This window comes from Sneathiella sedimenti, from assembly GCF_017313765.1.
Lineage (GTDB): Bacteria > Pseudomonadota > Alphaproteobacteria > Sneathiellales > Sneathiellaceae > Sneathiella > Sneathiella sedimenti.
In genome coordinates this window covers 57,672-113,050 of the sequence record NZ_JAFLNC010000001.1, presented here as the reverse complement: position 1 = coordinate 113,050, position 55,379 = coordinate 57,672, and the positions used below count along the sequence as shown (strand labels likewise).

Below are 55,379 nucleotides of genomic sequence, written 5' to 3'. Positions count from 1 at the left end.
CGATACCCGCAAGGAAATCGGGAATGACGTCGGCTGGCATGATGAAATAGGCAAGCGCGCCAAAAAGAACAGCCTTTACGAAGGCAGGACTCTTGCCGTCAACGGCGCAATAGAAGCTTGCCGTCACATCATCAGCAAAGGGAATCTTGCCGAAATTCCGGCGCAGTTTTTGAGCAAACTCACGCATGACAAGGCGCTTGTCGCTTTCAAGCTTGGACTCATCAAATGCTGAGATATCTTCGTCATTCTGTTCTGTCATACTGGTAATATGTAGAGACCTCAGTCGCATTGCAAGACGGCGTATCTTCACAATTTTGAGTCAACAGTATAAGGAGAGGTATCTAATTCAGGATCATCCCTAAAATATACCGGAGAAAACAAATGGATATTTCCGATAAATCCGCAATAGTGACGGGCGGAGCCTCAGGCCTAGGTGAGGCAACCGCCCGGATGCTGGCAGCGGCGGGTGCCAAAGTTGCAATTTTTGATATGAATACGGAACTGGCGGAAAAGGTCGCGTCGGAAATCGGTGGCGTTGCCTGCATTACGAACGTTGCCGACGATAGTTCGGTGGAGGCGGCGTTCGACAAGGCGCGTGAAGCCCACGGTGCGGCACGAATTCTCGTCAACTGTGCAGGGATCGGCCCGGCGGCAAAAACCTATTCCAGCAAGGGCATGCACCCACTGGACAAATTTGAGCAGGTGATCGCCGTTAATCTGGTTGGCACATTCAATTGTCTTCGTCGTGCGTCGGCGGATATGGCCGTCCTTGAACCCATGGAAAGCGGAGAGAGGGGAATCTGTATCAACACGGCCTCTGTTGCGGCGTATGACGGTCAGATCGGGCAGGCAGCCTACGCCGCGTCGAAAGGCGGTATTGTTGGCATGACCTTGCCGGTTGCGCGGGATCTCGCGTCGATTGGAGTTCGCGTCGTCACCATTGCGCCCGGATTATTTGAAACACCGCTCCTTAAAAGCCTGCCCGATGACGTACAGGCGGCCCTTGGCGCTTCCGTCCCTTTCCCGAGCCGTCTTGGTTACCCGTCCGAATATGCGGCGCTCGCGCGGCAGATCATGGAGAATCAGATGCTGAACGGCGAAGTTATCCGTCTCGATGGGGCTATACGGATGGCGCCGAAATAATTCTAGCTGGCGATTTTATTCATAAAAGTTGCTAACGCGACATCCTTGCTGCTCAGGCCCTCAACGTCATGGGTGGCAAGGGTGACATCTACCCGGCTATAGACATTGAACCATTCCGGGTGATGATCCATCTTTTCCGCCTTGAGAGCGACGCGGGTCATGAAGGCGAATGCTTGGTTGAAGTTCGCGAATTTGAAAGACTTCTCGATTGCCTCTCGTCCGTCAACCGTCTTCCAGCCGTCCAGTCCACGTAGCGCCTCTTCAATTTCTTCCGTGCTTAGTCTAACAGTCATGGATATTCTCCCGTTAACAGGTTATGACGCCGGATAACTATGTTGACGCCGTCAATGGATGTCTAGAGCGAGAAAACAAACCGATGACAAAAATTAGTGAGGTAAGCCGGAACTGGTGGCATGAGGAGACGGAAGGAATTGCCTTTACCCATGCCCTTGATATGAAACTGTTGCATTCCGAGCAAAGCCCGTTTCAGAAAATTGAGATTTATGAGCATTCGGTTTTTGGTCGTGTTCTGACGCTGGATGATCTTGTTCAGGCTTCCCATGCGGATGAGTTCATGTATCACGAGATGGCGGTGCATGTGCCGCTTTTGGGTCGCAAACGAGAGCAGGCAAGTGTGCTTATCGTTGGCGGTGGGGATGGCGGCATCCTGCGTGAGGTATTGCGTCATAAGTTCGTCACCCGCGTCGTCATGGTGGAGATCGATCAAAGAGTTGTGGAGCTATCGAAGGAATATCTTGCCATCAATGGTGATTATAACGATCCGCGGGCTGAGCTGGTTATTGGCGATGCCGCAGACTATATGCGTAATGCACGGTTGGCGGGCGATAAGTTCGATCTGATCATTCTGGATTTGAGTGAGCCGGTCGGACCATCCTCCAGCGTATTCACTCGTGGTTTTTGTGAAGATTTTTCCGCCTGCATCACGGACGATGGTGTTGTTCTCGACAGTGACAGTATTTTTGTCGGAAAGGACCGGGCGTACTTTCTGCAGGAACTTTGTGGCGACAAGGATCAGAACCTCGTCTCGATCATGCAGCGCGAAAAGCTGCTCCCGCATGTGGCAGGCTACCGCTCCATCGTGCAGCTTTATCCGGCAGCCGAATTTGGTTTCTTTCTGTATAGCAAAGACGGCCATGACTATTCCAATCCCGTGGAAGCCTTGACGGGCCGTCACTATAATGAAGATCTTCACCGGGCGGCTTTTGCGCTGCCGACCTGGTGGCGGGAGAATCTGGGATTTTAATGATATTGTGCATATGACGGAAACGCCGCTAACAGTGGATTTTGTCTCTGGCGCTGTTGATTACCGACGGCGCAAGGGAGGCGGCCGCGGACAGGCCCTTCCCAGGGCATTGGGATTTCGCCCGGGGATTACTCCAGATATCGTTGATGCGACGGCGGGTCTCGGGCGAGATGCCTTTCTGCTTGCCACGCTTGGCGCCAAAGTCACCATGTTGGAGCGAAATGATCTTGTTCATGACCTTCTGCAAGAGGCGATGGTGCGGGCCAGTGACACGAGCAATACCCATGCCGCCATTATCGCGCGGATGACTCTGATAAAAGGGGATGCGAAGGATATTTTGCCGGAGTTAAAACCCGAAACGGTGCTGATTGATCCAATGCATCCGCCACGGGGTAAATCAGCGCTGGTAAAAAATGAAATGCGACAATTGCGCGATCTCGTGGGATCGGATACTGACTGTGCAGAACTAATGCGAGTCGCACTTGCAACGACATTAAAACGGGTTGTCCTGAAATGGCCACGACGGGCCAAGGAAATTGAAGGGCTCATTAAGCCTTCGCATCAGATTATCGGAAAATCAACACGATACGATGTCTTTATGATGATACAGGCGACAGCAGATCAAAGCTGACTTCTTCCTGGTAAATTGCGCTGGAAGAAGAAAGGTGGCTGGAGAAAAGCGTAAAGCTGGTGACCGGCAACGTCTCCGTTCTAAACAATGCGTGGTCGGTCAGGAAATTGCGAACCCTCTCATAGGGTGAGTTGTGAACGCGCGCGAGCGTGATATGTGCGCGAAAACGACGGTCGTCGACCGTTGCCCCAACGGATTCGATTGCGGTCACTATTTTCTGGTGCAAGAGGTTGATGGCAGCCGTGGGGCGCACACCAGCCCATAGAATGCGCGGCCGCTTGTTGCTGCCAAAAACGCCGACGCCCTCAATATCGATGTCGAAAGACGGGTATTTTATCCGTCCGAGCGCCAGTGAAATATCCATCATCATCGGGCTTTGCACTTCGCCAATAAAGGCAAGGGTTACATGGGCATTTTCCGAAGCGATCCAGCGTGCTTCGGGTATGCCGCCCCGTAAAGCACCGATGCGTTCCTTGATTTCCTCCGGCAATGCGATGGCAACGAAAAGACGCATCGGAATTGTCCTTATAGCAGAGAGTCGAATGTAGCCCTATCGCTCTATAAACTCGGTCACATAGGGCAACATGTTGCCAACTATAACTTTTACGCCTTCAGCGTTAGGATGTATATAATCATCCTGGTTCAATGCCGGATCGGCGGCCACGCCCTCTAGAAAAAAGGGGTAATACCCGGTTTTGTAGCGACTGGCAAGATCGGGGAAAATCTGATCGAACGCGTTTGCATATTCAGATCCCATGTTGGGGGGCGCGCGCATTCCGGCCAGCAGAATGGGAATATCCTTTTGCTGTATTAGTTCAATAATCTGGCTTAAGTTGCGCCGTGTCTCGTCTGGCTCTATTCCCCGCAGCGCGTCGTTGGCGCCAAGTTCAAGAATAACAAAATCGGCACCCTTTCCGATGGCCCAGTCGATTCTTTGCAGCCCGCCGGCGGTCGTATCGCCAGAAACGCCGGCATTCTCTATTTCGACATTATACCCGTCGGCCTGTAAGGCAGTTTCCAGCTGGGTGACAAAATCCTCCCCCGTTGGAAGGCCATAACCCGCTGTCAGACTATCCCCGATTGCGACAATTCGCAGCGTTTCTTCGGCCCGGACATATGATGTGATGCAAAAAGCTGCGATTAACAGCGCTAAAATGTTGAATTTCATTGTATAACCGCCATATCCCATAAATCAGCGTCTGTCGTCTTCTGCACTGGAACTACTTTGCTTCAAGAACCTATCATCAAATTATCAGATATCCATTTAACACTTAAGTCCGATGCCGGCCCCGTCAATATTCTACGTGGTATAGATTTGACAGTACAACAAGGGGAAACTGTCGGAATCGTCGGTCCGTCGGGATCAGGAAAGTCTACCCTGATGTCGATAATGGCGGGCCTAGAGCTTCCAACTTCCGGCTCCGTTGAGATTGTGGGCCAAAAATTCGAGAATCTGGATGAAGACGCGCTTGCCCGTTTTCGCCGAGCCAATATCGGCATCGTCTTTCAGTCGTTTCATTTGATCCCGACAATGACGGCCCTGGAAAATGTCGCCATTCCGTTAGAGTTGGCGGGTGAGAAGGATGCATTCTCCGCTGCCGCAGATAGGCTGGAGGCTGTTGGTCTCGCCGATCGGGCCACACACTATCCCGCCCAGCTTTCCGGCGGGGAACAACAGCGAGTTGCGCTGGCGCGTGCGATGTCGACAACGCCCCGTATACTGCTTGCCGATGAGCCCACCGGTAACTTGGATGGTAAAACCGGTGAAATCATTATTGATCTTATGTTCCGCCTTCATGAGAAAGAGGGAACAACGATGGTCTTGATTACGCATGATGACGCCCTGGCTCGAAAATGCACCCATCAGGTGAGACTTGAAGATGGGCGCGTTGTTTCCCGGGAAACAAGTCAAGAAGAGGTTCTGGCGGGTGAGTAGGGGGCGAAATCCAGAATCCTTGACGCTCGCCCTAAGGTTTGCTCGGCGAGATCTGCGCGGAAATTTAAAGGGCTTTCGCATTTTCCTTGCTTGCCTCATCTTGGGGGTGGCCGCCATTGCCGGTGTGGGGACGCTTTCCAGTTCCATCACGGCAGGTTTGCGGGCAAATGGCCAGGTTATTCTAGGGGGCGATATTGATATCCGCCTCACTCACCGGGGCGCTGTAGAAGATGAGCGGCGTTGGGTCGAGGAGCAGGGGCGTGTTTCCGAGATACAGACCTTGCGGGCCATGGTTCGCGACTTATCCAGTGACCGTCGGACCCTTTCGGAGCTAAAGGCAATCGACAACGCCTATCCCTTGTTTGGAATGTTGACGTTGGCATCGGAGACCGGAACGGAAAATCCCGATGCGCTCCTTCAACAAAAGAATGGGCTCTATGGTGTCCTGATTGAGAAAAGCCTGAGTGACCGTCTTGAACTGCCAATCAATGGGCAAGTCCGGATTGGGGAACTCAATTTTGAAGTGCGAGGGATTATATTGTCGGAGCCCGACAAGGCTTCGCAGGGGATGGCCCTTGGCCCACGTACGATTATTTCCTCTGCCGCATTGAATGAAACCGGCTTGGTTCAGCCAGGGAGCCTGATCCGGTATCATTACCGTATCGCGCTGGCACCTGGGAAAACTGTTGCTGGATTTTACGAAGACGCAAAAGCTGCTTTTCCGGATACTGGGTGGCGGATAAGGGATGCGTCTAACGGTGCGCCGGGCATTAAGCGCTTTGTCGATCGGGTGGCGCTCTTCCTCACTTTAGTGGGCCTTACGGCGCTGGTCGTCGGGGGTGTCGGTGTCGGCAACGCCGTGCGGGCGTATCTGGAAGGGAAAATCACAACGATTGCGACGTTGAAATGTCTCGGCGCCAGCAGCAGTTTCATTTTCCGGGTTCATTATCTTCAGGTCCTTATCCTCGCAGTCGCGGGGTCTTTGATTGGCCTTCTTCTCGGGGTTGGCGGCTCTGTCGTGGCCGCACAGTTTCTGGCAAGTACGCTTCCGGTACCTCCCGAAATTACGATCAAGGCCGGGCCGCTGCTTCTGGCGACCGCCTATGGATTGCTGACGGCGACCCTGTTTACGATTTGGCCTCTCGCGCGGGCTCGGGAAACTCCGGCCGCGGCCCTGTTCCGCGATGTCGTGTCCAGCCATCGGCGTCCCCGGTCGAAATACCTTGTGACGCTAGCTGCCTGTTTTGCAACACTCGTCGCCCTCGCCATTCTGACCAGCCAGGAAACCTGGTTTGCCGCCGTTTTCACCATTTCCATTATCGGAATTTTTTCGGTCCTCATCCTGGTTGGTTACGGCGTTCAGTTCATTGCGCGGCGTCTTCCTCGCTCCCGTATTCCGTCGTTGCGTCTTGCTATTGCCAACCTCTATCGTCCCGGGGCGGCAACGAACAGTATCATCCTTTCGATGGGTCTTGGACTGACCCTTTTTGTTACTGTCGCCTTGATTGAAGGAAACCTCACCCGGCAGGTGCAGGAGCAACTCCCGGAGAAAGCACCTGCCTTTTTCTTTATCGATATACAGTCAAATCAGTTGAATGATTTCGTTTCAACGGCCGAATCCGTAATCGATGTCAGCGAGATCAACCATGTTCCCAATATGCGGGGCCGTATCACCAAGGTCGCGGGCGTCCCGGCAGACCAGGTGACCGTCGCGCCCGAAGCGAGATGGGCATTGCGCGGGGATCGCGGCATCACTTATGCCGCGACACCCCCCGAAGGGGCCGTGGTCGTTGCGGGAAGCTGGTGGCCGGAAGATTATGCGGGGCCACCCCTGGTCAGCATGGACCGCGAGATAGCCCTGGGAATGGGGCTTGAAATCGGGGATAGCTTGACCGTGAATGTCATGGGCCGGGAAATCGAGGCGAAAATTGCCAACCTGCGGGAAATAGACTGGACCACGATGGCGATTAATTTCGTCCTTGTTTTTGATAGTCACAGCCTGCAGGGGGCGCCGCATTCTCATCTTGCGACAGCGCGCGCGGATGGTGACGCCGAGAACAAACTTTTCAGTGCGATCACGAACAAGTTTGCGAATGTTTCCGTAATCCGGATGAAGGAAGCCTTGCAGACAGTCAGCCGCATTCTGGAGCAGCTTTCCTCTGCAGTGTCGGCCATTTCCTCAATTACATTGGTGACCGGCGTACTGGTCCTTGCCGGCGCCTTTGCGGCGGGACATCGCAAGCGGGTCTATGATGCCGTAATTCTGAAGGTTCTCGGGGCAACGCGAAAAGATATTTTCGCTACTTTCCTCCTGGAATATGCCTTGCTGGGGCTGGTCACCTCTGTCATCGCTGCGGCGACAGGCTGGTTCGCAGCCTACATGGTCATCACGGATATTCTGGAAGCAAAGTGGATCAGTCTGCCGTTCACGATAGTCGCGACGATCCTGATCAGTGTTCTGGTGACATTGTTGTTTGGTCTGTTGGGTTCATGGCGCGCGCTTGGAACGAAAGTCGCGCCCGCCTTAAGGTCTGACTGAAGGGAGCAAAAAAAGGAGGCCGCCAAAGGAATGGAACTCCCCTGACGGCCTCACTTTGATGGACTAAACCCGGAATGGGTCTAGAAGGTTAGCTTTTCGTAGCCGCGATATATTCTTCCATCGACAACTCACCGCTTTTGTCGAGATCGACCGCAGCGAACTGCTCCTTGCTGGTGTCAGGCATGACAACAATAAGTTCCTCGAAGGAAACCGAACCATTCCCATCCGCATCAACTGTTTTGAAATCTGGTGCTGCTGCCAACGCCGGCGCAGCTGCAAGAAGCGTAATCGTGGCAGTGGATATAAGCAGTTTTCTCATAATAATCTCCATTCAATTTAATGTAGGACGGTTCAGCACCGAATTATCGATGCAGGTCCGCCGAACTACCGAAGGACCGAAAATCAGTAAAATCGGTCAATCGATGTTCTATGGAGAAGATTGATCATTCTTTGTGGCGGTAAAACGCCGTCATTTGGGCTAGTTAAAGGAATAATCTGGGCAATTTGTGACAGCGTTACCTAAAATTGCGCGCAAAAGGCTATATTATGAGCTGTATATGCCGGTTCTTTATTAATTCCGGTTAATGCCATATAATAACGCCGATTTTCCTTGAAAATCTTATAGAAAAATACAATATCAATGCAGAGTTAGGTACCTTCAGGGGAATTATAGATGGCAACAGATTTTTCGAAATTACATACGGCAAGAACAGGTACGCAAGATCAAGCAGTTCTTGATGAGGGCCTGCGCAGCTATATGCTGAAGGTCTATAATTATATGGCATCCGGCCTTGCCTTGAGTGGCATTACGGCCGCGCTGACGGCTTCAACGCCGGCAATTTACAATGCTGTTTTCGGCACGCCGTTGCAGTGGGTTGTGATGCTGGCTCCGCTTGGCCTGTTGTTCGCCATGTCACGGACGAGCGCGAGTACAACGAAAATCCTCTACTGGATCATGGTGGCGACATTCGGTGTGTCGATTTCCTATATTTTCCAGATCTATACAGCTGAAAGCATCGTACGGGTCTTCTTTATAACCTCGGCTACCTTTGGGTCAGCCAGCCTTTATGGTTATGTAACGAAGCGCGACCTGACGGGGATGGGCAGCTTCCTTTTCATGGGGCTGATCGGCATCATCATCGCATCGGTGGTGAATATCTTCTTGGCGTCTACGATGATGCATTTCGTCGTCTCCGTCCTGGGTGTGCTGATCTTCACCGGCCTGACGGCTTTCGATACACAGCGCATAAAGTCTGAGTATTATCACGGTCATAGTCAGGAAGTGCTGGAGAAGGGCGCGGTTATGGGCGCAGTCTCCATGTATCTGAATTTCCTGAACCTGTTCATGATGCTGTTGAGCCTGCTCGGCAATCGAGAGTAACGCAGAATTGCTGTTAAAACGAAAACCCGGCCTTGTGCCGGGTTTTTTGTTGTGCGCGCAGTTGAAATTGGTAAACTTGTTTGTCTGCAAACAACCCTTGAAATCAATGAGAAAGGGATGATCCAATGCGTATTCTTATCGCGATGATGAAACATGAAACGAATACCTTTTCACCCATTGTCGCGGACTGGAAAAGATTTCAGGACTGGGGTGCTTATCTCGGGGAAGATGCGCTAAAGGCCTATGAAGGCACAGGTATGCCCTTTGGCGCCTATGTGGAGCTCGCCCGTGAGGCTGGCGCCGAAATCATAACCCCGGTCGCAGCGGAGGCCATGCCCTCGGGCCCTGTGACAAGGGATGCCTATACCCAAATGGCGGAACCTATATTGGAGGCGGTAAGGGAAGGTGTTGACGTGGCTTTGCTGGACCTCCATGGGGCGATGGTCGCCGAACATACGGATGACGGTGAGGGAACACTGCTCAAGAAAATGCGCGAGATCGATCCGGATCTCCCGATTGCCGTCACTCTCGACCTTCATTGTAACCTGACCGCCAATATGGTGGAAAACTGTACCGCTTTAATTGGCTATAAGACCTATCCGCATGTTGATATGTATGAGGTGGGCAAACAGATTGGACAGGTGTTGTTCGACTCATTGGCAGGCAAGGTCAAGCCGGTCATGTCCTGGGGCAATGCGCCGTTATTGAGCCAGACCCTGCGCCAGGGTACCGATGATGAACCCATGGCGACCCTGATCCAGATGTGCCGGGAAGCGGAAAAAGAACCCGGAGTTCTGGCCGCAACGGCCTTTGGCGGGTTTGCGCTCGCGGATATGCGCGACGCCGGAAATTCTGTGATCATCGTGACGGATGGGGATCAGGCAAAGGCAGATGAGGTTAGGGATCGTATTCTTGAAAAAGCATGGGAGCTGAAAGAGGACTTCATCTACGAGCATGCTCCGCTTGAAGAGCAGGTTGCCAAGGCGAAAACAATGACGGAAGGGCCCGTCCTTCTTCTCGATCACGCAGATAACTGTGGATCCGGCGCAACGCAGGATGTAATGACGGTGATTGAGGAAGTGCTGCGGCAGGGCCTTGAAGATGTGGCCGTTGCTGCCGTCTGGGATCCCGTAGCCGTGCAGGAAATGCAGAAAGCCGGCATCGGCAATGAAATTACCATCAAACTCGGCGGCAAGACGGATATGCCCTCCATTGGTGAACCCGGAGAGCCGCTTACTGTCACGGGAACGGTCAAGACGTTGACAAACGGGGAATGGATCGTCCGCGGACCCATGTACACGGGCGTGAAAGTCTTTATGGGGCCAACGGCGGTGCTGGACACAGGTAATATGGAAATTGTCATCGTTTCCAACCATCACGAGCCGTGGGACACGGGTGTCTTTACATCGGTTGGGATACAGCCGGAATACAAGCGCTATCTGATCCTGAAAAGCCGCATTCACTATCGCGCCGGTTTTGCGCCTATCGGCAAGGCAACGCTTACTCTGGATGGTAAAGGGGTTACAACTTCCGACAACAATCTCCTGCGGTATGAGAAAGTCCGTCGACCGGTTTATCCCCTTGATTTGCTAAACGAGGCTTAAGCGATGCGCGAGGATATGTTCGGGAACCAGCTAAGCACCCAATCTGAGCAAACAGTAGGTGCGATTAACAGTTTTATCGAGAGCTATATTGGTTTCGGAACGGACTTCCTGCCGATTTTTGATGCCTCAGATAGCGAGCCGGATTGTGCCATTGCGGCCGCTTATGCCGCCTTGCTTGGCATATTCATGGAAACGCCTGAGGGGCGGGAAATTGCCCGGAAATACTCTGTCCGTGCGCAAGAGGGGATGAGCAAGGCGAAGGAAAGAGAGCAGCTTTTTATTTCCGCTATTCTTGACCTTTATGACAATAAAATTGGAAACCTGCTCCAGAAACTGCGTCAGCTTGTCATTGAGTTTCCGGGAGATCTCTTCTCGGCAAAGCTCGCTCAGAATTCCTACTTCAATATCGGCGATGATAAAACCCTGCTCTGGATAGCTGACTCGGTGATTGATCGTCATAAAGGATGCGCCTATGCCTACGGGATGCGCGCCTTCGGCCGTGAGCAATCCAGTATGTTTGATCTCGCCGAGGAGGACGGCCGCAGGGCGACTGAAATGCAGCGGAAGGAACCCTGGGCCCATCATGCAGTGGCGCATGTCATGCTGACGCAGGGGCGCCATGGCGAGGGTATCAAATGGATGCAGGATCTCTCCAATGAATGGGATGATCGCAACAGCTTCATGTTTACCCATAACTGGTGGCATCAGGCACTTTTCTATCTGGAACAGGAGGACTTTGATACGCCTCTTAAGCTGTATGACGAGAAGGTCTGGGGCGTTGACAAGACCTACAGTCTCGATCAGGTCAATGCCATTTCACTTCTTTGGCGCCTGGAACAGCTGGGTGTGGATGTCGGGGACCGCTGGCAGGATGTCAGCGATCATGTCGCCGACCGCCGTCTGGTGAACGATCAACCGTTTTTTGACATGCATTACGGCTATGCCTTGGCGCGGGGTGGTCAAACAGAAGCACTTGACCGATTGATGGTGGGGATGGAAAAAATGGCGCACGAAGCCCCTGACGTAACGCGCAAATCATGGGCGGAGGTGGCATTGCCTGCGACCCGTGGTTTCATCGCGATCGCCGAGGGGAAATTCGATGACGCGGTTCGCTGGCTTTCAAAGGCGCGGCCGCGGTTTCAGGAAATCGGCGGCAGTCATGCCCAGCGCGATTTGTTTGAGCTTGCCTGGGTGACCAGCCTGCTGGAGGCCAGGAAATTCGAAGAGGTACGGCCGGTCCTTGAAGCGCGCGTGAATTTCCGGCAAAATGTCCCCATGGACGCCCGGCTACTTGCGCGGGCGAACGGTCGCACTTAACGACAGCAGCGGCAATGGGGAGGGTGACATGGATAAACCGGATGTTGCGCCAAAAAGCGGGAACCGCCGTATATTTTCCCTGCTAAACGAGTATGGCGAGAGCCACCAGAACGGCACGAACAAGTTTATTCACTGGATAGCGGTACCGGTCATCGCCTGGACTGTCGTTGCGCTCCTTTGGGCGATCCCCGTACCGGACGCGTTTGCGCGCGTGCCATACCTTAACTGGGCGACCCTCGCACTATTGCTGACGATCATATATTACGCGGTTCTATCCTGGACGCTGGCAATCGGGATGGTGTTGTTTGCCCTCCTGTGCATCTGGGCGGTGCTGGCTTACTCGAGTGCGCCACTCCTCGGTCTCCCGCTCTGGCAGTTTGCGGTTGGCGCTTTCGTGGTGGCCTGGGTTTTTCAGTTCATCGGCCACAAGATCGAGGGCAAGAAACCCTCGTTCTTTAAGGACGTCCAGTTCCTGCTGATCGGGCCTGCCTGGTTGATGAGCTTTATTTACCGCAAGCTGAGTATTCCGGTTTAGCCTAGGCTTTGACGACGAGCTTATAGTCTGGCGTGGTATTCAGCGGGCAGGAATAGAGATATTCTCCTTCCTTCAGCTCCACCTCATAGTCCAGCGTCGTACCGATATCGAGGCCGCCGCCAGAAACGCTGGTCTTGTTGAGCTTATGCAGAGGGTTCGCCCAATTATAATCTTGTTCACGGACCCAGAAGCCGAGCGAATAGGGCACATTCTTGTTGGTTACGCGGAAGATATACTTTCCGGGCTTCAGCGTGAGGACCTCTGAGTTCGCAAGCCGTTCCTCACCAGTTTCTGCATTGATTTTCTCGCAATCCGCCATTTCAGCAGACGTATAGCCATGGTCAACGCCATTTTCCGATTCAACGAACTGGCAGGCAGTCTGGGTGAGGGTAATAACCGTGACATCTTCGCCAGCGGCATGTGAGGGGGCAGCAAGAAGAGGTAAAAACATCAGGGCTGTCAAGCCGGAGAAAAGAAGAGAGGAATTCCATTTCATAATTTTGATCCGTTTCCTGAAGAGGGTTTAGGGTACGAACCAGAATTTCGTCGAAATTTCAAAATTTACAAATCACGTGGTTTCACCGTTCCGTGAGAAGGTCATTCGGTGTCAACTGCCTGGAACCGCTTGCTATCAAATACCCTCAATACCTGCGAGAGTGTCTTGCCTCGCTTCAGGATGCGGCCGCTCTGCCCGATGACCGAATAGGCGCCCTGCTTCGCCGCCAGTCGGGGCTCCTTGTAAATCTTGAAAAGGGGGCGGTCCGCCGTTCTGTGGAAAATGGCGAAGATGCAGGCGGTTTTAGTCTCGCCAATGGCATAATCGCGCCATTCCGCCTTTGCGACCATACGGCCATAGACCTGCAATATCTGGCTGAGTTCGTTTCGGTTGAAAAATACGTTCGGTTGCTGCATTCCCGATCTTGCGTTTTTGGCAGATCGGGTCAAATAGTGGTCGTCGAAGCTTACAACCTCGCTCATTTTCACTCCTGCTTAACTTACGGGATTATTCTCTGCCATGTATTTTAATTCGTCAAGTATTGAGAATTTTGCCCTGCGGTCATATCTGTCATATGTGATAAGTGTGGATACAGGTCAATGGGCGCAAGAGAAAGAGGACTTTCGAAATGACTGAAAAACTGACAAAAAGCGAGGCAGAATGGCGGGCCCAACTGACGCCTGAGCAATTTAACGTCGCCCGGAAGAAGGGAACAGAGCGCGCCTTTACCGGCGAATATCATGACAACAAGGAAAAAGGTACCTACCATTGCATTTGCTGCAATGAACCACTTTTCACATCAGCGACGAAGTTTGATTCCGGAACCGGCTGGCCGAGCTTTTGGGAGCCGATCGATCCCGCCAAAGTCGGCGAAATTGAGGACAGGAGTTTCTTTATGCGCCGCACGGAAGTTGTCTGCAACAAGTGCGATGGGCATCTGGGTCATGTCTTCCCCGATGGACCCGAGCCGACGGGCCTTCGATATTGCCTGAACTCTGCAGCCCTTGATTTCAAGAAAGAAGAATAACGGACAACGATAATTAAGGAGTATGTGCCATGGATAAGGAAATGCCAGCCGGCAGCCTCGCATTGAGAGCGCTTGACGTAGCGCCGCGGAAAAAGCCCTCGAACTATCCGGAACCATTTTACAGCCGTGTGAGCGGGCGGGAGAAGCGCCAGCTAGGGGATGCCTTTGGCATTAACAATTTCGGGGTAAACCTGACCCGCCTTTTCCCCGGCGGAGAGTCCGCTTTGCTTCATCGCCACAGCAAGCAGGACGAGTTTATTTATATACTTGAAGGCACACCGACCCTGGTTACCGATCAGGAGGAAGTCGTTTTGTCCCCGGGGGACTGCGCCGGATTTCCGGCACAGGGTGTTGCGCATCAGCTTGTTAACCGGACAGAAGCGGATGTCCTGTATCTTGAAATCGGAGATCGTACCAAAGGAGATGAGGGAAGTTATCCCAAGGACGACCTCATGGCTAAGCTTGGCCCTGATGGTCAATGGCAGTTCACCCACAAGGATGGCACGCCTTATTAGGCAATCACTGCTTAGCCAGTCTTCATGACAGTGTCCGAAAAATGGCAGGCCGCAAGATGATCTGCTGCGACGGGGCTGAGCGGTGGCTTGACTTCCCGGCAAATATCCTGGGCCATCGGGCAACGGTCCTGGAACGAACAACCCACACGCCGTTCTGTCTGGCCGGTTACGTTACCTTTAAGCTTGATGCGTTCGCGCTTCTGTCCGGACCCGGGCTTTGGCACGGCATCAAGCAGGATGCGGGTATAGGGATGGGCCGGGGTATTGAATAAATCCTCCGTCCGGCCCTTTTCGACAATTTCCCCAAGATACATGACTGCAACCTCGTCGCACAGATACTCAACGACGGCGAGGTCATGGCTGATGAACATATAGGTCACGCCAAATTCGTCTTGCAGGTCTTTTAGAAGGTTAAGGACCTGCGCCTGAACAGACACGTCAAGCGCCGAGACTGGCTCGTCCGCAATAATGAGTTCAGGGTGGGTGATCAGTGCGCGGGCTATCGCTATCCTCTGGCGCTGCCCGCCCGAGAATTCATGTGGGTATTTGGACACATCGTGTGGTTTCAAGCCGACGGACTGGAGCACATTGCGCACCCGGCTTTCACGTTCAGCCTTGGAAATAGGGCCGAGAGCCGCGAGGGGTTCTGCGACAATGCGTCCGACATTGTGATGCGGGTCCAGGGAGCCGTACGGATCCTGAAAGACCATCTGAAAATGACGACGAAGCGGGCGGAGCTGATCGAAACTGAGGCCGACAACTTCCTTTCCGAGTATCTTGACGGATCCAGAGTCTGTTGGTTCGAGCGCCATGACGTTGCGTGCGAGAGTGGACTTGCCACAGCCGCTTTCTCCGACGATACCGAAACTTTTTCCCTTGTATATCTCGAAAGTGACGCCGTTCAGGGCGAAGACGTGACCTGGCTCGGCTAACAGGCTTTCCCGCGGCAGCCGATAGTGGCGTACGAGGTCATGAACTTCCAGAACCGGGACTGGATGGCTCTCTGTTGTCATGAGAAGAGTTCCTCCGTCTTACGGTGGCGAGCTTCGTCGAGATGATGGCAGGCGACAAAGTGCTTTGCCTTAACCTCGACGTTGGGGGGCACTGTATTTCGGCAGATATCTGTCGCAAGGGGGCATCTATCCGTAAAAGTACAACCGGCTGGAAGGCTGATCAGGTCCGGAACTGTGCCTGGAATAGTAACAAGGCGCCTCGCCCGGGCCCGTCCAAGCTTTGGCATTGCCGCAAATAAACCTTGGGTGTATGGGTGGATCAACTCATCGAAAATCTGGGCTGTGCTGCCCATTTCAACGGCCGCGCCACCATACATCACCAAAATGTTGTCCGTGTTCTCGGAAATAACGCCGAGATCATGGGAAATAAGGATCAGCGACATCCCTTCTTCCCGGACAAGCGTTTGAATCAGCTCCAGTATTTGATCCTGGATTGTCACATCCAGCGCCGTGGTGGGTTCGTCCGCGATCAAAATATCCGGTTGGCATGACAGCGCAATGGCAATCATCACCCGTTGACGTTGACCACCAGAGAGTTGATGCGGGTAATTATCGATCCGCGCCTTGGGGTTTGGAATGCCGACCCGATCGAGGAGGCGGAGGGTTTCTGCCCTAGCGTCGCTGTCCGACATATTCCGGTGCAACTGCAACGGTTCCATGATCTGGTTACCCACTGTATGAACAGGATTGAGGGAGGTCATCGGTTCCTGGAATATCATGGCGAGCCGGTTACCCCGGATCCGACACATCTCGGCATCGGATTTCTCCAACAGATTCTCGCCGTCGAGCGTAATTTCACCCTCTGTTTCGCTTCGCTCCGGCAACAGCCCCATTAACGCTAGGGCCGCCATGGATTTACCGCAACCGCTCTCCCCAACAATGCCCAGCGTTTCCCCCCGGTTCAGGCGGAAATTAAGATTGCGAACGGCGCGCGCCGGCCCGTCATTGGTCGCCAAAATTACAGACAGGTTCTTGACGCTAAGTAAGCTCATTCAGCGTTTCCTTGACAATCTGGGGTCCAGTACATCCCGTAAGCCATCGCCAAGCAGGTTCAGGCCGAACACAGCAATCGCGATGGCAAGGCCCGGGTAAATAGCCTGCATCGGGTCGAGGAACATCAGCGTTTGAGCCTCATTCAGCATACGCCCCCAGGACGGTTCCGGCGGCTGAGTGCCGAGACCGAGATATGAAAGCGCGGCCTCCGCCAGAATGGCGATGGCAAAGAGAATGGTCGCCTGCACGATAATGAGAGAGAGGACATTAGGCAGGATATGCTCAAAGGTGATACGAAACCGTCCCTTGCCCGACGCACGGGCAGCCATCACGAATTCCCGTGCCCATATTGAGTTGGCCGATCCGCGGGTTAGTCGCGCAAAAACCGGGATATTGTAAAGCCCAATGGCGAGAATTGAATTCACCCCACCGGGCCCCAGGATGGCTGTGAGCATAATCGCGGAAAGTATCGCGGGAAAGGCGAAGGAAAAATCCGAAAATCGCATGATGATCTCTTCCGTCCATCCGCGCTTTGCCGCCGCGAGCAGCCCGAGACTGACCCCGATAAACAGCCCGATTGAGACCGCCACAACGGCGACGACGATCGAGTTTTGCGTCCCTGTCATCAGCATGGAGGCGATATCCCGTCCAAACTGATCCGTACCGAGCCAATGATCTGCGGAGGGGGGCAGGAAGCGGTTAGTGATCGTGATGTCGTAGGCTGATCCGGGAGTCCAGAAGAGGGATATCGCCGCGCAAATCAGCAAGAACGCGGTCATGGTTCCTCCAACCATAAAGCTGCGGCTACGGCGGCATCTGCTAAGAAATGACAGGGATTGATTGTCACTCATATATCATGCGCCTTGAGTCGCGGATCGATGACCGCATAAAGAATATCGACAACAAAGTTTACCACAATGATCATGGTGGCCAGCAACAGCACGACATTCTCGACAACAATAGTATCGCGGTTATTGATTGCCTTAAGAACAAGAGAGCCAAGGCCCGGAATATGGAACACATTTTCCACGACAACCGTACCCGTCAGTAGCGCAGAGAACTGTATGCCCGTGACTGTCAGGACGGGGATCAATGCATTGCGCAGGACATGTCGCCAAAGCGTCGCCTGCTGGCTCAGCCCCTTGGCGCGGGCGGTACGGACATAATCCTCTCTAAACACTTCCAGCACGGATGAGCGTGTGATGCGGGCTAATATGGCGCCAACGACAGTGGCAAGGGCCAGGGACGGCAGCAACAGTGCTTTCAGGCAAACCCAAAAGCCCTCTTTCCATCCCGGAAAACCGCCAGCCGGCAACCAGCGCAACTCAATTGCAAACAGGATGATCAGCAGGATGGCAAGCCAGAAGTTCGGGACAGAAATACCGAGCTGACTTATCCCCATCAGGGTGATATCTCCCGCCTTGTTATGATTGGCGGCGGCATACAGGCCGATGGAGAGTGCCAGGACAATGCTGAGTGTAATGGACATCAGGGCGAGGGGTATGGTGATGAGGAGTGCACCTTCTACCAGCTCCCAGACAGGGACCTTATAGGCATAGCTATTGCCCAACTCCCCAGTTAAAATCCCGGTCATCCAGTCCCAGTAGCGCTCAAGTGGGGGACGATCAAGGCCGAGTTCTATCGTCAGTGCGCGAACGGCTTCATCAGACGCATCAACGCCCAATATAACGAGGGCGGGGTCGCCCGGCAGTATTTCCATAACGAGAAAGATTACGATTGAGGCTCCGATCAGGGTAGCCAACAACGTCAGAACTCGCTTCGCAATAAAAACGCTCATATAGTTACTTGGTGCCAAACATTACGCGCGGAGCAGACAATTGATTTTTTTGCGCATAAACAGGGTATCGTCAGAAAGTTGAAGGGTCAATCTCTGATCCCGGCGTCCCTAATGCTTTGTGCGATAGAATGACGCAGCAGATAATTTAGCCTTGTCGCCGCGGTGCGGCCGATTTATGCAAGACATTTGATAATTTGTGTTTATTGGTAACTTCAAGATATTTTTAATATGAACAAGATATTTGCATTCTGTATCGCCTTCTTCCTGCTGGCCAGTGCTGTGGTCATCGGGTTCTGGTTTACGGGTAATTTGCCTGGTATTGGACAGGAAAAATCAGAAGGCTCTTCGGTGCTTGTCGGGGTGCCGCAGATTGGCGGCCCTTTTTCGCTTGTTAACCACAAGGGAGAGACGGTTACTGATGAGGATCTCGAGGGAAAACTTTTCCTTGTCTTTTTTGGTTTTACGAACTGCCCCGATGTTTGCCCGACAGAAATGCAGACAATCTCTGTTGCCATGCAGGAGCTTGGTGATGATGCCAAGGAAGTGGTGCCGTTGTTTGTCACCGTTGATCCAGCAAGAGACACACCCGAAATTTTGGCCAGCTTTGTCTCGGCCTTCCATCCTGCCATTGTAGGGCTTACGGGCAGTGAAGAATCGATCAATGATATGAAGAAGAAGTACCGCGTCTATTCGCAGAAACAGGATAACGACGATCCGGACTATTATCTGGTGGATCATACCTCTTTCACTTATTTGATGGGGCGGGATGGTGACCTGATAACCGTTTTCTCCTTTGGTGTGCCCGCAGAGGAAATGGCGTCAAAAGTACGCGAGCAACTGTAATCTGTTAAGGAAGAATGATGAAATATCTCAAATACTTACCCTTCGTTTTATTGGTTGGGGTTTTAATAGCTAACGCGGAATCCGATCTATTCGTCTCCCATGCCGCAGAGAAAAATGGCATGGCCGTAACGGAAGCCTGGTCCCGGGCGCGTCCAGCCAATGCCGCGGTAGGCGGTGCATTTATGACCATCCATAATATGGAAAGTGAGGCGGATAGCCTTGTTGCCGCATCAAGCCCGATTGCGGATCGCGTCGAAGTCCATAACAGCGTCATGAAGGATGGGGTTATGAGCATGATGCATATGGAGAAGCTGCTTATTCCATCAGGCGAAATGATCGCCCTGAAACCGGGCGGATTTCATATCATGCTTATGGGGTTGAAGAAGCCGCTCGCCAAGGGAACTGAATTTCCGGTAACACTTAAATTTGCCCGGGCGGGTGAGATTACGGTTACTGTGCAGGTGAAGGATGCCGGTGCTATGGATATGGATATGCATAATCAAAAGCATAAACATAATTAGTCTGGCATTTTAGGTTGTTAAAAGGGGCCGCTCGCACGGCCCCTTTTTTTCTTAAAATTCCGCCGTTGCCTTGACCGCAAGTTCGCCTGCCGGTCCCCGGACCCACACACTGCATTCGTCCGAATTTTCTGGCTTCCCACTCAAGGTAAAGGGCGCGGTATCAAAAATCGGGTTGAAATTGCGAAAACTGAACTTGCGAAGCGGCCGTCCATCCATTTTGTTGACGGCGAGACGCATTAGCAGGGTCCCAAGCAGCGGGCCATGCACGACAAGGCCGGGATAACCTTCCTCTTTCAAGCAATAGTCAAGGTCGTAATGGATCCGGTGTCCGTTAAAAGTGAGTGCTGAATAACGGAATAGTAATACCGGGTCCGGGACGACTGTTTCTTCCCATATGCCGTCCGTGGGTGCCAATTGCGGATCTTTCTTGCCACCGCTGGTCTGGCCTGCCGCTTCACGATAAACAATATCATGCTCTTCAGTAAGGCATAAACCGGCCGCACTTTTCACCTGATGCTCGACTGTGACAAAAACCAGGGTACCGGTCCGGCCTTGTTTTTGCACCACACTCTTGATGGTGGAAGTCTTTTCGGCGGTGTCTCCGGCGCGAAGGGGAGCGTGAAATTCAAGTCGCCCACCAGCCCACATCCGCCGCGGTAGCTCTACAGGTGGCAGGAAGTCCCCTCTGATCCCATGGCCGTCCGGGCCGATTCGTGATTGCTTGTCGGTCGGCAGAAAATACATCCAATGGCCCCCAGGGGGAACGATGTCGGAGGCCGGGCCCTCTTCATCCATGATGGCAGCGAAACCGTTAAGTGCGTGTTGATGTATGATTTCTTGTTGGGAAATCTGATTGCCAATCCAGTTTTCAAGTTTTTTCATTTGTTTTTATCTCTTGATTGCTTTTCACGTGATCATTTGAATAGCATATGTGCATTATTGTCGGGGACAAAAATTTTAACTAGTGAGCCATCATGTCAGCAAAGTCGAAAGTTCTTAAGTTATCGCATATCGACCTTGTGGGAAGTATGGACGTAGAGACAGCGGCAAAGGTTATTTTTCGTGGTTGCGCCCTTCATCTGAGAGAGAACTTCCGCCAGTTCAAGGAAGAGGGGGACTCAATGGCATTGATGCAAATTCGTATCGGAGTAAGGCGCATGCGCGTTGCACTCTATATATTCCGATCGATTATTCCAAAGGAAGTCCGCTCGAATTTTAACCGTGAATTCCGTTATTTCGGCAACCTGCTCGGGGATGCCCGCAATATGGACGTATTCCTTAACAGTACACTCATGCCTGAAATCAAAACAAAGGATTTCAAAAAGGTATCGAAAGAGCTGCTGCGGCTTGGGGAGATCTTTCGCGCAGAGGAATATGACATCATCATTCATGAAATCTCCGGCGGCCACTTTGAAAGGCTTTCGAAATCCTTTGATAAATGGTTGCAGGGAAACTGGTCGACAAAACTGGGCAGATCTGCGCGTAAAATCATGAGCAGTCCTATTGCGCCCTTTGCGTTGAACGCAATCGAGGAAGGTGGGATTGAGCTTTTGAACAGGGGGGCGGATGTGGAAAATCTCTCGGCTGACGAACTGCATGATTTGCGTAAATATATAAAGCGGACCCGCTATCATTTGCGCTTCTTCTCTTCATTGTTTCGCCAGGAAAAAATAGATGAAGGATATGACCTTCTGGTCAGAATGCAGGACTATCTTGGCCATATTAATGACGTTAAGGAAGGCATGATCATTCTGAGCCAGTTAAGCGCTGCTATCCGCGCCGATTATTTCGCAGAGACACTCCGCTTTAACGCGCGGGTTTATGGTGATGCCAGCAAGGAAGTGGAACATAATCTGGCAGAATTTCGCGCCCTTTGGCGGAAGTTCGAGGATTTCACTATCGATAAAAAGGATTTGAGGAAAGCCGTCTGACGCGGTTTACCGTTTCGCAAAAGGGAGCCGCAGCATCCAGAAGATGCTTTGTTTACGGTGCGACTGGTATTCATTGAGGCCGATGGTCATTTTGTCATGGCCAGCGGAGGGCTGGGGCCGGTAGGTGCTGAACATATAATCCCACCAGGGCAGGTTAAAGCCGTAATTACTGTTATGTTCGTCCCGGATCACGGAGTGATGGACGCGGTGCATATCCGGGGTAACAATAAATTTCCGGGCGAAATTATCGATTTTTTCTGGCAGGCCGGCATTCGCATGATTAAACATGGCGATCGAGCTTAAAAGGATCTCGAAGATGATCACCGCGACGACGGGTGGTCCTATTAACAGGACGACCACAAGTTTGAGGACCATCGAAAGTAGGATCTCTACAGGATGGAAACGGGCACCGGTTGACACATCATAGTCAACATCCGCGTGATGCATTTTATGAAATTTCCACAGAAAACCTACGCGATGAAAGATAACATGCTGCCAATAAATCACCAGGTCCTGCAGGATGACAGCAATTACGATGGAAAAAGCAATTGGCAATTCCACGACATTGAGGAGGCCCCAGCCATTTTCAGTTGCGGTGACGGCCAGTCCGACCGCCAGGATAGGGAACAACAATCTGAGAAGAAGGGTATTCAGGAACGTCACGCCAAAGTTGTTCAGCCATCGCCACAGGATTGAAACGCTTGGCGGGCGTTTGGGCGCAAATGCCTGCCATATGCCGACGGCGCCAAGCGTGCCCAGAAAAAAGCTCAGGCGAACTGTAGGCTCATGGTTCGCAATGAAATCCAGCATTATTTTGTCAAAGTCTCCTTCATACCTCTGACAAAATAGGGCGTGCCTGTTAAAATAACCATTGAAATCACGGACATGGCGAAAAAGTGAACTGCCACGAAATTCCGTAATTTCCCATTATGCAAAAATGTAGAAGAACTAGGTGGTGGGTACTGCCGCCTGACCCGAACCGATCTCTCCCATATGCTTGATGTCTCTGCCAATTGCCTCAAGAAGTGGCCGGGCGCGATCAAAATCCTCTTTGCGGCCGCCGACACGAATACTGAGGCGGCCCTCCATCGCGTCCTGTTCGCTGCCAATTGCGGGAGCGTCCATCCAGTGCGCGCCACTGGCCTCAACAATTTTCGCATATTTTTGAGTGGCGTCGAGTGAAGTCTGGCCAAGGTCTACGATCAGCGCACTACTCGCCAGGTTGGAAAGTAATCCGTCCGGTCCATTGAGAAAAGCATCGATCAGCCCCTGCTTGGACAACATCAGAAAAATGATGCCGTCTTTTACCTGATCGTTCACTTCACTCGGTGCCTTGTATAAATTGACCGCATCTCGGGCCATCTTATACCGCAATGCGGGCGAGCGACTTGTTGCATGCACATTCGCACCGCACGCTTTCAACCGGCGCAGTACCGGTCGACCGACATCGCCGAGCCCCAAAAAGCCGACAGAAATCCCTGTTAGACTAGCCATCAATATCCCTCCCTCTTTTATTATTAAAAAGGATTATTATCGGAAGGCAGTCTTTTGGCAAATATTAGTTGGATCAGATGCGCGCATATCGGACCGCGGAACCGCGCTCGATGGCGGCGGCGGTCAGCCGGTCTACATCCAGGCCATGGCGCAGCATTTCAAGCATGCGTAGCTCTTCCTGGCTCAGCTGGCCATCTGATACTGCGACGTCGCAGGCGAGGGCATAGGCCGTGTCATAAATCTTTTTCGGCAGGACAGCGCGGATCTTCCCGATAATTTCCTCCAGCTTCTGGTCCCCGTTCAGCATATCGACGCAAGTCGCCGCGTCGTCCGGAAGATGCTCTTCCTCATAATCGGCAAATACAGGAAGGGTGCGGACAATTTCGCCAATTGTAAACAACTCCCGGTCCGTCATTTCACGATCTGCTGCGGATACAATTACCATAGTAGAAATTAGGGCGGTGTGCAGGTTAAGCGTCGTCATGCGACAGTATCTCCGGTCTGGAATGAAACAATTACTCACAGGATATGAGGTTCAATCTCGATTATCCAATGATATTTTCTTTAATCCCTGTTCTTTTTCGGAAATAAAGTTCCGGGTAAGGGCAATCGCATCTTTCAGTCCCAGCCGGTGGATTTCGACTTCTGGTGGAAAGGCGGAGGCAAGTCGGGACGGCATCATGCTATCGAGCATCACGAAGACTCCGAAGTCATTTTCCCGCCTGAGCAATCTTCCGAAGGCCTGCTTTAGTTTAAGCCGGGTCAGCTTGTCATCAAATTTACTACCGCCAAAAGCCTTCTTGCGGGCTTTATGCTTGATGTCGGGGCGCGGCCACGGAAGCCTGTCAAAGACTAGAAGGCGCAGCGACCGGCCCGGCACGTCGACGCCATCGCGAACGGCATCCGTACCGAGTAGGATCGAGTTTTCCTCCTCCCGGAAAATATCGACGAGGGTGGAGGTATCGAGCGCATCCTGATGTTGGGCATAAAGGTCATATCCGGCGGCGGCGAGAGGACCTTTGATATTCTCATGCACGGCACGCAACCGCCAGATTGCGGTAAAGAGTCCGAGAGCACCCCCACCGCTGGCTAGGAATAATTCTCGGTAGGCTGCGGATACTTCCTTCATGTGATCCCGCCGGACGTCCGTCACGACAATGACGCGGGTTTGCTCGGCAAAATCAAAGGGGGACGCGAAATGATATCTCTTTGGTGGAAGGATCATATGATGCGCGCCAGTTCGCATATCCGCAGACTGCCAGCTTTCCTCGCCATCATGATTGTCGCGTAGCGTTGCGGAGGTGATCACAGCGCCATGAGCCTTTTTCAGAATTGTCTCCGCAAAGGGAAGGGTCGGATCGATATAGCTTCTGTAATATCCCAGATCGAGTTCCCGTCCGCCGATGCGTTCTATGGCGAACCAATCTACAAACCCGTCAGGGGTATGATTGCCAATTTCCTTCAGCATGGCTCGCCACGGCGCAATATTCATTGAGACGCGGCGCGTAATGCCCTGAACTGCGGCTTCGATCCGGTGACGCGTGGCGCTATCGAGATCCTCCGCTTCCGTATCCAGACGGTTCAGCAGAATTTTCCCAAGCGCGGTCATTGGACCAGCCAAACCGGCAAGTGCTTTATCAAGCTTTTCTGCGGCTTCGCTCAATTCGGGCAGGATGTCATTAATCGTGCATTCTATCGAGTACGGGCTGTCGGGCTGACGACATCTCGCAAGAACCTGGCTGCGAATAAAGATCAGCAACTCTTCCATTGGGCCGTTTGGCGCCCCGTCGCGTACGCGGGTCAGCCAGCCGTCAGTGGGTAGCCTGCGCGCGGCGCGCATGGCCTTCTGAAGGGCCTCAATTCCCTTTTCATCATCGCCGATCAAATCACCGATACGGTTTTCAAGGCCGCGCATCCTGCTTTTTCGGCCGGTATCGCTCCCGGCGATCCAGCGTCGTAGCTCTGCGGTTTCCTGTCCGGTTAAGTGGGCGGCGAAGGCACTGTCGGCTGCGTCGAACAGGTGGTGGCCTTCATCGAATACATAGCGCTTTGGAAGATAGGGGTCATCGGGACGTGTCGCCCCATTGATCATCACAAGGGCATGATTGGCAATGACAATATCCGCCTTGCGCGCTTTGCGGCTCGATTTCTCGATAAAGCATTTGCGATAGTGGGGGCAGGCGGAATAGATGCATTCGCCCCGGCGGTCGGCAAGACGTGTAATCCTTGACCGGCCTTCAAGCTCCAGCAGCCAGCTGGGAAAATCGCCTCCCACCATATCACCATCGCGGGTCGCCGAAATCCATCTTGCGACAAGGCCCTGGACAATCTGTTCTGATTTGGCGGCCGCACCACCTTGCAGGGCTTCCTCGAAATTAAGAAGGCAAAGGTAGTTTTCCCGGCCTTTCCGGATAACCGCCTTCTCCGCCTTGTCCGTGGGATCATGATAAAGCCGGTTCAGTTCATCATCGATCTGGCGCTGCAGGTTTTTTGTATAGGTGGAAATCCAGACCGCGGCGCCATTCTTTTCCGCCCAAAGACTCGCCGGGGCGATATATCCGAGTGTTTTTCCTGTGCCGGTCCCGGCCTCGGCGAGGACAAGCGTCGGGGCATCGGCCTGATCGCGTGGGACAAAGGCGTGGGAGGAGAGGGCACTGAAATCCGCCTGCTGTGGTCTAGCCTCTGAATTGTTGCCGAGCATTTCCTTGAGACGCTCCCGTGCCTCTATTTCGCTGACGGCGATATCATCAGGGGGTGGTTCCGGAGCATAATCCGCCCATTCTGCCAGAGTACGCCAGGCATCCAGGCCGCCAAAGCGTTCCCGGTTTTCGGGAAGTCCAACCGCCGCCAGAACAGCGGGAGCCCAGTTCCATCCGGCCTGTCCCATTGTCATGGCAATGGCTGAAGCTTCTTTCCTTTTATTTTCATTTAAACCGGTTAAATAACTTAATATAGAATTTGCGGCCTCGAACAGGACAAGGGTTTGTTGCTCCGGGTCCGCAGTCAGTTCCAGGCCGAGGGAGCGGGCAATACCGCGCACTGTCGGTAAGCAGTGTTGCGCAGGAAAAGCGAAGGCGTAAAGTTCCAGCAGGTCGAACGCGGGAAATGGATTGATGCCGAGTCGTCGCGCGACATTCAGCCGATGAACGAGCAAAGGAGGGCGATCAACAACCCGTGCGGCGGCCTCGTCAATGCTGGTTTTTGCCATTTCCCCATCGGGAGTCAGCCAGTATCCGCCGTCTCCGCCGAGCACTAAAACCGGTGCATCGGGTAGCTTGATTTCACCTTGGGTGGGGTTGTTGTCACTTTTCTCGGTCATTTTTTCCAATTGCACGCGCAAAATTGCCTTGCGATCGTTGACGGCACTCGTTTGTGCGCCTACATTCCGCGCTTTCTAGTGATCCATTCTTCCAATGAGGGTTATAATGTCATCGAACGCGGAAATTGCACTATCCAGCAACTCCTGGGCTTTTGTCGAGGCAAAAAAACTCGTGGATCGCTATGCAAAAGAATCTCCGGAAAAAGGTTATGTCCTGTTCGAGACCGGATACGGCCCGTCCGGCCTTCCTCATATCGGTACATTCGGGGAGGTGGCGCGGACGTCCATGGTCCGCCATGCCTTCACTATCCTGTCAGATATCCCGACACGACTGATTGCCTTCTCCGATGACATGGATGGTCTTCGAAAGGTACCGGATAATGTTCCCAATCAGGAATTACTCGCCGCCAATCTTAACAAGCCCCTGACGCAGGTGCCGGACCCGTTCGGAACGCATAACAGTTTCGGTGAGCACAATAATGCCCGCCTGAAAGCCTTTCTAGACCAGTTCGGATTTGACTATGAATTCCGCTCATCAACCGAGTGTTATAAGGCAGGGCTGTTCGATGAGAGTTTATTGCTGGTCCTGAAGCATTATGATGCGATCATCAATGTGATCCTGCCGACCCTGGGACCAGAGCGGCGCGCGACCTATTCGCCTTTCCTGCCCATCTGCCCTCGCACTGGCGTAGTGCTGCAGGTGCCGATCATTGCCAGAGATGAGAAGGCCGATACTGTCACTTACAAGGATCCGGAAACAGATGAAGATGTATCCGTTCCTGTGACGGGTGGTCATTGCAAGCTGCAATGGAAGGTCGACTGGGCGATGCGCTGGCATGCCCTCGATGTTGACTATGAAATGGCGGGCAAGGACCTGATCGATAGTGTGACGCTTTCCAGCAAGATCGTCCGGATCTTGGGCAAACGGCCGCCGGAAGGATTTAACTATGAACTCTTCCTCGATCAGGAAGGGAAGAAAATCTCGAAGTCGAAGGGTAATGGCATCACCATTGAGGAATGGCTGAAATATGCTTCACCGGAGAGCCTTTCGCTCTACATGTACCAGAATCCGAAGAAGGCAAAACGGTTGCATTTCGATGTGATCCCGAAGGCTGTCGATGAGTATTTCTCATTCCTGGAGAAATTCCCCACGCTGGAAGCGAAGCAACAATATGCCAACCCGGTCTGGCACATCCATTCCGGCAACCCGCCGAGTGAGGGCCTGCCAATTACCTTTGGTATCCTGCTCAACCTGGCAGCCGTCGTGAATGCTCATGAACCCTCCGTATTGTGGGGCTTCATCTCCCGCTATGTGGACGGTGCGACGCCGGAAACCAACCCCGAACTGGATAAGCTCGTCGGCTACGCGATCGCTTATTATCATGACTTTGTGAAACCGACGAAGCAGTACCGCTTGCCGTCGGAAAAAGAACGCAAGGCGCTGGAGCAGCTGGTGGCATCGCTGAAAGACCTACCAGACGGAGCAGAGGCGGCGGATATCCAGAATGAGGTTTTCAAGGTTGGTAACGAGAACGAATTTGAAAATCTGCGTGACTGGTTCAAGGCACTGTATGAAACCCTGTTAGGGCAGTCTCAGGGCCCACGCATGGGATCCTTCATTGCGTTGTATGGCATTCAGGAAACCATCCAGCTTATCGAGCGGGTTTTGGCAGGCGAGGATCTGGGGGCGGAGTAATCCGCCCACTCCTCTAGAAAAGCTGGCTGTCGCGGGCGAATTCCATATACATTTTACGTAGCTTCGCGGCGACGGGACCGGGTTGCAGTTCACGGTTTTCGATGCGGGTGACGGGCATGATCTTGCCGAAATTACCGCTATTGAAGATTTCATCCGCATTCATGACATCCTCGCGTGACATGAATGTTTCCTGTACCTCAATACCTGCGGCTTCTGCGAGAATCTTGACCCGCTCCCGCGTGATGCCGGCCAGGAAACAGCCGGTTGCGGCAGGAGTGAAGAGCACACCATCCTTGGCTATCCAGATATTCGCGGTGGCGAATTCCGCCACATTGTCATTCGCATCCATCAGGATCGCATTGTCGAAACCAGCTTTGCGGGCTGCCGCGACGGCGCGTCCGGAATTCGGGTACAGGCAGGAGGCTTTCGCATCCGTTGGCGCCATGTCCCGTGCAGGACGACGTTCTTTCGCAAAATGGGCGGAGAAGCCACTGGCATCGGGCATTGGGCTGTCATAAACAGCGAGAATAAACTCCGCACTATCCGGCTCCGGGTCGATAAATCCACCACGGGCAAAATACATGGGACGAATATAGAGCTCTGATTCCTTGGGGAGTTTTCGAACGGCTTGCGTGCAAAGGTCCAGCACCTCCCCGGTTTCCATGGTCGGCTCAAAACCGAGTGCTCTGGCAGAGCGGGCCAGGCGGGCACAATGTTTATCCAGATCGGGGGCCATGCCCTGAAAAGATCGCGCACCGTCAAAAACCGTTGACGACATCCAGAATGCATGGTCCATCGGGCCGGTCACCCGCGGGCTTTCATCATACCAATCGCCGTTGTAGAAAAAGACACCTGCCATTGTCAGAGCACCTATTTAAGTCATGTCATTTTAAACCTGTACCAGATAATCGTCAGCACAGGCAAGCGTCGCGCGGGCGACATCCGTCACATTTGATTGTTTTTCCTTCTCAAATGTCAGGGCATCCTGTAGGTATTTTGCAAGCGAGACGGAAAGAGTATTTAATGACGATAATCTATCATATGGCAGACAAGACGGACTGGCAGGCGGCTCTGGAAACCGGGGCTTATGAAGGTACTGCCGTGGATAAGTCCGATGGTTTTATTCATTTTTCCACGCGCGAAACTGTCGCGGAAAGCGCGGCAAAGCATCGGGCGGGCGTGGAAAATCTGGTTCTGATATCCGTCGATTCCAATATTCTTGGCGAGGATTTGAAATGGGAGCCGGCGCGTGGAGGAATACTGTTTCCACATCTTTACGGGCCGCTCGACCCCTCCCTGGTGAAAGATGCGGTGTCATTGCCGCTTGGTCCCGATAACCTTCATATTTTCCCGGAGCTGGAATAGCAAGTGGTCAACTTCTATAAAATTGCTCGGCCTTTCCTCTTCTCGTTTGAGGCGGAAAAGGCGCATAACCTGTCTATCCGCGCGTTGAGGAATGGGTTGCTCCCCCGGGTTGACAACGCAATTGATCCTGTCCTCGAAACCAGGGTCCTTGGTCTACAATTTCCCAATCCCATTGGATTGGCCGCCGGATATGACAAGAATGCAGAGGTGCTGTCCGGCTTGTCCGGACTGGGGTTTGGGTTTCTTGAGGCAGGTAGCGTTACCCCGAAACCGCAGCCCGGTAACCCCAGGCCCAGAATATTCCGCCTGACACAGGACGAAGCTGTTATCAACCGGCTCGGATTCAATAATAAGGGGCTGGAGGTTGCAGCCCGGAATTTCGACAAAAGACCCTCGTCTCTGATCGTCGGGGCAAACCTCGGGGCGAACAAGGACAGCACGGACAGGATTGCGGATTATGTGACGGGGATGGAAAAACTCGCTCCGCGCGCAAGCTACGTGACTGTCAATATTTCCTCCCCCAATACGCCGGGTCTCAGGGCGCTTCAGGGCCGGGGGGAGCTCGAAGAACTGCTCGGCCGGATCGGCGAAAAGCGGAGCAGCATGATTGACAACGGCGCGTCCTTCTTTCCCATTCTGCTAAAGATCGCACCGGACCTGACGGATACGGATAAGGCGGATATCGCGGCGGCCGTTTTAGACCATAACATTGATGGTTTGATTATCAGCAATACAACAATCACTCGCCCCGGCAGTCTCCAGGATTCACAAAGAGGGGAAACGGGAGGGTTGAGCGGTCAGCCGCTGAAAAATATCTCTCTCGGCGTATTGAAAGAAATGTATAGGGCGGTGCATGGAAAACTTCCCATCATCGGTGTAGGCGGCATTCAAAATGCGGAAGATGCCTATATGCGTATCCGGGCAGGGGCGTCCCTTTTACAGCTCTATACCGCGATGGTCTACAAGGGCCCCTATGTCGCGGCTGAAATCGCGAAAGGTCTTGCTCAATTGTTGCGAGACGACAAATTCGAGACGATTGAGGCGGCTGTCGGCGTTGACACACCGCTCTAAACTCAAAAACTTGGTGGTGTACACGCGCTAACAACGACGACTTCCTCTTCGCCCACGGCCCGAAAGCGATGTGGGCGATGGCTTTCGAAGTAGTACGCATCACCCGCCTTCAGAACTTTCTTGTCCGCGCCGACTGTCACTTCCAGCTTTCCCTGGACGATGACGCCAGCTTCCTCCCCCTGATGGGAGAGCATATTGCGTCCCGTATCTGCCCCCGGGGAGTAGACTTCATGCAAGACCTGCAATGCTTTCCCGGTCAGGTCTCGTCCTACCTGCTTGTAGGATATTTTGCCTTCGGAGATATCCGTCAGTTCGTCACGCTCATAAAAAATCTTGCGACGGGATGAAAAATCGTTGGCGAAGAAATCGGAAAGACCAATTGGAAAGCCGTCCAGGACTTTCTTGAGCGAACCAACGGCTGGGCTTGTACGGTTTTGTTCAATCATAGAAATCGTGCCATTGGTAACGCCAGCCCGCTTCGCGAGTTCACGTTGTGACAGACCATGTTGTTCTCGCAGGCTTCTCAGTCGCGCCCCAAGATCAAATTCCATAACACAGCCCCTTTCATGATTCGCCGTAGTGTTTAGATTTTTAAACATAAACATCGCCGTGACAATCAGGAATACGTGAATTTCCGCCAGAGAAAATTCATCTTGTGTAAATAAATGCCCTGCTTAGGGTAGGGGAAACAAAACTCCGGGAGTGTTTCAATATGTCCAATACCGCAGCTTCAAGTCCGAATAATCTCGATGCCTTCTGGATGCCCTTTACGGCGAACAGGCAATTCAAATCTAATCCGCGCATGCTCGTCAGTGCGAAAGGGATGTTTTACAAGAATGCCGAAGGGCAGTCGATTCTCGACGGGACGGCTGGCCTATGGTGTTGCAACGCCGGCCACGGCGATCCACGCGTCGTCAATGCCGTCAGCCAGCAGATTGCGGAAATGGACTATGCGCCCGCATTCCAGATGGGCCATCCGAAAATATTCGAACTGGCTGCCCGCGTCACTGGAATGTTTCCCAGCGGCCTTGATCACATGTTCTTCACCAATTCGGGTTCCGAGTCAGTTGATACTGCGCTTAAAATTGCGCTGGCATACCATCGGGCGCGTGGAGATGGCGCCCGGACCCGCCTGATCGGCCGGGAGCGCGGCTATCACGGTACCGGGTTTGGCGGTATTTCCGTTGGCGGCATTGTCGCGAACAGGCGAACGTTTGGAACCATGCTGACGGGTGTGGATCATCTTCCGCATACGCATTTGCCGGAAAAGAATGCATTTTCACGCGGTCAACCAGAACATGGTGCTGAGCTTGCGGACGAGCTGGAAAGGCTTGTAACCTTGCATGACGCCTCCACCATCGCTGCGGTCATCGTTGAGCCGGTTGCGGGTTCCACCGGCGTCATTTTGCCACCCAAAGGCTATTTGGAGCGGCTTCGGGCAATTTGTGACAAGCACGGTATCCTGCTGATTTTTGATGAGGTGATCACGGGATTTGGCCGGCTTGGCGCACCGTTCGCAACTGACTATTTCGGGGTGAAGCCGGACCTGGTGACGCTGGCGAAAGGCCTTACCAGCGGCACGATCCCGATGGGTGGTGTCGTTTGCTCGAAGGGGATCTACGATGCCTTCATGACCGGCCCGGAAAATATGATCGAGCTTTTCCACGGTTATACCTATTCCGGTCATCCGGTCGCAGCCGCCGCCGCGCTCGCGACGCTCGATTGCTATAAGGACGATGGGCTTTTTGAGCGCGCGAACGAGATTGCACCTTACTGGGAGGACGCCGTTCATTCGCTCAAAGATGTCCCCCATGTCATCGATTTGCGCAACCTCGGCCTGATCGGGGCCATCGAGCTGGAACCCATTCCGGGCAAGCCCACGGCACGGGCATTTGAGGCGTTTCTCAAATGCTATGAGAAAGGTTTGATGATCCGGACGACGGGCGACATCATCGCTTTGTCGCCGCCGTTGATTGTTGAGAAAAGCCATATCGACCAGATATTTGATACGCTGCGCACGGTATTGAAGGAGGTGGCTTGACGGTTTCCCCGACAATCTTCCCAATATCAGCCAGTTTTCTGCATAACTGATCTCCGGACGGAGGCGATTTCGCCTCCGTTTTTTTTGCAATATTTTTCCATGACAATGAAAGTCAGAATGACTTGCAATCGCAGCCATTCCGGTTTATGACTCCGCCATTAATTGAGAATAGTTTTCATTATCGATGAGGATACAATATGCGCTTGAAAATTTCTGCGCCCTTTGCTTTGGCGGCAGTTGCCTTGACATCCATAGCGACGCCCGCGCTCTCGGCGGAAGAGGTTAATCTATATTCCACACGTCAGGAGAGCCTGATCCGTCCAATTCTAGACGAATTCGAAAAGGACTCGGGTATTAAGGTAAATGTCGTTTTTGCAAAAAGCGGCATGTTGGAGCGCCTGAAATCCGAAGGGATGAACAGCCCCGCAGACGTCGTTCTAACGGTTGATATAAGTCGTATCGCGGCCCACAAGGAAGCAGGTGTACTGCAACCGATCGACTCTGAAAAGCTGAACGCGAACATCCCGGCGCATTTTCGCGACCCAGCCGGTGAATGGTACGGGCTATCTGCAAGAAGCCGTGTCGTGTTTTACTCTAAAGATCGTGTAAAGCCGTCCGAGCTTTCTACATATGAGGATCTGGCGGATCCAAAATGGAAGGGCCGTATTTGCGTCCGTTCTTCCAGCAACGCCTATAACCAGTCATTGTTGGCGTCCCTGGTCGTTCACAATGGACCGGAAGCCGCAGAAAAATGGGCACAGGGAATAAAGGACAATCTTGCGCGCAAGCCGCAGGGTGGCGATCGGGATCAGATCAAGGCGGTTGCTGCGGGTGAATGTGATATCGCCATTGCCAATACCTACTATTATGGCGCGATGCAGAATTCTGATGATGCGAAACAGGTGGAAGCGACAGAACAGGTTGCCCTGTTCTGGCCGAACCAGGATGGTCGCGGTGCCCATTTCAATATTTCCGGTGCGGGTGTTACTAAATCGGCGAAGAACAAGGACGCGGCTGTGAAGCTGATTGAGTATCTTTCCGATACCAAAGCCCAGGAATTCTATGCCTCCACAAACTATGAATTCCCGGTGAAGCCCGGCGTACAGCTGGATGAAACAGTTAAAAGCTGGGGAGAGTTCAAGGCAGATAATGTCGGACTTGACAAGGTGGCGGATGCCCAGGCCGAAGCTGTCCGGATTTTCGACCGAGTCGGCTGGCGGTAAAGCGCAAAAGATAAGAATGAAAAAGGGGCCGGATGGCCCCTTTTTTAGATTTTGTTATTTAGAGAAGGCTTCCCGGAGGGCGACGACCCCTTCATTGACACAGTCCGTCGCCTTGTCGATTACTCCGCCAAGATTCAGAAAGCCATGTATCATACCTTCGTAATGGGTGTGTTTCGCTTCGCTTCCTTCCTTGTTCATGCGTTCCGCATAGGCAATCGCTTCATCCTGTAGCGGGTCGAAACCGGCGGTCTGTACCAGGGCGGGCGGCAAACCAGCCAGGCTTTCCGCCAGGAGGGGAGAGGCTCGCCAATCTTTTCTATCAGATTCATTCTTCAGGTAATGGCTCTGGAAAAATTCCATCAGAGGGCGGGTCAGGAAGTATCCTTCCGAAAATTTTTCATGGGAAGGGGTCGTCATTTCCATCTGGGTTGCGGGATAAATCAGCCATTGGAATTTTGGCAAGTAGGATTTCTCATCCCGCGCAATCAAGGAGACAACGGCAGAAAGGTTTCCGCCCGCGCTGTCGCCTCCGACAGCTATTTTATCCGGTATCCCGTTATGGTCGGCGATATTTTCGACGATCCAGTCGAGGGCGGCGATGGAATCCTGAACGGCGGCCGGGAAAGGATGTTCCGGGCCCATACGGTAATCCACGGAGACAACTACAAATGGGCCGGAATTGGCAATCAGGCGGCACAGGCTGTCATGGGTGTTCCGACTGCCGACAACCCATCCACCTCCGTGATAATAGACAAGAACAGGCAAGGGAGAGGTCATTCCGACGGGGTGGTAGATGCGGATCGGGATATCGCCGAGCGGCCCCGGAATATCGATATCGACTGATTTGCCGATATCCACATCCTTGAAAGTCAAGGTCAATGCTCTCTCTTCATAGGCAGCTTTGGACTCGGCTGGCGTCAACTCATCGAGCGACGGCAAACCCTTTTCTTCAGAGATATCAAGCACCCATTTGGCCTGTGGATCTAAAGCCATTCCCCGTCTCCTTAATTCAGATTATTTTTTGAGGGCCTTCTCTACAAACTGAAGCCGATCCTGACCCCAGAAAAGTTCGTCTCCGATGATATAGGTCGGCGCGCCAAACACTCCCCGTGCGATTGCATCATCGGTGTTCTTTTCATACAACGCCTTGATTTCGGGTGCCTGACTTTCAGTCAACAACTCTTTACCGTTCAGGCCTGCCTTATTGGCAACCTCGATTGCCGTGGCTTCATCCGCGATATTGCCATCTTCAATCCAGACAAGTCGCTGAAACATTCCGGTAAGGCCAATGGCGTCGCCACCGCGCTGAGCAACCACGGTGACCATCAAGGCAGCAATAAGGTCCGACGCGGGAAAGAACTTCGGATGAATGTTAATCGGGACATTCAGTTCCTCACGCCATCTGGCGAGTTCCATCAGTCGGTAGCTTCTCCGTTGTTCACTTCGTTTGCCAAGCGGCAGTCCCCCTGTTGCACTGAATATCTTCCCATAATTAACAGGAATGACATTGATCTTGGCACCACTCTCCTCGGCAATCTTTACGAAGCGGTCATGGCCAAGAAAAGCCCAGGGGGAAACGAGAGTCAGATAGTAATCGATGGATTTTGTCACTGGGCCATTCCGTTTTGTTATTTTGAATTGCCTAGAGTGTAAAGGTCAATGGAGGCGTTTGGGAAGTAGTTTTTCCATCAATTCTTCAAGAGACATATCATCTTCCCATCCGTATGTTTCTGCGATCCGGTCAATTAGGCGTTGGCGGAAATTATCTAGATCGGCACGTGGATGATAATGGGTGGCCTTGCGTTGCTCCTCCATGGCCGTTCGCAAGGCGCTGTATAGATATGAAGGTAGCTGGGCCCGCTCATACAGGCGCTGGAAGCCGAGAAACCCCCGACCGGACGTGAGCGATATGACACGCTTCTTAGAAATGCCGGATGCATGGCCAAGAGCGGCAGCAAAGAAGGAATGATTGCCTGCAATCAACAGGCGAAGCATCAGCGTCGCTGTCAGGCGACCTTCGCGATCCAGGGCGATTGCTTTCTTTTTCTGCTCGTGATCGGTCATTCTCCGGTCAAGGTTCTTGGCGAGCGCCTTTTCACGAGCATTGAGAATTTTATGGACAGACGTCGTTTCAGATACAGGGTTTCTCTCAATGAGGATCTGTTTATATTCCTCAGAAATGAAATCAAACAGCCGCGAAACGATCTCTTCGGGAAGGAAAGGGCGGTGGACCATGAGTTCCTGAATAGGATCGATGTCGCCAAAACGTCCAAGAATGTGGTCATAGGCAGCCTTGCCGATAATGGCGGTTTCATTTCTCAGGCAGGCCTTGATCGCAGAATAGCAACCGCTTTCGGCGATGCAGGCGGAGGATTTAACGCCAAGATGTGGTCGCTCAGCAATGGCAGTTTGAATGCGGTTGCTGGCGCTTTGCAGAATCGTCCATAAATCCTCATCGGAAAGGATTGGTGAACAGGTGACGATGGGCAAGGATATTTCATCCACGTCCAGCGCTAGCTTCATGGCAATTTCATGAGACAGGAACTCGCATTCCTTGACAGTTTCCGCGATGGTTTGGCGCACAGCCGTATCGATATCATTGACAAAATAGCTGATGATGGCTTCGGTCAGTTCCAGATCGTCATTTGCCAATTGCTGCGCGACAAACCCCTCTGCTGCCTTGCGTGCAGTATTCACGCGCAACGGTGCCGGCATTTTGGCAAACATCGCGGCGATCCGGTCGCCATATAAGGTGGAATCAACCAACATGGACGTTATTAACCTGATATCTAAAAGAATAATTCTATTAGAATCACGTTAATAGGGGGTTACCATATGCGGAAACCCGATGAAAATTGAGTTAAACAATGCCCCTGATATCGCGAAATTGGCGTACCGCGAAAGAATCAGTCATGCCAGAAACAAAATCGGTAATTCCGAGAAGCCAATCATAACGTTTGCGGGGATGCTCGTTGCCATCAGGAAAAAGGGTCATCAGAACGGAAGACCGGGGGTTCATTTCTGTGCCATCGCGAATGAACTTTTCCCAGTCAAGGTTTGCGTCATAAAAAGCATCCAGCAACGTCGTTAAGATTTCCGATCCACTCAATTCCGCCTGGATCCGTTCCGGGTGACGGTAGATTTCACGCTGGCAAAGCGCATATATTTCGTCGAAGAGTTTTGCATGACGCGAGTGATGCAGTAGGTCGCCCTTAAAGGTACCGGCGAGTATTTCTCCTTCACATTCCTTGAAGATATCCGAGACCTCGCCGATGAGCTGTCCAATGCATTTTGCGCGAAGGTAGGAAATCCGTTCTGAGGGGTCATCGACTTCCGCATAGCGTTTCGGCAAGCCGCCAAGAATGCGGATCATCAAATCCTCGGTCTCCCCGTAGGCAAGGCGACCGAGTTTAAACCCGTCCTCAATATCGACAACGCTGTAGCAGATATCATCCGCAGCCTCAACGAGATAGGCGAGAGGGTGACGACACCAGTAGGCCTCATTCCCACGCTGCAAAAGGCCGATCTCCTCGGCGATTTCCCGGAAGGCTTCCAATTCAGACTGCATAACACCGAATTTTTTACCGCCACTATCACCCGGCATCGGTGCCGTAACGATGGATGTCCTTGGATATTTCATGAACGTGCCGAGCGTGGCGTAGGTCAGCCGCAATCCTCCGGAGTTTCGCCAGTTCTGCAGCTTCGTCAAAATGCGAAATCCCTGCGCATTCCCTTCAAACATTTCAAGGTCCCGTGCCTCGGCATCGGTTAGGCCTTCCACCCGTTCCGCTGCGCCGTGTCCTTTTTTGAACCAATGGCGGATAATCTCTTCGCCAAAATGCCCAAATGGCGGGTTGCCGATGTCATGGGCAAGACAGGCGGCGGATACGATATGGCCGAAATCCGCGGGGCTGTACTCACTGCCTTTCAAATGGCGGTCGATAATGACCTGTCCGGCATTTGCGCCAAGTGAGCGGCCAACGGACGCCACTTCCATGGAATGGGTGAGGCGAGTCCGCACATAATCGCTTTCCGCCAGTGTATGAACCTGGGTCTTGTCCTGCAGGCGCCGAAAGGCCGAGGAAAAAACGATGCGATCCTGGTCCTTGTGGAACGGGCTACGCGCGGCGATAACGGGATCATGGCGATCCTGTCCGTAGCGCCGGGTCGAGAGAAGCTTATTCCAGTCCATCATCGGGGTAAACTACCTCATAACTACTTACTATAGAATGAATATTTGTCGGGCTGGGCATAAATTCAATTATCAATGCCGTTCGCTTCTCTCAAAATGTTCAGCCCCAGCCAGGATAGGAAAGGATCAGGTCCGCCATAAGTTCCCGGTTATTCCGATCCATTGACTGTATAATCCGAGACAGGCTGCCAAGACCTTCTTCAAACAGGTCATCGGCCGTGTACCCGTCAAACAGGGCAACAAGTGTCATCAACATCCGTCGTTGCGCATGGGATAGCTTGAGACCGCCGCTATCCGACAGGTCGCGCTTTATCGCGTCGATATCCGGTGCGAGATCGTAGTGGCTAGCGATCTCTTCAATCGAGCCACTGCTGACCTTGAAGTAACGTTCCAGCTGGTTATAGCGAATAGCATCTTTCAATAATGCCGTGAATGCTTGTTCGGTCAACAGGTCCTCGAGGCTCAGCAGGGTGAATATCGAGCGCCAACGTAATACATATCCAGCGTCTTGCAAATCGGGAAAACATCCCTAATATAGGGGGTGATATTCCCTCCCCATATTGAGGGAATGTTCTCAGGGCAGGGTGCAAGTCCCTACCGGCGGTAAAGAACAGAATTTTGTTCAAGCCCGCGAGCGCCCGCTTCGGCGGGGTCAGCAGATTCGGTGTAAATCCGAAGCCGACGGTGATAGTCCGGATGGAAGAGAACAGGATAAAGGGTAAGGAAGGCTGAATTAGGCCTGAGCTAGCCTTTGACCTATTTGCCTTGGGTTTTTGTCAACTTGAATAAACAAGGCCCAAAAATGAAAATCAAAAACACGACATCTGACAATAAAACCCCCAGCATTCACAAAAGTCATAACCGTATCGCTATCATCCAGGCGAACTGGCATGCAGATATTGTCCATGAAGCCAGCAAGTCCTTCATGGAGGAACTGGTCAGGTACGGATATGACGCGGATTGCTTTGATATCCACGATGTGCCGGGCAGCCTCGAAATTCCTTTGATGGCACAGAAGCTCGCTGAAACCGGGCGCTATGACCTGATCATGGCAACGGGTCTGATCGTTGATGGGGGCATCTATCGCCATGACTTCGTTGCCCGGACCGTTCTCGATGCAATGATGCGCGTACAGCTTGATCGCGGTGTCCCGATTTTATCAGTTGTTCTGACACCGCATCATTTTCAGGAAACCCAGGCTCATATGGGATTCTTCAAGGAGCATTTCGTAGTGAAAGGGCAGGAAGCTGCGAAAGCCTGTCATCAGACGCTCAAAAATATGCGCGGGCTCAAGGAACTTAAGCTCGCGTCATAGGGTTAAACGATCCGGGATTTTTTATCGCCCCAGTATTTGTCTTTGAGAAGTCTTTTGTAGAGTTTTCCCGTCGGATGGCGGGGAAGCTCTGCCTCAAAGTCAACGGACCGGGGGCATTTAATGTGACTGATATTCGCACGGCAGAACTCTATCAGCTCTGCTTCCAGATCCTCGCCGACGAGGTTCATATCAACGGGCTGAATAACGGCTTTAACTTCTTCCCCGAAGTCTTCATTTGGTACGCCGATAACGGCGGCGTCATAAACCTTCGGGTGGGTCAGGAGCATGTCCTCGATTTCCTGCGGATAGATATTCACGCCGCCGGAAATGATCATGTAAGTCTGGCGGTCGGTTAGATAGAGAAAGCCATCGTCATCCAGATACCCGACATCACCCAGAGTGCTCCATCCCTTGTCGTTGAAGCTCTCCGCCGTCCGTTCCGGATCATTGTGGTAGGTGAACTCCCGTCCGTCAGAAAAGTAAATTGCTCCGGTTTTCCCGGCGGGAAGCTCTTCCCCATCCTCGTCGACGATATGGACGATGCCGGTCAATGCCCGGCCAACTGTTCCTGGATGCGTCAACCACTCTTCAGGCGTAACGGCGCAATACCCGTTTCCTTCCGTGCCAGCGTAATATTCATACAAAATGGGTCCCCACCATTCCATCATCTGATGTTTTACTTTCTCGGGGCAAGGGGCCGCAGCATGAATAGCGACCTGCAGACTGCTGACGTCGTATTTTTTCCGCACCTCTTCGGGTAATTTCAACATCCGAACGAACATGGTCGGGACGAGCTGCGAATGCGTTATTTTGTACTTTTCAACAAGGCGCAGATATTCCTCCGCATCAAAATGCTCCATGATAACGCAGGTGGCGCCAAAGCGTTGAGTGCGCATGTTGTATCGTAATGGGGCGGCGTGATAGAGGGGTGCCGGGGAGAGGTACATTGTATCCTCAGTAACCTTATACTGTGTTTTTAAAAGGTTAAACAGGTTGTCCTCTGTTCCGATCGGATTACCGATCTCCAATGGCTTAATGCCTTTTGGACGTCCGGTAGTGCCTGAGGAATAAAGCATGTCCGACCCTTCGCATTCATCCGCGAGCGGGTCCGAGGAATAGGTGCCGACAATGTCTTCAAAAGACTTATAGCCGGGCAGCGTGCCGTCGATCATCAGCCGTTCCTCAACATTTGGCGTTCGTTCCACCAACTGTCCGGCAAGTTCTGATTTGTAATTTGAGGTGATGAAAATCCGAGCGCCACAATCGTTTATGATATAGGCTGCCTCTTCCGCTGTAAGGCGGCTGCTGATGGCGGTATAATAAAGACCCGCGCGCTGCGCGGCCCAGCATATTTCATAGAATCTGGGATTATTTTCAAGAAGAAAGGCGATATGGTCGCCGACTTTCAGTCCCATATCCCGAAAATATCGGGCGCCTTGATTTGAACGATCGTTAAGCTGTTTATACGTAATTGTTTTACCGCTGCCAGCCATAATGATAGCCGGCTTTTCCGGTGTTTTTTTCGCAAATTCTCGTATATGCATAGCCTGTTTCTTTTTCTGCTTATTATGGGCCGAACATCATGTCTTGGAACAAAGAATACCCGAGGAAGTGAGACTGTCAATTTCCGCGTCAGAGATGCCGATTTCCTGCAGGATTTCCCGGTTATGTTCTCCATGTCGTGGAGCGTGACGACGTACGTCCCCGGGAGACGCAGAAAACTCTGTATGGATTCCCGGATATACGAGTTTACCTTCGGACGGATGATCCATCGTTTTCCAGAAATTCACTGATTTGAGATGTTCGTCCTCGAGAAGGTCCTCGGGGCTGTTGATCGGCACTGCGGGAATACTGGCTGCATCCAGATCGGCAAGCCATTCAGCGGATGTTCGCGTTTTGATGATGTCACCAAGGACTTCATAAAGTGCGTCGATATTATCGAGCCGCGCTTCAATATTGCAAAAACGCGGGTCTTGCATCAACTCAGGTTGGCCAGCCATGTCAAAGAATGCTCGCCAATGCTTGTCGACATAGGGAAGTACGCCAATCATACCGTCTTTTGTCTTGTAAGGATGGCGGTTAGGGGAAATAGCCCGTGGATAGCCAACGGACCCTATTGGGGGGTCGAAATTCCCGCCATATAGATGTTCCAGCATGTGAAACTGCACCATCGTCTCGAACATCGGAATCTTGACTTCCTGTCCTTCGCCTGTCCGTTCGCGATGATACAATGCCATGGTCATCGAATATACCGCCGTCAGTGCTGTTGCTTTGTCGGCAATCACGGTCGGCATATATCCTGGTCGGCCCATCAAGGTTGATTGCGTTGCGGCAAGACCGCTTACCCCTTGAATCATATCATCATAAGCCGGTTTATTCGCATATGGGCCGTCCTGTCCGAACCCGTACGCGCCGCAATAGATGATGTTTGGATTAACGGCTTTTACATCTTCATAGGTAAGGCGTAACCGCTTAATCGCGGTTGGCCGCATATTGTGGAGGAAGACATCAACAGTTTCCAGGAGCTTGAGGAAGGCTGCGCGGCCTTCCTCTGACTTCAAATCGATACCAAGCGCCCGTTTGTTGCGGTTGGCATTCAGATAAACCGCCGCCATCCCGGGAGAACGGCGTGGACCGAGATCACGGGTTGTATCGCCTTCTGGTCCTTCGATTTTAATGACGTCTGCGCCCATATCGCCCAGGATTTGGGCGGCATATGGGCCGAGCAGGACAGACGTAAGATCAGCGACTCTTACGCCCGTAAGAGGCCCGTGATTCGGTTTACTCATTTGTCACCTGTATCCGGTAGTATTTTTATTATTAGTAGGACTTCGGCAACCCAAGCGCCTTTTCGGCAACATAACACAGCACCAACTGCGGGCTGACAGGCGCGATTCGACAGATCATGACCTCTCGCATCAATCGTTCAACAGTGAATTCCTTGGCATAGCCCATGCCACCATGGGTCATAACCGCTTGTGTACATGCCTTGAATCCTGCTTCACCACCGAGATATTTGGCGGCGTTGGCATAAACCCCGGCTTCAAGCCCGGCGTCGTAGTTTGAAGCTGCTTTCATAGCCATCAGATAGGCGGCCTCCAGCTCCATCCAGTTTTCAGCGAGTGGATGCTGAATAGACTGGTTCTTGCCGATTGGCCGACCAAAGACTTCTCTTTCCCGGGCATATTTCGCGGCGCGGCCGAGGGCATTCATGCCGATACCGATTGCTTCCATGCCGACGAGGACGCGTTCGGGGTTCAGGCTGTGCAGGAGGTAGTAAAAGCCCTTGCCTTCTTCGCCGATCAGGTCTTCTTCGGGAACCGGCAGGTTGTCGATAAACACTTCGTTTGAATCAACAGCCTTGCGGCCCATTTTATCAATAACGCGAACATCCATGTAGTCACGGTTCATGTCCGTGTAGAAGAGGGACAGACCATCGGTCGCCTTCTTGCAGTTTTCCTTTGGCGTGGTGCGAACCAGGAGCATGATTTTGTCTGCTTCCTGCCCCGTTGTGGTCCATATCTTCCGGCCATTTACAACATAGCCGTCGGATGTTTTTTCGGCTCGCGTTTCAAGGGCCGTTGTGTTCAGGCCGGCGTTTGGCTCGGTCACCCCGAAACAGGTTTTAACTTCGCCCTTGATAAGTTGGGGAAGCCACCGGTTCTTTTGCTCGTCATTCCCGAATACAACGATCGGGTGGGGGCCAAAAATATTGATGTGAATGGCTGACGCCGCAGACATGCCGCCGGAGGACTTAGCCACTGTATGCATCATCAGCGCTGCTTCTACAACGCCTAGTCCCGCGCCGCCGAATTCCTCTGGCATGGTAATGCCGAGCCACCCGGCCTCCGCCATCGCTGCGTGAAAATCAAACGGGAAGTCTCCAGTCCGATCTTTTTCTCTCCAATAGTTATCGTCGAAGCGCGCGCACAGCGCTTCGACATTCTCTACAATGGCATGCTGCTCTTCAGTGAGCGTAAAATCCATTTGCCTACTCCTTTTTATTTTTGATTTTGGCAGGAAGCCGGAAAATATGGTGTTGGTTAGTTTAACATGGTTTGCGGCAGCCAAGTAATAAGCCATGGAAAGGCAATGAACAGGGCTACAGTTAACACATCGGCAACAAAGAAAGGACCAATTCCCCGGAAAACGTCCGAGAGTGGTATATCCGGCCGGACACCATTAACGACATAGCAATTGAGTCCGATCGGCGGGGTGATCAGGCAGATTTCTACCATTTTCACAACAATAATACCGAACCAGATCGGGTCATAGCCAAGCGCGATAACCGCCGGAAATACAACTGGAAGCGTAAGAAGCAACATTCCGATGGCGTCCATGAACATACCGAGAATAGCATATCCGCACAGAATTAGAATGATGATCGCCGTTGGTGGCAGGGGCAAGCCGAGGATCCACTCCGCGAATGCTTCGGGAAGGCCCGAAAATCCGAGAAACCGGACAAATACCAGCACACCCCAGATGATCGAAAAAATCATCACAGTGAGCTTGGCGGTTTCGAACAGCGCGTCCTTCAGTTCTTTCGTACGCATGCCATGAATGAAGGCGAGGATAAGAACGACGAAAGCTCCAAGTGCGCCGGCTTCTGTTGGTGTTGCCCAGCCACCGTAAATAGCGCTGAAAATAATCCCGATGACCGCGATAATGGGAAACGTACCCGGCAGAGATTTCATTCTGTCGCCCATCGTAAAGCCACGAACGGGAGGGCCCAGTTTAGGGTTGACGGTTGCCCGCCCCATAATGATCAGCGCATATATAAGCGCGGAAACAATGCCGGGGATAAAACCTGCGAGCAGCAGTGCGCCCACAGATTCTTCAACGATAATCGCATAAATTACGAGGATGGCGCTGGGCGGGATCAGGGATGCGAGTGTGCCGCCCGCGGCGACAACACCTGCGGCAAGCCGCTTGTCATACCCATTGGCCAGCATTTCGGGGATGGCCACACGGCTAAACACTGCCGCTGTGGCGGTACTTGCGCCTGAAACCGCGGCGAATCCGGCCGCCGAAAATACCGTCGCTACTGCAAGGCCACCCGGGACCCATCCTATCCATTTCTTCGCCGCATCAAAGGCGGATGTCGTGATTCCCGCATGAAACGCGAGAAAGCCAATCAAAATGAACATTGGCAATACGCTCAAGGAATAGAGCGTTGATTTTGAATGGGGAATGGTTCCGACGATACCGGTACCGGCGTCCCATCCGATAATTGAGACAATGCCAAGCATGCCGACAAGGGTTGCCGCGATATAGACTCGTACACCCAGAAACACCATGACAATAAGGGCGCCCATACCGATAAGACCGGCCAAAAGAGGATCGACTCCCATTATTTTTTCCCCTTTTTAATATATGTTTCGTCAAACTTTGCTTGTTTGGCCGCCTCTTCACCGAGGGCATCTTCAATTTCGTGACGTGCGATCGCCGTGACATCTTCAATGACAGGGACGGCGATAATTTCTGCGTTCGGATATAAAAACAGACGTAAAAATCCGACGAGCTGTAAGGCGAAGCGGATCCAGAGGACCCCGAACGCCAGCGGAATGACGAGCTTGGCTGGCCAAATTGGCAGCCCGATATCAATCGTCGAATCGCCGAGTTGATAGGCGCGAAGAAAATGGAGCCAGCTTGTGTCAATTAGAATAGTTACGACAACCAGACCCACCAGTGTTGCCAGCGCTTCAAAGAAATAGAGCGGGCGGGCACTGAACTTGGCCATGAACAAATCCATTCGGACATGGCCACCTTGACGCTGGCAATACGCTATTCCGAAAAACGCGAATATCACCATGCTCTGTTCGATAAAATCGATATAGCCGAGAATCGGAAAGTTGAGCAATTTTCGGCTCAAAACCTGGCTAACGCCAAGAAGCATCACGAAAAAGATCGCGAGCGCGGAAATTCCGTTCAGAAAATTTTCGAGTTTGGAATATCCGCGGTCAAAGGCTGCAAATGCTGACCCGGATGCCGAACCCTTTGGGGGATTGGTTGATGTCATGATTTTTTCTTAATACTGAAAGAGGGCCTGGCGCGTACGCCAGGCCCCCTATTCAAAGGTTTAATTGCTGGCGGCTTCTTTTGAAGTCGTCATGATCAATTCAAAAAGATGGTCGCCAGGATACCCATCGGCATTCATTTTCGCGATCCATTCATCCCAAACCGGCTTGGCGCCAACTTCACGGAACCTTGCAATCTCTTCATCAGAGTACGTGATCGGCTGCATTCCCTTTTCTTTCATAAGCGGGAAGTTTTTCTTATCAGCCGCGTCATATGCTGCGTAAAGAGCTTCATAGGCAGAAGGCTTCGCCTCTTCCAGGAGCTTCTGATATTCAGGCGGGAGCTTTTCATACGCCGGGATGTTGACAACAACCGGGCAGTTGTTCGCGCCTGGAGACATGTTCGCCGTATACCATTCGCCTATGTCAGTCAGACGGTAGGCCACATGCGCATAGGTGAAGGGGAAGGACGCAGCTTCAATTGTTCCGCGTTCCAATGACGTGTAGACTTCAGGTGCAGGCACCGTTGTTGGAACCGCGCCAATTTTCTTCATGGCTTCACCAATTCCGCCAAGAGCACGAACGCGCATGCCGTTCCAGTCTTCCATCGTAAGCGGCGGTTCACCGACACCTGTAAATTCATACTGAGGCAACAATGAGCTCATGAGAGTCATTGCATCCCACCGAGCAAGATCCTTCTTAACCGCTGGATCGGCGTAATACGCTTCATGCACTGCGGTTTGAACTTTCAAATTCGGGAAAGGAAGAAACGGCAGGTCCAGCCCTGAAAGAGTCGGATGTTTTGCCGGATGGTAGGCGGAGCAAAGTGCGGCCATCTGGAAAGCACCAAGCTTAATGCCGTCGAGATTCTCTTTGGCCTTGGACAGCGCTTCACCGTAATGAATCTTGATTTTGAATTTTCCGCCAGTGCGTTCATCAACATAATCTCTGATAGCTTCGACACTAGATGTAAACGCTCTTTCTTTGCCCCATATGGATAAATTCCAGTTGACGTTCGGCCCGTCCACAACATCAGCTGCGGAAACGCTGAACGCCATCATCGACGCCGCGGAAATCGCAGCAATCGACATAACTGTACGTTTGATCATTTTTATCTTCCTCCCGATTGGAACCATTTAAATAAGTCGTGGCCTTAGCTTTATTTTTTTGCCACTTTCAAGAAATAACATTATCACATACTTCAATACTCAGGGATTACAAAAATGTAAATACCTAGGTTGGCTTAGCAGGTAAAGTGCAAGAAAAGTGATATTTTATCTCGTTTTGGCCGAAAAAAAGTAAATACAGCGCCATCACCAAATTTTGACAATACTACTCATAATTTTTAACAAGTTTTTTCTATGCTACCTACGCGCCCCTCAGTAATGATAATTGCCCATGGCTCCAGTGTTTCCGATGGAGCGCAGGAGGCCGCCATGCAGCATGCATTGACATTACAGCAAAGTAATCGTTATGGCCATGTCGACGTTTGCTTTCTTGTACGGGATCATGTGACGCCTAATCTACCAAAAGGAGAGGTATTTCTGCTGCCTTTTTTCATGAGCAACGGATATTTCGTCACCCGGCGAGTTCCAGACCTGTTTGGATTGAACGAAGGACTTCGGATTTGTGCTGATCGCCAGCTATACCAGTGTGATGCGCTTGGAATCGATCCGGAGCTGGCCGGAATAATCTCTTCCATGGCGCGGGATGTTTGCGCTGAGCAAGGTTATGCACCTGCTGACATCCATCTTGTGCTCGTCGCCCATGGGTCGGAGAAATCAAGGGCATCGGCAGAAGCAACGTACCTTCAGCAGAAGACAGTCGAAAGCAGGAAAGAATTTGGCAAGGTCTCTGTCGCATTCTTGAATGAAGCGCCGTTCCTCGATAAATGGCTGTATGATCAACCTGAGGATGGAAGCCCGCTTGTGCTCGTGGGCTTGTTTGCCGCCGAGGGACCACATGCAACAGAGGATGTTCCGGGCGCGATTGCAAAATGGCGCAAAATGACCGGAAGCAAGCTGCCGGCCCATTATGCAGGAGCTGTTGGAACGCGCCCAGAGATCGTCAAGTTGATTCAGCACAGCATTTCCCGATGTGCTGCAAAATTCCGCAGAATCTGAATATCTGAAAGGCATATGGCGGGGTCGCGCAAATATCATTGCAGACAGCCGCTCTATGATCTGATACAAAATCACGGAAATATTTGAGCTTTGCCCCTAAATTGGGTATTGCACTGTCTGTTATAAATAATGAGGTCCTTTAAGGATGAATGATCGTAAGCCGTCCAAACCCGTCCGTAAGAATATATCGGCGACTGTGAAATTTTTCGACGAAGCCAAAGGATTTGGTTTCGTCTCGCCCGCCGATGGGTCACCGGATGCCTTTGTCCATATTTCTGTCCTCCAGAATACGTCCTATACCGAACTGCGGGAAGGGATGCAGATCAATTGTGACCTCGCCGATGGCGATCGTGGCCAGCAGGTGGTGGCGATTCATGAGCCGGAAGAGGAAGAAGAGGTTGCTGTTGGCGCAGACATCGAGGTGACCGGTGTCGTGACCACATACGTACCCGAACATAAGTATGGATTCGTAACGCCGGACGGCGGTGGCGAGGATGTTTTTATCCATGTCAACATGCTGGAGCGTTCCGACATTAACCCCGAGGATATCGCGTTGGATACAAAGGTGAAATGCGTTGTCCGTATGGGCGTCAAAGGGCCGATCGCCGACTCACTGGAAATTCTATAAGGAGCGCGGGGCGAAAATGACAAGAACGGAAACATTGCGGGTGCAGCGTTACCTGCGGGAAAAATTTGGCAATGAAGATTTCGTTGTCAAAGAGCGACGGCCATCTGATGGAACCGCGGAAGTCATGCTGGGCGATGAATTCATCGGGGTAGTCTATCGGGACGAGGATGAAGGCGAAGTATCATTTGCCTTTCACATGACCATTCTTGATATGGATCTGCCGCCGACCTCCTGAAAAGCGTGATGATCTGACGCGTTTGAACCCGGTTGTATTTGATGCAATCGGGTTTTTTATTTGTTAACCATGTTCTCATATGCTGAGTAAATGCGAACGGGACATATAATTTGGGTCTTGGGATTGTTGGCACTGGCGCAATTTTCGGGTCTGCCGGCCTCAGCCGTAAAACAGAATTTAATCGAGTTGGAAATCACCGGAGATCCCGGTGCGGCCTTTGCCGGTGACTGTCGCATACTGACCGCCGGAAAGCTGGAAAAGCGGTATCGCGTTCAGGGCAAAACCCCAGCGAAATACTGGCTTCCGGCCGAAGCAATTCGGTGCAGTTTTGAAAAATCGAGCCTGAATCTCCGGCTGATAGGACGGATATCCAGGGGAGGGGTGGTTGAACTCCGCCAGGAAAGCCCGCCTCCCATGCGCTGGCTTTCCATGATCAGCATTGGCCCCTGGGGAGCAGCAAAAGGAGCAGCGAGCGCCGCGCGCCCCCTTTGGCAATAAGTCCTGTTCTTTATATTATTTCTTCTGTCGGGCAGTTGTTGTGCTCAAGCTGTAAGGTTGCATGATCAATCTCAAACTCAGAGAGCAAAAAGGCGTTGATAGCACGAAGCATTGTTTCAAGATCGGCGGAGGACTTGACCTGGACATGCATGGTCACAATCGGTTTCTCCACCGTTAGCGACCAGGCGTGCATATGATGGACGTCAATGATTTCGGGCAGGTAGGCGATCAGCTTTTCCCGGATAAGAGCCATATCCAGATTTTCCGGCGTACCTTCCAGCAGGATATGTCCGGACCGACGAATAAGGGAGTAGGCACTTTTAAGAATTATGACCGCGACCAATATAGAAAGGAGTGGGTCTGCCGCCATCCATTCGGTCATAAGAATGATGATTGCGGCGACAATGGCGGCAACTGAGCCCAGCAAATCCCCCATTATATGAAGAAGCGCTCCTTGCATATTCACATTATGCCGATCACCGCGATGGAGCAGGTAAAAGCCGACAATATTGATCACCAGTCCACCACAAGCGATGACAAGCATCATACCCCCGAGCACCTCGCCCGGCTGCATCAGGCGTTCGATTGCCTCAAAAATGATCCAGCCGGCAATGAAAAATAGGGTCAGGCCATTGGTGAACGCCGCCAGAATCTGAAATCGATGGTAGCCATAGGAACGCTTGCTGTCCGCAGGTTTGGATGCAAGTCGAAAGGCAAACCAGGCGAGACCGAGTGCGGCCGTGTCGGACAGCATATGACCGGAGTCAGCGAGTAGCGCGAGAGAGCCGGAGAGTAATCCTCCCAATGCCTGCAAGATCATATAGCCGCCGGTCATGCACATGACCCAGAAGATGCGGCGCTCGCTATCTTCTGTTACCGTTGGCGCATGGTCGTGGGAATGACTGTGTGCCGCGCCGTCGCTCTCATCATGAGAATGGGGTGATGTCATTAAATTGACCGTTATAAACAGTATTTTGGCTAATTAGACAGGGTTTGGGCATATATTGTCCATAGCATTTTGACATAAAGAGGCAATTTGCCGCGTCTTGGTGTAGGGTATGACTTCGGTGTTACCAGAATATCTATCTTTTATTTGGAAAAGTAGATGGTCAAGAAACAGTAACGAATGTTTCATAAGTATGGCTGGTAAAACCATAATTATGGTCGTTAGTTGCCGTAATTAGGACATGTTTACTGCCTAGCTTTTACTATGTGAATGCAAATTAAGAGTTGAAATGGTGCGTAAATAACTTATTTGAGTTTACGATAGCAATTCTTATTGTTTGCTGCTTTGCAACGTACTAGTATTAACCATGCTTGGTGTCATACCAGTGCACCTTGAAAAGGGTTGAGGGGAATATTATGAAAAATATGTTTAGATTCGCGATAGTTGGCGCAGCCTCGCTCGTGCTTGCGGCCTGTGGTGGTAAGTTGGAACAGGCTGAAAGACTAAGCCCCAGCGGTACTGAATTCCAGCAGGCGCTGTATACGGGTTATATTGAATTGGCGAAAGCTGAATATAACGAAGGCGACTATATTGATTCCGACCGCTTTGCAGAAAAAGCAATGGCGGCGACGCGCGGGGAACAGGTTGATCCCTACCATCCTGAAGAATGGCACCTTCCGACAGATAGAGAGCCGGTCTTGATGGGCGCGCGGGAACGTTTGATGGACGTTCTCAATGCAGGCGCAGGTGAAAAGCTTCCAATGCAGGCAGCTAGAGCCCAGACCAGCTTTGATTGCTGGGTTCAGGAACAGGAAGAAAACCGGCAGCCTAAAGACATCGCAGCTTGCCGTGATGCCTTCGTCTTAGCGATGGAAGAAATTGAAGCAGCAATGGCGCCGGTCGTTGTTGTTGAAGAAAAAGTAGTTGTCGTGGAAAAGAAAGAGCCGATGATGGAGCCGAAATCTTTCGAAGTGAACTTCGATTTCGATTCCGATACGCCTCTGCCTGGTTCCATGGAAGAAGTTAAGGCTGCTGCTGAATACATGAAGAAATTCAAGGATCCGAAAATTACCATTGCCGGTTATACGGATACCGTCGGTAGCGTCGCCTACAACGATAAGCTTGGTGAACGCCGTGCTGAAAACGTTGCCTTCATGGGAATAGACCAGGGCATGGAACCGAAGCGGATTATCATGCGCTCCTATGGTAAGAAGGACCTCAAGGTTCCGACTGCTGATGGTGTCAAAAACGCGGCAAACCGTCGCGTGGTCATCACCGTCGAAAGCAAGTAATCTTGACAATTGGAAGGGACGGGACGCAACTATGCGCCCCGTCCTTTTTTTATCTTGAGAGGAAAACATGGTTAAACAACTTGTCGGCCTTACTCTTCTATCCTTTTTTGCTTTAGGTCTTACCGCTTGCGATCCGGAAGTTGGAAGCAAGGAATGGTGTGCCTCAATGAAAGAAAAACCCAAAGGGGACTGGTCCGCGAATGAAGCGGCAGATTTCGCAAAGAATTGCGTTTTGGTTTCCGACTAAGTTTTATCGAAAAGGCGAGGGAATCGCGGTGATGATTCCCCCACTTTTTTCTGGCGCGAAAAAAAGCTCTCTGCTAAACCCGGGATACGGTCCCGTAGCTCATCAGGATAGAGCGCAAGATTCCTAATCTTGAGGTAACAGGTTCGAGTCCTGTCGGGATCACCACTCTCAAATCTCTCTATTACCTTCCGATATTGCCCATCGTCTAACCGATATTTTTGCGAATGGGCGGCAGATCGACAAACTCTCCGGGCCGCTTTTCTGCGTTGGCCTTCATTGCCTCGAATATTTCATCACGCTGCAGCATGCTGGCGTTCCAGATAGCAATATAATCGAGGCTGTCTTCAATCGAGTGATCGCGCGAATAGTTCATCATTCGCTTGCAGCCCATTATCGCGAGCGGTGCCTTGCGGGCAATTTCCGCCGCCATCTCCATAACCGCCTTGAGCAAGGCGTCCTGGTCTTGATAGACAGCATTGAACAGGCCGGCGGATTTCGCCTCATCTGCGGGCATCCGGCGACCAGTATAGGCCAGTTCGCGCGCGAGACCATCCGCGATCAATTTGGTGATCCGCGGAAAAGTCCCGACATCGGCGGTCATGCCGATGTTCGTCTCGAAAATTGTGATGAACGCATCTTCCGTGGCATAACGCATATCGCAGGCGGTAATAAGGTCAACGCCGCCGCCGATACATCCGCCCTGAACGGCTGCGAGCACCGGTAAACGACAATCCTGTAATGCCGTGAAGGTTTGCTGCATGTTTTTAACTGCACCATAAAACTCGGCGCCGGCGCGGATTTCCGCGGCTCTCTTTTCCGCTGGATCGGTAATTTCCGGCTGTACAAAGGACGAAACATCCAGGCCGGACGTGAAATGTGGACCGGTCGAGGAGAGGACGATCACCCTCGCCTTTGCATTTTCGTCAATGTCTCGGACAATCTCGGGGAGTTCGTTCCAAAATGCCGGGATCATACTGTTTCGCTTTTCGGGCCGATTGAGAATGATATGGGCTATCTGTTTATCTAATTGAACGTCGAAGCAGCTATAGGTCACGGCGGGGTGGTCCTTCCCTGATATAAAGTGAATATTACTTTTCCCTATCTTACGGTGATACGGAGTGGGTATCAAACGCCTTCACATGTCTCACGATATCTGGGGCTTTTACAAAATGTTGAAATTAGGCATGATGGAATAGAGAACAGGGAATTTCTAAAAAGAACAATTAACAGGGCGATTACCAGACGGAGCCAAAAACAGGAAATTACTCGGCAAGTGGCTTTTCAATTAGCAAGTCTGTCAACCTGCATAAAATAACAAGACAGGGAGGAAAAAATGAGTGTGACGCATTACGACTGGCTGGACCATCATGCGGAAAGGGTACCGGAGAAAGAGGTCTGGGTAGATCTCCATTCCAATCGTCACTTCACATACGCTGAGGCAAATGATCGAGCGTTGCGTCTCGCCTTCCATTTTCAGGAAAACTGCGGGATAGGAAAGGGCGATCGGGTCGGTGTCCTCGCCATGAACTCCACAGATATGCTCGAAATTCAGGCCGCATGTGCCAAGATAGGTGCCATCTTCCTGCCGCTCAACTGGCGACTGACAGTCAGTGAGCTTGATTTCATCATTCGCGATGCGGGCCCGAAAATCCTGATCTATGATACACAATTCGCTAGCGAAATTTCTGAACTCAAGGAAAAGACGGGCGTACAACATACACTGGAAACAAGCGGTGGCGGGGGAAACACGCCCTATGAGGCAGCAATACAAGCGGCAAACCCGACCCCGAGACTTGCAACAGTAACCCATGATGATGTCTGGACGATCATGTATACGTCGGGTACGACCGGCCTGCCAAAGGGCGCTATGAATACCTATGGCATGGCGTTTTACAATGCGGTGAATCTCGGTATTCCAACTTACTTCACACCGAATGCTAAGACACTCACTATCCTGCCATTGTTCCATACGGGAGGGCTTAACTGTTACAGTTCCGTCGCGCTCTATTTTGGCGGAACGACGCTGGTAATGCGCGCGTTTGATCCGGGCGAATGTCTTCGCCTTATCAATGACGAGGAGATTGGCCTCACCCATTTTTTTGGCGTTCCGGCAAACTATCTCTTCATGAGCCAGCATCCGGTTTTTGCCACGACAGATTTCTCGCGCCTTGCCTGTTCGGGAGTTGGCGGGGCACCGACGCCGGTGCCGTTGCTGGAAACCTACAAGGCGCGAGGGTTGGCATTACAACAGGGGTATGGGATGACCGAAACCAGCCCGACAGTGACGGTTCAGGACGCGGAAATGGCCTTCAGCAGGCCCGGGTCCGCAGGCAAGCTTGCCCTGAATGCCGAGGCCCGCATCGTTGATGAGAATGGCGTTGATGTTCCGCGGGGAAAAACCGGAGAACTTTGGGTGAAAGGGCCGAATATCACCCCGGGATACTGGAACCGGCCAGAGGCAAATGCCGAAACGATAACGGATGGCTGGCTGCATACCGGGGATGCCTGCCGGGTGGATGAGGACGGGCACTACTTTGTCGTCGATCGCTGGAAGGATATGTATATTTCCGGCGGAGAAAATGTCTACCCGGCGGAAATCGAGAGCATCCTGTTCAAGATGCCGGAAATAGCCGATCTCGCGATCATTGGCGTGCCCGACGCCCGTTGGGATGAAGTCGGATGTGCTGTCATCGTTGTGGCGCCGGGCAAGCAACTAACTGCGGACGATGTTATCCTGTTTTGCCAGGACAAACTCGCACGCTATAAAATCCCGAAGCATGTCGTGTTTATGGATGAATTGCCCCGAAATGCGACAGGAAAAGTCCTGAAAAGGGTCCTGAAAGACGAGATAGGGGATTTGGAGCGCGTCAACTAGACCGCTCAACTCTCCCAGTTAAATAAAAGGGGCTCCTTGCGGGTAAATCTCGCAACAGCATCCCGGTTATAGTCTGTATTGAAGCAGATTTCCTGGGCAGCTGCCTCCATCTCAAGTAATGACTGTGAGTCCAGATCGAGCGACTGGTTTGTGATCCTTTTCGTGAGCGCGAGGGATTTGCGGCTGGCAAGCTGCAGGCGTTTTGCAAGCGTCATCGCGGCGTCCAATAACTCATCGGCCGGATGAACAGCGAAAGCAATGCCGATCTCCTTTGCTTCCTCCGCGAAAACGGGGCGGCCGGTATACATGATCTCCTTGGCCCTTTGCATGCCAATCATGCGCGGAAGAACATACATGATGCCGCAATCCGGTACGGCGCCAATACGACAGAATACCGAGCAAAAGCGCGCTGTTGGGCTGCACAGGACAAAATCAGCACAGAGCGCAAGGGCAAATCCGCCGCCATAGGCGGCACCATCAACCGCCGCAATTACAGGAACCTCGAGATTTCGAAGTCTCTGGATCCAGTCATTAATTGCATAGATACGTTTTCGGTAATCCGCGCCAGGCTGGCCATCTTTCGGCTGGTTCTTCAGCATGCCTTTTATGTCGCCGCCGCCACTGAAGCAGCCACCACTTCCCGTTAGCACGACTGCATCGATATCATCACGGCGGGTAATTTCACTCACCACGTTTGACAGATAGTCCTGCAACTCCTGTGTGAAGGCATTGCGCCTGTCGGGCCGGGTCATGGTAATCGTTGCGATACCATCTTCAACGATCATTTCGGCGACTTTTGATTCTGACATTTTTTATCTCCCCTTTTTATTTTTATTGAGATGTCGGGCCTAGAAAAAAAACCAACCGGCAATAGCCGGTTGGAATAGTGTCGTCAATTGTCTGTTCGTGCGACGCGTGGTCAGGCGCCTTCTTTTCCGACAATCGTGATTGAGCAGACGTTCTGATGCGGGAAGCCGCCCAGATTATGCGTCATGCCGAAGACCGGTTCTTCCTTGCGCTGGCGTTCGCCGGCGCGGCCCTGCATCTGGAGATACATCTCATAGATCATGCGAAGACCTGATGCACCAATCGGATGACCGAAGCATTTCAGTCCACCGTCGATCTGGCAGGGGACTTTACCGTCCGCATCATAGAAGCCATTCATCACGTCATTGACGGCATTACCTTCTTCGGAGATGAACAGATCTTCCATGGTGACCAGTTCGGTAATGGAGAAGCAGTCATGAACCTCGAACATGCTGATCTGGTCGCGTGGCTTGGTGATGCCGGCTTCTTTATAGGCCCGATTTGCAGC

Annotated in this window: 60 protein-coding genes, 1 tRNA gene and 1 riboswitch (2 of these 62 cut by a window edge); of the genes, 28 read left to right on the top strand and 33 right to left on the bottom strand. The window is 52.2% G+C overall.

Annotated features, from left to right (window positions below):
* A protein-coding gene (locus J0X12_RS00550) for a YkvA family protein (protein ID WP_207040880.1) crosses the window boundary here: on the bottom strand, window positions 1-259 show its 5' portion. The gene continues 122 nt to the left of window position 1, outside the view; 259 of the gene's 381 nt are visible here — the first part of the coding sequence; the start codon lies at window positions 257-259; its stop codon lies beyond the left edge, outside the window.
* 122 nt (window positions 260-381) lie between these two features.
* Here J0X12_RS00550 and J0X12_RS00545 point away from each other — a divergent pair, with 122 nt between their 5' ends.
* The gene (locus J0X12_RS00545; RefSeq protein WP_207040877.1) at window positions 382-1,143 is read left to right on the top strand and encodes a 3-hydroxyacyl-CoA dehydrogenase; all 762 of its coding nucleotides are present in this window, start codon (window positions 382-384) and stop codon (window positions 1,141-1,143) included.
* A gap of 2 nt (window positions 1,144-1,145) precedes the next feature.
* Here J0X12_RS00545 and J0X12_RS00540 read toward each other — a convergent pair whose 3' ends face one another.
* Complete coding sequence (locus J0X12_RS00540; protein WP_207040875.1) at window positions 1,146-1,436, bottom strand: 4a-hydroxytetrahydrobiopterin dehydratase; 291 nt, start codon at window positions 1,434-1,436, stop codon at window positions 1,146-1,148.
* Between the two features lie 83 nt (window positions 1,437-1,519).
* On the opposite strand from J0X12_RS00540, the gene J0X12_RS00535 reads away from it, so the two are divergent.
* Window positions 1,520-2,407, top strand: a complete 888-nt coding sequence (locus tag J0X12_RS00535) for a spermine/spermidine synthase domain-containing protein (protein WP_207040873.1) — start codon at window positions 1,520-1,522, stop codon at window positions 2,405-2,407.
* 13 nt (window positions 2,408-2,420) lie between these two features.
* A complete protein-coding gene (locus tag J0X12_RS00530; RefSeq protein WP_207040871.1) occupies window positions 2,421-3,038 on the top strand; it encodes a class I SAM-dependent methyltransferase in 618 nt (205 codons plus the stop codon).
* Here J0X12_RS00530 and thpR read toward each other — a convergent pair.
* Both thpR and J0X12_RS00520 read right to left on the bottom strand, forming a co-directional pair.
* A complete protein-coding gene (thpR, locus tag J0X12_RS00525; protein WP_207040869.1) occupies window positions 3,004-3,552 on the bottom strand; it encodes an RNA 2',3'-cyclic phosphodiesterase in 549 nt (182 codons plus the stop codon). The genes J0X12_RS00530 and thpR overlap by 35 nt on opposite strands.
* A gap of 36 nt (window positions 3,553-3,588) precedes the next feature.
* Window positions 3,589-4,206: an arylesterase gene (locus J0X12_RS00520; protein WP_207040867.1), complete on the bottom strand. Its 618-nt coding sequence runs from the start codon at window positions 4,204-4,206 to the stop codon at window positions 3,589-3,591.
* A gap of 57 nt (window positions 4,207-4,263) precedes the next feature.
* Between J0X12_RS00520 and J0X12_RS00515 the strand changes: the two genes are divergently transcribed.
* Window positions 4,264-4,974, top strand: coding sequence for an ABC transporter ATP-binding protein (locus J0X12_RS00515; RefSeq protein ID WP_273543361.1), 711 nt, complete (start codon window positions 4,264-4,266; stop codon window positions 4,972-4,974).
* Window positions 4,975-4,993: 19 nt separating this feature from the next.
* Complete coding sequence (locus tag J0X12_RS00510; protein ID WP_207040866.1) at window positions 4,994-7,513, top strand: ABC transporter permease; 2,520 nt, start codon at window positions 4,994-4,996, stop codon at window positions 7,511-7,513.
* Between the two features lie 88 nt (window positions 7,514-7,601).
* Here the strand turns inward: J0X12_RS00510 and J0X12_RS00505 are convergent, their stop codons facing one another.
* Window positions 7,602-7,832, bottom strand: a complete 231-nt coding sequence (locus J0X12_RS00505) for an EF-hand domain-containing protein (protein WP_207040864.1) — start codon at window positions 7,830-7,832, stop codon at window positions 7,602-7,604.
* Between the two features lie 354 nt (window positions 7,833-8,186).
* On the opposite strand from J0X12_RS00505, the gene J0X12_RS00500 reads away from it, so the two are divergent.
* The 4 genes from J0X12_RS00500 (at window position 8,187) to J0X12_RS00485 (ending at window position 12,350) form a co-directional block, all read left to right on the top strand.
* On the top strand, window positions 8,187-8,894 hold the full coding sequence (locus J0X12_RS00500) for a Bax inhibitor-1/YccA family protein (protein ID WP_207040862.1): 708 nt from the start codon (window positions 8,187-8,189) through the stop codon (window positions 8,892-8,894).
* A 125-nt stretch (window positions 8,895-9,019) separates the two neighbouring features.
* Entirely contained in the window at window positions 9,020-10,498 is a 1,479-nt protein-coding gene (locus J0X12_RS00495) for a M81 family metallopeptidase (protein WP_207040860.1), read from the top strand.
* 3 nt (window positions 10,499-10,501) lie between these two features.
* Complete coding sequence (locus J0X12_RS00490) at window positions 10,502-11,815, top strand: tetratricopeptide repeat protein (protein WP_207040858.1); 1,314 nt, start codon at window positions 10,502-10,504, stop codon at window positions 11,813-11,815.
* Window positions 11,816-11,843: 28 nt separating this feature from the next.
* Window positions 11,844-12,350: an Mpo1 family 2-hydroxy fatty acid dioxygenase gene (locus tag J0X12_RS00485; protein ID WP_207040856.1), complete on the top strand. Its 507-nt coding sequence runs from the start codon at window positions 11,844-11,846 to the stop codon at window positions 12,348-12,350.
* Window position 12,351: 1 nt separating this feature from the next.
* On the opposite strand, the gene J0X12_RS00480 is transcribed toward J0X12_RS00485, so the two are convergent.
* Together J0X12_RS00480 and J0X12_RS00475 are read right to left on the bottom strand one after the other, a co-directional pair.
* Entirely contained in the window at window positions 12,352-12,846 is a 495-nt protein-coding gene (locus J0X12_RS00480; protein ID WP_207040854.1) for a hypothetical protein, read from the bottom strand.
* Window positions 12,847-12,947: 101 nt separating this feature from the next.
* The gene (locus J0X12_RS00475; protein ID WP_207040852.1) at window positions 12,948-13,328 is read right to left on the bottom strand and encodes a DUF2794 domain-containing protein; all 381 of its coding nucleotides are present in this window, start codon (window positions 13,326-13,328) and stop codon (window positions 12,948-12,950) included.
* A 146-nt stretch (window positions 13,329-13,474) separates the two neighbouring features.
* Between J0X12_RS00475 and msrB the strand changes: the two genes are divergently transcribed.
* Together msrB and J0X12_RS00465 are read left to right on the top strand one after the other, a co-directional pair.
* Window positions 13,475-13,873 (top strand): peptide-methionine (R)-S-oxide reductase MsrB, encoded by a 399-nt coding sequence (gene msrB, locus J0X12_RS00470; RefSeq protein WP_207040849.1) that lies wholly within the window; start codon window positions 13,475-13,477, stop codon window positions 13,871-13,873.
* Window positions 13,874-13,902: 29 nt separating this feature from the next.
* Window positions 13,903-14,388, top strand: a complete 486-nt coding sequence (locus J0X12_RS00465) for a cupin domain-containing protein (RefSeq protein ID WP_207040847.1) — start codon at window positions 13,903-13,905, stop codon at window positions 14,386-14,388.
* Between the two features lie 11 nt (window positions 14,389-14,399).
* Here J0X12_RS00465 and J0X12_RS00460 read toward each other — a convergent pair whose 3' ends face one another.
* From J0X12_RS00460 to J0X12_RS00445, 4 genes are read right to left on the bottom strand one after another with little or no spacing between them, the layout of a single operon-like run.
* Window positions 14,400-15,401 carry an ABC transporter ATP-binding protein gene (locus J0X12_RS00460; protein WP_207040845.1) on the bottom strand — a complete coding sequence of 334 codons (1,002 nt, stop codon included), beginning with the start codon at window positions 15,399-15,401 and terminating at the stop codon, window positions 14,400-14,402.
* Entirely contained in the window at window positions 15,398-16,393 is a 996-nt protein-coding gene (locus tag J0X12_RS00455) for an ABC transporter ATP-binding protein (RefSeq protein ID WP_207040843.1), read from the bottom strand. The genes J0X12_RS00460 and J0X12_RS00455 overlap by 4 nt, the downstream gene beginning before the upstream one ends.
* Entirely contained in the window at window positions 16,394-17,245 is an 852-nt protein-coding gene (locus J0X12_RS00450; RefSeq protein WP_420497017.1) for an ABC transporter permease, read from the bottom strand.
* Entirely contained in the window at window positions 17,242-18,192 is a 951-nt protein-coding gene (locus tag J0X12_RS00445; RefSeq protein WP_207040839.1) for an ABC transporter permease, read from the bottom strand. The genes J0X12_RS00450 and J0X12_RS00445 overlap by 4 nt, the downstream gene beginning before the upstream one ends.
* A gap of 228 nt (window positions 18,193-18,420) precedes the next feature.
* Between J0X12_RS00445 and J0X12_RS00440 the strand changes: the two genes are divergently transcribed.
* Window positions 18,421-19,035 (top strand): SCO family protein, encoded by a 615-nt coding sequence (locus J0X12_RS00440; protein ID WP_207040837.1) that lies wholly within the window; start codon window positions 18,421-18,423, stop codon window positions 19,033-19,035.
* A 17-nt stretch (window positions 19,036-19,052) separates the two neighbouring features.
* Window positions 19,053-19,556, top strand: a complete 504-nt coding sequence (locus J0X12_RS00435; RefSeq protein ID WP_207040834.1) for a copper chaperone PCu(A)C — start codon at window positions 19,053-19,055, stop codon at window positions 19,554-19,556.
* Window positions 19,557-19,607: 51 nt separating this feature from the next.
* Here the strand turns inward: J0X12_RS00435 and J0X12_RS00430 are convergent, their stop codons facing one another.
* Complete coding sequence (locus J0X12_RS00430) at window positions 19,608-20,438, bottom strand: HTD2 family dehydratase (RefSeq protein WP_207040831.1); 831 nt, start codon at window positions 20,436-20,438, stop codon at window positions 19,608-19,610.
* Between the two features lie 92 nt (window positions 20,439-20,530).
* On the opposite strand from J0X12_RS00430, the gene J0X12_RS00425 reads away from it, so the two are divergent.
* Entirely contained in the window at window positions 20,531-21,487 is a 957-nt protein-coding gene (locus J0X12_RS00425; RefSeq protein WP_207040829.1) for a CHAD domain-containing protein, read from the top strand.
* Between the two features lie 6 nt (window positions 21,488-21,493).
* Here J0X12_RS00425 and J0X12_RS00420 read toward each other — a convergent pair whose 3' ends face one another.
* The 4 genes from J0X12_RS00420 to J0X12_RS00405 all read right to left on the bottom strand — a co-directional run bounded on the left by J0X12_RS00420 (window position 21,494) and on the right by J0X12_RS00405 (window position 26,300).
* Complete coding sequence (locus J0X12_RS00420; RefSeq protein ID WP_207040827.1) at window positions 21,494-22,297, bottom strand: sterol desaturase family protein; 804 nt, start codon at window positions 22,295-22,297, stop codon at window positions 21,494-21,496.
* Between the two features lie 138 nt (window positions 22,298-22,435).
* Window positions 22,436-22,981: an NAD(P)-dependent oxidoreductase gene (locus J0X12_RS00415; protein WP_207040825.1), complete on the bottom strand. Its 546-nt coding sequence runs from the start codon at window positions 22,979-22,981 to the stop codon at window positions 22,436-22,438.
* A 73-nt stretch (window positions 22,982-23,054) separates the two neighbouring features.
* Complete coding sequence (locus J0X12_RS00410; RefSeq protein ID WP_207040823.1) at window positions 23,055-23,465, bottom strand: tellurite resistance TerB family protein; 411 nt, start codon at window positions 23,463-23,465, stop codon at window positions 23,055-23,057.
* 51 nt (window positions 23,466-23,516) lie between these two features.
* On the bottom strand, window positions 23,517-26,300 hold the full coding sequence (locus J0X12_RS00405) for an ATP-dependent DNA helicase (RefSeq protein WP_207040822.1): 2,784 nt from the start codon (window positions 26,298-26,300) through the stop codon (window positions 23,517-23,519).
* A gap of 106 nt (window positions 26,301-26,406) precedes the next feature.
* Here J0X12_RS00405 and J0X12_RS00400 point away from each other — a divergent pair, with 106 nt between their 5' ends.
* Window positions 26,407-27,996 carry a lysine--tRNA ligase gene (locus J0X12_RS00400; RefSeq protein WP_207040820.1) on the top strand — a complete coding sequence of 530 codons (1,590 nt, stop codon included), beginning with the start codon at window positions 26,407-26,409 and terminating at the stop codon, window positions 27,994-27,996.
* 13 nt (window positions 27,997-28,009) lie between these two features.
* Here the strand turns inward: J0X12_RS00400 and J0X12_RS00395 are convergent, their stop codons facing one another.
* Window positions 28,010-28,855: a branched-chain amino acid aminotransferase gene (locus J0X12_RS00395; protein ID WP_207040817.1), complete on the bottom strand. Its 846-nt coding sequence runs from the start codon at window positions 28,853-28,855 to the stop codon at window positions 28,010-28,012.
* 164 nt (window positions 28,856-29,019) lie between these two features.
* Between J0X12_RS00395 and J0X12_RS00390 the strand changes: the two genes are divergently transcribed.
* Both J0X12_RS00390 and J0X12_RS00385 read left to right on the top strand, forming a co-directional pair.
* Window positions 29,020-29,361: a DUF952 domain-containing protein gene (locus J0X12_RS00390; RefSeq protein WP_207040815.1), complete on the top strand. Its 342-nt coding sequence runs from the start codon at window positions 29,020-29,022 to the stop codon at window positions 29,359-29,361.
* A 3-nt stretch (window positions 29,362-29,364) separates the two neighbouring features.
* Entirely contained in the window at window positions 29,365-30,432 is a 1,068-nt protein-coding gene (locus J0X12_RS00385) for a quinone-dependent dihydroorotate dehydrogenase (RefSeq protein ID WP_207040814.1), read from the top strand.
* 2 nt (window positions 30,433-30,434) lie between these two features.
* Here the strand turns inward: J0X12_RS00385 and J0X12_RS00380 are convergent, their stop codons facing one another.
* Window positions 30,435-30,983: a cupin domain-containing protein gene (locus J0X12_RS00380; RefSeq protein ID WP_207040812.1), complete on the bottom strand. Its 549-nt coding sequence runs from the start codon at window positions 30,981-30,983 to the stop codon at window positions 30,435-30,437.
* Between the two features lie 161 nt (window positions 30,984-31,144).
* Here J0X12_RS00380 and aptA point away from each other — a divergent pair, with 161 nt between their 5' ends.
* Both aptA and J0X12_RS00370 read left to right on the top strand, forming a co-directional pair.
* Complete coding sequence (aptA, locus tag J0X12_RS00375; protein ID WP_207040810.1) at window positions 31,145-32,473, top strand: omega-aminotransferase AptA; 1,329 nt, start codon at window positions 31,145-31,147, stop codon at window positions 32,471-32,473.
* A 197-nt stretch (window positions 32,474-32,670) separates the two neighbouring features.
* The gene (locus J0X12_RS00370; RefSeq protein WP_207040808.1) at window positions 32,671-33,696 is read left to right on the top strand and encodes a Fe(3+) ABC transporter substrate-binding protein; all 1,026 of its coding nucleotides are present in this window, start codon (window positions 32,671-32,673) and stop codon (window positions 33,694-33,696) included.
* Window positions 33,697-33,750: 54 nt separating this feature from the next.
* Here the strand turns inward: J0X12_RS00370 and J0X12_RS00365 are convergent, their stop codons facing one another.
* The 5 genes from J0X12_RS00365 to J0X12_RS00345 all read right to left on the bottom strand — a co-directional run bounded on the left by J0X12_RS00365 (window position 33,751) and on the right by J0X12_RS00345 (window position 38,336).
* Entirely contained in the window at window positions 33,751-34,689 is a 939-nt protein-coding gene (locus tag J0X12_RS00365) for an alpha/beta hydrolase (protein WP_207040806.1), read from the bottom strand.
* Window positions 34,690-34,710: 21 nt separating this feature from the next.
* On the bottom strand, window positions 34,711-35,307 hold the full coding sequence (locus J0X12_RS00360; protein ID WP_207040804.1) for a 2-hydroxychromene-2-carboxylate isomerase: 597 nt from the start codon (window positions 35,305-35,307) through the stop codon (window positions 34,711-34,713).
* A gap of 45 nt (window positions 35,308-35,352) precedes the next feature.
* Window positions 35,353-36,465 (bottom strand): DUF2336 domain-containing protein, encoded by a 1,113-nt coding sequence (locus J0X12_RS00355; RefSeq protein ID WP_207040802.1) that lies wholly within the window; start codon window positions 36,463-36,465, stop codon window positions 35,353-35,355.
* Between the two features lie 91 nt (window positions 36,466-36,556).
* The gene (locus tag J0X12_RS00350) at window positions 36,557-37,891 is read right to left on the bottom strand and encodes a deoxyguanosinetriphosphate triphosphohydrolase (protein WP_207040799.1); all 1,335 of its coding nucleotides are present in this window, start codon (window positions 37,889-37,891) and stop codon (window positions 36,557-36,559) included.
* 97 nt (window positions 37,892-37,988) lie between these two features.
* Window positions 37,989-38,336, bottom strand: coding sequence for a hypothetical protein (locus J0X12_RS00345; RefSeq protein ID WP_207040797.1), 348 nt, complete (start codon window positions 38,334-38,336; stop codon window positions 37,989-37,991).
* A 118-nt stretch (window positions 38,337-38,454) separates the two neighbouring features.
* A riboswitch (FMN riboswitch) is annotated at window positions 38,455-38,600 on the top strand.
* Window positions 38,601-38,690: 90 nt separating this feature from the next.
* On the opposite strand from J0X12_RS00345, the gene J0X12_RS00340 reads away from it, so the two are divergent.
* Window positions 38,691-39,203: a 6,7-dimethyl-8-ribityllumazine synthase gene (locus J0X12_RS00340; protein ID WP_207040795.1), complete on the top strand. Its 513-nt coding sequence runs from the start codon at window positions 38,691-38,693 to the stop codon at window positions 39,201-39,203.
* Between the two features lie 2 nt (window positions 39,204-39,205).
* Here J0X12_RS00340 and J0X12_RS00335 read toward each other — a convergent pair whose 3' ends face one another.
* Genes J0X12_RS00335 through dctP form a run of 6 tightly spaced genes read right to left on the bottom strand, consistent with a single transcriptional unit; the run spans window position 39,206 to window position 46,329 of the window.
* Window positions 39,206-40,747, bottom strand: a complete 1,542-nt coding sequence (locus J0X12_RS00335; protein WP_207040793.1) for an AMP-binding protein — start codon at window positions 40,745-40,747, stop codon at window positions 39,206-39,208.
* A 36-nt stretch (window positions 40,748-40,783) separates the two neighbouring features.
* Window positions 40,784-41,992 carry a CaiB/BaiF CoA transferase family protein gene (locus J0X12_RS00330; protein WP_207040791.1) on the bottom strand — a complete coding sequence of 403 codons (1,209 nt, stop codon included), beginning with the start codon at window positions 41,990-41,992 and terminating at the stop codon, window positions 40,784-40,786.
* A 31-nt stretch (window positions 41,993-42,023) separates the two neighbouring features.
* Window positions 42,024-43,190 carry an acyl-CoA dehydrogenase family protein gene (locus tag J0X12_RS00325; RefSeq protein ID WP_207040789.1) on the bottom strand — a complete coding sequence of 389 codons (1,167 nt, stop codon included), beginning with the start codon at window positions 43,188-43,190 and terminating at the stop codon, window positions 42,024-42,026.
* A 56-nt stretch (window positions 43,191-43,246) separates the two neighbouring features.
* Entirely contained in the window at window positions 43,247-44,554 is a 1,308-nt protein-coding gene (locus tag J0X12_RS00320; protein WP_207040787.1) for a TRAP transporter large permease, read from the bottom strand.
* The gene (locus J0X12_RS00315; RefSeq protein WP_207040785.1) at window positions 44,554-45,222 is read right to left on the bottom strand and encodes a TRAP transporter small permease subunit; all 669 of its coding nucleotides are present in this window, start codon (window positions 45,220-45,222) and stop codon (window positions 44,554-44,556) included. Before J0X12_RS00315 ends, J0X12_RS00320 begins: the two co-directional genes overlap by 1 nt.
* A gap of 60 nt (window positions 45,223-45,282) precedes the next feature.
* Window positions 45,283-46,329 (bottom strand): TRAP transporter substrate-binding protein DctP, encoded by a 1,047-nt coding sequence (gene dctP / locus J0X12_RS00310; protein ID WP_207040783.1) that lies wholly within the window; start codon window positions 46,327-46,329, stop codon window positions 45,283-45,285.
* Between the two features lie 252 nt (window positions 46,330-46,581).
* Between dctP and J0X12_RS00305 the strand changes: the two genes are divergently transcribed.
* The 4 genes from J0X12_RS00305 to J0X12_RS00290 all read left to right on the top strand — a co-directional run bounded on the left by J0X12_RS00305 (window position 46,582) and on the right by J0X12_RS00290 (window position 48,704).
* A complete protein-coding gene (locus tag J0X12_RS00305; protein WP_337925132.1) occupies window positions 46,582-47,343 on the top strand; it encodes a CbiX/SirB N-terminal domain-containing protein in 762 nt (253 codons plus the stop codon).
* A gap of 145 nt (window positions 47,344-47,488) precedes the next feature.
* A complete protein-coding gene (locus J0X12_RS17635; protein WP_207040779.1) occupies window positions 47,489-47,971 on the top strand; it encodes a cold-shock protein in 483 nt (160 codons plus the stop codon).
* A gap of 16 nt (window positions 47,972-47,987) precedes the next feature.
* The gene (locus J0X12_RS00295; protein ID WP_207040777.1) at window positions 47,988-48,206 is read left to right on the top strand and encodes a DUF3126 family protein; all 219 of its coding nucleotides are present in this window, start codon (window positions 47,988-47,990) and stop codon (window positions 48,204-48,206) included.
* Window positions 48,207-48,323: 117 nt separating this feature from the next.
* Window positions 48,324-48,704, top strand: coding sequence for a hypothetical protein (locus tag J0X12_RS00290; RefSeq protein WP_207040775.1), 381 nt, complete (start codon window positions 48,324-48,326; stop codon window positions 48,702-48,704).
* 10 nt (window positions 48,705-48,714) lie between these two features.
* Here the strand turns inward: J0X12_RS00290 and J0X12_RS00285 are convergent, their stop codons facing one another.
* Window positions 48,715-49,653, bottom strand: coding sequence for a cation diffusion facilitator family transporter (locus J0X12_RS00285; protein ID WP_207040773.1), 939 nt, complete (start codon window positions 49,651-49,653; stop codon window positions 48,715-48,717).
* A gap of 413 nt (window positions 49,654-50,066) precedes the next feature.
* Here J0X12_RS00285 and J0X12_RS00280 point away from each other — a divergent pair, with 413 nt between their 5' ends.
* From J0X12_RS00280 to J0X12_RS00270, 3 genes are all read left to right on the top strand, one after another.
* Window positions 50,067-50,942, top strand: a complete 876-nt coding sequence (locus J0X12_RS00280) for an OmpA family protein (protein ID WP_207040771.1) — start codon at window positions 50,067-50,069, stop codon at window positions 50,940-50,942.
* Window positions 50,943-51,009: 67 nt separating this feature from the next.
* Window positions 51,010-51,189: a DUF3012 domain-containing protein gene (locus tag J0X12_RS17630; protein ID WP_207040768.1), complete on the top strand. Its 180-nt coding sequence runs from the start codon at window positions 51,010-51,012 to the stop codon at window positions 51,187-51,189.
* 88 nt (window positions 51,190-51,277) lie between these two features.
* A tRNA-Arg gene (locus J0X12_RS00270) sits at window positions 51,278-51,354 on the top strand.
* Between the two features lie 40 nt (window positions 51,355-51,394).
* On the opposite strand, the gene J0X12_RS00265 is transcribed toward J0X12_RS00270, so the two are convergent.
* Window positions 51,395-52,243: a crotonase/enoyl-CoA hydratase family protein gene (locus tag J0X12_RS00265; protein WP_207040765.1), complete on the bottom strand. Its 849-nt coding sequence runs from the start codon at window positions 52,241-52,243 to the stop codon at window positions 51,395-51,397.
* Between the two features lie 279 nt (window positions 52,244-52,522).
* Between J0X12_RS00265 and J0X12_RS00260 the strand changes: the two genes are divergently transcribed.
* Entirely contained in the window at window positions 52,523-54,064 is a 1,542-nt protein-coding gene (locus J0X12_RS00260; protein ID WP_207040764.1) for an acyl-CoA synthetase, read from the top strand.
* Window positions 54,065-54,069: 5 nt separating this feature from the next.
* Here J0X12_RS00260 and J0X12_RS00255 read toward each other — a convergent pair whose 3' ends face one another.
* Together J0X12_RS00255 and J0X12_RS00250 are read right to left on the bottom strand one after the other, a co-directional pair.
* On the bottom strand, window positions 54,070-54,873 hold the full coding sequence (locus J0X12_RS00255) for an enoyl-CoA hydratase/isomerase family protein (protein ID WP_207040762.1): 804 nt from the start codon (window positions 54,871-54,873) through the stop codon (window positions 54,070-54,072).
* Window positions 54,874-54,983: 110 nt separating this feature from the next.
* A protein-coding gene (locus tag J0X12_RS00250) for an acetyl-CoA acetyltransferase (protein ID WP_207040760.1) crosses the window boundary here: on the bottom strand, window positions 54,984-55,379 show its 3' end. It continues 810 nt past the right edge of the window; the window shows 396 of its 1,206 coding nt (coding positions 811-1,206); its start codon lies off the right edge, out of view — the gene reads right to left on this strand; it ends in the stop codon at window positions 54,984-54,986.

Bases quoted from the DNA above. Each gene is read 5' to 3' on its own strand.
- J0X12_RS00545 (WP_207040877.1), top strand. From the start codon at position 382: ATGGATATTTCCGATAAATCCGCAATAGTGACGGGCGGAGCCTCAGGC.
- J0X12_RS00540 (WP_207040875.1), bottom strand. From the start codon at position 1,436: ATGACTGTTAGACTAAGCACGGAAGAAATTGAAGAGGCGCTACGTGGA.
- J0X12_RS00535 (WP_207040873.1), top strand. From the start codon at position 1,520: ATGACAAAAATTAGTGAGGTAAGCCGGAACTGGTGGCATGAGGAGACG.
- J0X12_RS00530 (WP_207040871.1), top strand. From the start codon at position 2,421: ATGACGGAAACGCCGCTAACAGTGGATTTTGTCTCTGGCGCTGTTGAT.
- thpR (WP_207040869.1), bottom strand. From the start codon at position 3,552: ATGCGTCTTTTCGTTGCCATCGCATTGCCGGAGGAAATCAAGGAACGC.
- J0X12_RS00520 (WP_207040867.1), bottom strand. From the start codon at position 4,206: ATGAAATTCAACATTTTAGCGCTGTTAATCGCAGCTTTTTGCATCACA.
- J0X12_RS00505 (WP_207040864.1), bottom strand. From the start codon at position 7,832: ATGAGAAAACTGCTTATATCCACTGCCACGATTACGCTTCTTGCAGCT.
- J0X12_RS00500 (WP_207040862.1), top strand. From the start codon at position 8,187: ATGGCAACAGATTTTTCGAAATTACATACGGCAAGAACAGGTACGCAA.
- J0X12_RS00495 (WP_207040860.1), top strand. From the start codon at position 9,020: ATGCGTATTCTTATCGCGATGATGAAACATGAAACGAATACCTTTTCA.
- J0X12_RS00490 (WP_207040858.1), top strand. From the start codon at position 10,502: ATGCGCGAGGATATGTTCGGGAACCAGCTAAGCACCCAATCTGAGCAA.
- J0X12_RS00485 (WP_207040856.1), top strand. From the start codon at position 11,844: ATGGATAAACCGGATGTTGCGCCAAAAAGCGGGAACCGCCGTATATTT.
- J0X12_RS00480 (WP_207040854.1), bottom strand. From the start codon at position 12,846: ATGAAATGGAATTCCTCTCTTCTTTTCTCCGGCTTGACAGCCCTGATG.
- J0X12_RS00475 (WP_207040852.1), bottom strand. From the start codon at position 13,328: ATGAGCGAGGTTGTAAGCTTCGACGACCACTATTTGACCCGATCTGCC.
- msrB (WP_207040849.1), top strand. From the start codon at position 13,475: ATGACTGAAAAACTGACAAAAAGCGAGGCAGAATGGCGGGCCCAACTG.
- J0X12_RS00465 (WP_207040847.1), top strand. From the start codon at position 13,903: ATGGATAAGGAAATGCCAGCCGGCAGCCTCGCATTGAGAGCGCTTGAC.
- J0X12_RS00460 (WP_207040845.1), bottom strand. From the start codon at position 15,401: ATGACAACAGAGAGCCATCCAGTCCCGGTTCTGGAAGTTCATGACCTC.
- J0X12_RS00455 (WP_207040843.1), bottom strand. From the start codon at position 16,393: ATGAGCTTACTTAGCGTCAAGAACCTGTCTGTAATTTTGGCGACCAAT.
- J0X12_RS00450 (WP_420497017.1), bottom strand. From the start codon at position 17,245: ATGAGTGACAATCAATCCCTGTCATTTCTTAGCAGATGCCGCCGTAGC.
- J0X12_RS00445 (WP_207040839.1), bottom strand. From the start codon at position 18,192: ATGAGCGTTTTTATTGCGAAGCGAGTTCTGACGTTGTTGGCTACCCTG.
- J0X12_RS00440 (WP_207040837.1), top strand. From the start codon at position 18,421: ATGAACAAGATATTTGCATTCTGTATCGCCTTCTTCCTGCTGGCCAGT.
- J0X12_RS00435 (WP_207040834.1), top strand. From the start codon at position 19,053: ATGAAATATCTCAAATACTTACCCTTCGTTTTATTGGTTGGGGTTTTA.
- J0X12_RS00430 (WP_207040831.1), bottom strand. From the start codon at position 20,438: ATGAAAAAACTTGAAAACTGGATTGGCAATCAGATTTCCCAACAAGAA.
- J0X12_RS00425 (WP_207040829.1), top strand. From the start codon at position 20,531: ATGTCAGCAAAGTCGAAAGTTCTTAAGTTATCGCATATCGACCTTGTG.
- J0X12_RS00420 (WP_207040827.1), bottom strand. From the start codon at position 22,297: ATGCTGGATTTCATTGCGAACCATGAGCCTACAGTTCGCCTGAGCTTT.
- J0X12_RS00415 (WP_207040825.1), bottom strand. From the start codon at position 22,981: ATGGCTAGTCTAACAGGGATTTCTGTCGGCTTTTTGGGGCTCGGCGAT.
- J0X12_RS00410 (WP_207040823.1), bottom strand. From the start codon at position 23,465: ATGACGACGCTTAACCTGCACACCGCCCTAATTTCTACTATGGTAATT.
- J0X12_RS00405 (WP_207040822.1), bottom strand. From the start codon at position 26,300: ATGACCGAGAAAAGTGACAACAACCCCACCCAAGGTGAAATCAAGCTA.
- J0X12_RS00400 (WP_207040820.1), top strand. From the start codon at position 26,407: ATGTCATCGAACGCGGAAATTGCACTATCCAGCAACTCCTGGGCTTTT.
- J0X12_RS00395 (WP_207040817.1), bottom strand. From the start codon at position 28,855: ATGGCAGGTGTCTTTTTCTACAACGGCGATTGGTATGATGAAAGCCCG.
- J0X12_RS00390 (WP_207040815.1), top strand. From the start codon at position 29,020: ATGACGATAATCTATCATATGGCAGACAAGACGGACTGGCAGGCGGCT.
- J0X12_RS00380 (WP_207040812.1), bottom strand. From the start codon at position 30,983: ATGGAATTTGATCTTGGGGCGCGACTGAGAAGCCTGCGAGAACAACAT.
- aptA (WP_207040810.1), top strand. From the start codon at position 31,145: ATGTCCAATACCGCAGCTTCAAGTCCGAATAATCTCGATGCCTTCTGG.
- J0X12_RS00370 (WP_207040808.1), top strand. From the start codon at position 32,671: ATGCGCTTGAAAATTTCTGCGCCCTTTGCTTTGGCGGCAGTTGCCTTG.
- J0X12_RS00365 (WP_207040806.1), bottom strand. From the start codon at position 34,689: ATGGCTTTAGATCCACAGGCCAAATGGGTGCTTGATATCTCTGAAGAA.
- J0X12_RS00355 (WP_207040802.1), bottom strand. From the start codon at position 36,465: ATGTTGGTTGATTCCACCTTATATGGCGACCGGATCGCCGCGATGTTT.
- J0X12_RS00350 (WP_207040799.1), bottom strand. From the start codon at position 37,891: ATGATGGACTGGAATAAGCTTCTCTCGACCCGGCGCTACGGACAGGAT.
- J0X12_RS00340 (WP_207040795.1), top strand. From the start codon at position 38,691: ATGAAAATCAAAAACACGACATCTGACAATAAAACCCCCAGCATTCAC.
- J0X12_RS00335 (WP_207040793.1), bottom strand. From the start codon at position 40,747: ATGCATATACGAGAATTTGCGAAAAAAACACCGGAAAAGCCGGCTATC.
- J0X12_RS00330 (WP_207040791.1), bottom strand. From the start codon at position 41,992: ATGAGTAAACCGAATCACGGGCCTCTTACGGGCGTAAGAGTCGCTGAT.
- J0X12_RS00325 (WP_207040789.1), bottom strand. From the start codon at position 43,190: ATGGATTTTACGCTCACTGAAGAGCAGCATGCCATTGTAGAGAATGTC.
- J0X12_RS00320 (WP_207040787.1), bottom strand. From the start codon at position 44,554: ATGGGAGTCGATCCTCTTTTGGCCGGTCTTATCGGTATGGGCGCCCTT.
- J0X12_RS00315 (WP_207040785.1), bottom strand. From the start codon at position 45,222: ATGACATCAACCAATCCCCCAAAGGGTTCGGCATCCGGGTCAGCATTT.
- dctP (WP_207040783.1), bottom strand. From the start codon at position 46,329: ATGATCAAACGTACAGTTATGTCGATTGCTGCGATTTCCGCGGCGTCG.
- J0X12_RS00305 (WP_337925132.1), top strand. From the start codon at position 46,582: ATGCTACCTACGCGCCCCTCAGTAATGATAATTGCCCATGGCTCCAGT.
- J0X12_RS17635 (WP_207040779.1), top strand. From the start codon at position 47,489: ATGAATGATCGTAAGCCGTCCAAACCCGTCCGTAAGAATATATCGGCG.
- J0X12_RS00295 (WP_207040777.1), top strand. From the start codon at position 47,988: ATGACAAGAACGGAAACATTGCGGGTGCAGCGTTACCTGCGGGAAAAA.
- J0X12_RS00285 (WP_207040773.1), bottom strand. From the start codon at position 49,653: ATGACATCACCCCATTCTCATGATGAGAGCGACGGCGCGGCACACAGT.
- J0X12_RS00280 (WP_207040771.1), top strand. From the start codon at position 50,067: ATGAAAAATATGTTTAGATTCGCGATAGTTGGCGCAGCCTCGCTCGTG.
- J0X12_RS17630 (WP_207040768.1), top strand. From the start codon at position 51,010: ATGGTTAAACAACTTGTCGGCCTTACTCTTCTATCCTTTTTTGCTTTA.
- J0X12_RS00260 (WP_207040764.1), top strand. From the start codon at position 52,523: ATGAGTGTGACGCATTACGACTGGCTGGACCATCATGCGGAAAGGGTA.
- J0X12_RS00255 (WP_207040762.1), bottom strand. From the start codon at position 54,873: ATGTCAGAATCAAAAGTCGCCGAAATGATCGTTGAAGATGGTATCGCA.